The organism is Phenylobacterium sp. (assembly GCF_013911965.1).
Taxonomy (GTDB): Bacteria; Pseudomonadota; Alphaproteobacteria; order Caulobacterales; family Caulobacteraceae; genus Phenylobacterium.
On record NZ_JACESE010000014.1, the window covers coordinates 56,513 to 107,295 of the forward strand.

A 50,783-nucleotide genomic window follows, 5' to 3' on the forward strand; every position below is an offset into this window, starting at 1 on the left:
GCCTTCCTGCGCACCGAGATGGGCGAGGAATGCCGGCTGCTCTCTCCGCAGGCGGCGCGGGCGCGGGCGCCGGAGGCGACCGGGCCGGAGACGGCCGCCGTTCTGTGGAGCCCCCACGAGCGGCGCGTGGATTCCCGCACGGCGATTCCCCGCCTGGCGGCCTGGCTGACGGCGCGATTCGGCGTCGACGTCCTGCGCCAGACGGCGGTCCATGAGGTGGCGCCGCCGCGCATCGCCACCGCCCGAGGCGCGATCGAGGCCGAGGCGGCCGTGGTCTGCCCGGGCGATGATCTCGTCAGCCTCTATCCCGGCCTGCTGGCCGATGCGGGCCTGGTCCGCTGCAAGCTGCAGATGATGCGCCTGGCGCCGCCAGGCTTCGCCTTGCCGTCGCCGGTGATGTCGGACCTCGGCCTCGTCCGCTATGGCGGCTACGCGGCCCTGCCCGAGGCGGCGGCCCTGCGCGAACGGCTGCAGGCGGAGCAGGGCGAGGCGCTGGCCCATGGCGTCCATCTCATCGCCGTCCAGGACGGCGACGGCGCCTTGGTGGTGGGCGACAGCCACCACGACGCCCCCACGCCCGATCCGTTCGCCAGCGAGGCGGTCGACCGGCTGATCCTGGACGAATGGCGTGCGGCGACGGGCCGGGACGCGCCGCCCGTCCTGCAGCGCTGGACCGGAACCTATGCCCGCGGACCGCAGGACAGCCTGATCGCTGCGCCGCACGAGCGCGTGCGGCTGGCCCTCGTCACCGCCGGCAACGGCGCCTCCACCGCCTTCGCCTTCGGGGAGGAGGTGATCGCCGATCTCTTCGAGGAGACCCCATGAGCGGGATTCGCAAGCACTTCGACATGGTCGTGTTCGACTGGGCGGGCACCATGGTCGACTTCGGCAGCCGCGCCCCCGTCCTGGCGCTGATGGAGGCCTTCGCCGGCCTCGGCGCGCCGGTGGACGAGGCCGAGGCGCGACGCGACATGGGCCGGGCCAAGGCCGACCACGTCCGGGCCATGTTCGAGCAGCCCCGCATCGCCGAGGCCTGGCGGGCGGCGCACGGCGCGGCGCCCGATCAGGCGGCGGTCGACCGGGTCATGGCCGACCTGCAGGCGCCGATGATCCGTCTGGCGGGCGAGACGGCGGACCTGATCCCCGGCGCGGCCGAGACAGTGGCCCGACTGCGGGCGCAGGGGCTGAAGATCGCCTCCTGCACGGGCTACACGCGCCAGATGATGCAGGCGATCCTCGACCGGGCCGCCGCCCAGGGCTACGCGCCCGACCTGACGGTCTGCGCCCATGAGACGCCCGAGGGCCGCCCCTCGCCGCTGATGGTCTACAAGGCCTGCGTCGATCTCGGCGTCTGGCCCCTGGCGCGCGTGGTCAAGGTGGACGACGCCGAGGCGGGCGTCGCCGAGGGGCGCAACGCCGGCTGCTTCACCGTCGGCGTCGCGGCTTCGGGCAACGCGGTGGGGCTGGCCGCCGAGGCGCTGTCGGCCCTCGACGCCAAGGCTCGCGCCGACCTGCTGAAGGCCGCCGGCGAGCGCCTCCTGGCGGCGGGCGCCGACATCGTCGTCGATACGGTCGCCGACCTGATCCCGGCCCTGGAGGCCGAGGCCGCCCGGCGCAGCTGATCAGCCGCGGCGGGCGAGTTCGATCAGCATCGGCCGATAGTCGGAAAACGGCGCGACGCTCACCCCTTCGGCCTTGCCGCGCTCGTCGTAGCGGCGCAGCCGGATGGCGGCGTCGAAGGCCGGCAGCCGTTCGAACGCCTCGGCTTCGGCGGCGTCCATCGGACCGCCCTGCAGGCCCAGGCTCTGGCGCGAGGCGGGGCTCAGCGCTTCGAGATAGCCCGGCTCGCGCAGCGCCAGATAGCGTTTGGCGTCCACGTGCAGACGCACCGGTTCGGTGACCTCCGTCCCGAAGCCCTGCGCCAGCCAGGCGGCGCCGATCCGCTCGTGCAGGGCGTCGACCCCGCGGTCGGCGGCGTCCTCGCCGTGCTTCTGCAGCAGGTGGCCGATGTCGTGCAGCAGGGCGGCGGCGACGAGGGCGTCGGCCTGGCCCTCGCTCCGGGCGTGATGGGCGGTCTGCAGGGCGTGGTCCAGCTGCGTCACGGCCTCGCCATAGTGGTCGCCGCCCCGGCGGGCGAAGAGGGCGAGGATCGTATCGACAAAGGTCTCGGGCGAGGGGCCGGCGGTCATGACGCGATCCGGTGTTGATGTTGCTGGACTATACCAGAGGCCTGACCGCTCCGCCCAGGCCCCGCCGGCCCCCTTCAGCGGGGGCTCAGCAGGTTCGGGTCGATGAACTGGCGCGGGATGCCGGGACCTTCGAAATAGGCGCCGAGCCAGGCGCCGCCGCCATTGTTGAACCATTCCACCCGGAGGGCCCGCCGTCCCCGTTGCAGATAGGTCGAGCCCCGGGCGGTGATCACGCCGTGGTCGCCGTCATTGTCGACCACCGTCTTGCCGTCGATGTAGAGCTTGCTGCCGTCGTCCGAGGCGAGGGAGAAGCTGTAGAAGCCGTCCTTCGGGACATCGATCCGCCCCTCGAAGACCACGGCGACGCTGTCGCCGCGGGGAAGGGTGAGCCCGGTCAGGCTCGGCTCGTAGGTCCGGCCGGTCGCCACCGGCTGAAGCGGGCCGAAGTCCGGAAGTCGGACCGGTCCTTCCGGCAGCAGATAGACCGAATAGGTCAGGCCGCGCGCCTCCGCCGTCGCCGCGTCGAGGACGCGGAAATAGGCGATGGCCGGCACGCTGGCCGGCTGGCCGTCGACGAACAGGGTGGCGCGCACGATGGTGTTGCGCGCGATCTCCACGGGCCCGGCATAGAGCGCCGACTGGGCGGTGGGGATCGTGTTGTCCAGGGTGTAGCGGATCTCCCCCACCTTGTTCGGATTGCGCAGCGTCATCTGCGCCGGGCCGCCGACGAACAGGCCGCCGGCCGGATCGTTGCCTTCGCCGGCCGGCTCGATCACCGGCGAGGCGTAGAAGCTGCTTGCCCGATAGGCCTGGTCCGGCGCCGTCTCGCCGGCGATGGCGGGGGCCACGGGCCGGCCGAGCCAGGCATAGGGGATCTTCACGCCGAGCAGCCGCGCCGCCGTCGCCGGCGTGTCGAAGGTGTTGATCGGCAGGTCCAGCGCCTGGCCGCGCTGGATCGACTTGCCGTAGGCGATCCAGGGAATCTCCAGCTCCGCCAGGCTCTCGCCCCCGTGGCCCTTGCCCACGCCGCCATGGTCGGAGGTGACCAGGATCGCCGTATCGTCGGCGATGCCGGCCTCGGCCACGGCCTGGCGGATCCGGGCGATCAGCCGGTCGGCCTTGGCGACCGACGCGTAGTATTTCGGCGTCCCGTGGCCGTAGGCATGGCCGGCGTGATCCACCAGGTCGAGATGGACGAAGAGGAAGGCGGGCCGTTTGGCCTTGATGTAGTCCACCGCCAGGTCGGTGGTCGCATCCTCGCCCTCGCCATGGGCGTCGTAGTCCACGAAACGGTGGTCGTAGAGATTGCCGAAGCCGTCCCAGTCGTAGATCGAGCCCACCTCCCATTCGGGATGCTGGTCGGTGATGACCTGGAAGATGGAGGGGAAGAAGCCGCCCGAGCCGGTGACGGAGGTCGGGAAGTTGAATTCGCTCACCTGCCAGTCGTTGCTGGTCACGCCGTGCTGCTCGGGCCCCGCGCCGGTCAGGATCGAGGCCCAGTTGGCGCCGCTGGTGGTCGGCAGCACGCCGCGGGCGTGCAGGCTCCAGCTGCCGCCGGCCATCATCTCGTCGAGGGTGGGCGTATCGGCCTTCAGCACGCCGTCGGGACTCATGCCGTCCACCCCGATGATGATGACGTGGCCGGCCTTGGGCGCGGCGCCGGAACTCTGCGCGGCGGCCGGAGCGGCGGCGGACAGGAGAAGGACGGCCAGCGCGGCCAGCGCGGGCAAGCTGCGGGAGGGGGCGGGCATGACGAGCTCCATCGGGGCGGGCGCCCGCCGGACGCCCGGCGGATCGTGACCTGTTCAAGCCTGATCTGGTATGTACCAAACGGAGCGGGGCGGGAGCGCGAAGCTTTCGTGAAATGCCGCGCCCGGACGCATGGCGCTTGACGGCGCACCGGCCTTGGCCGGATCACAGGGCCTGACAATGCTGGGAACCCAATGGCCGACTCCGTGCCCGCTGCGAGGTCCGAGGGCCTGCACTATCTGAGCCTGCGCGACGAGATCGCCGCCCGGATCGCCCAGGGCGCGCTGCGGCCCGGCGACAAGCTGCCGTCGGAGCGGGGCCTGCAAGGCGAACTCGGCGTGGCGCGCGGCACCATCCGCGAAGCCCTTTTCCAGCTGGAGGCCGAGGGCCTGGTCTATCGGCGCGACCGCAGCGGCTGGTACGTCTCGCCGCCGCCGGTCGTCTACGACCCCACGCGCTGGGAGGGCTTCCTCTCCTATGTGGAGGCGCAAGGCCGCCGTCCGCGCACCGAGACCATTTCCGCCGAAACCATCGCGGCCGATCCTCTGCTGGCCGAGGTGTTCGGACGGCCGCTCGGCGCTCCCCTCTACCTGATCCGCCGGCGGCGCTATGTGGACGAGCGTGCGGTGCTGGTGGAGCGTATCGTCGTGGACGCGGCGCTCGCCCCGGATCTCCTCCGCCACAGCCTCGACCAGTCGCTGACCGACATACTGAAGGGCGGCTACGGCCTGTCGGTGGCGCGCAACCAGGTCAGCATGCAGCCCTGCGCCCTGACCGGCGAGCACGCCGCGGCGCTGCGGGTGAAGTCCGGCCTTCCGGGCCTGGCCGTCCAGCGCACCAGCTATGACGCACAGGGGCGCGTGGTGGAGTTCGACCACGAATACTGGCGCCACGACGCGGTGCGCATCAGCGTCGACATCCGCGTGCGGTGAGGCCGGCCCTGCCTGCGGGTCTTCAGGCCGCCGTGGCGAGCCGAAGGGGCCCCGGGCCGCCGCCGGCCGGATCGGAATAGGACGGCGCGCCGTCCTCGACGTGGCCGGCGATCCTCCAGGTCTGTCCCGCCGCCGAGAAGCTCCGGTCATACCAGCCATGGCTTTCGGCCAGGTCCAGCCGATGGGCGCGCACCTCCCCCGGGGCCAGGGCGATCACCTCCGGGGGCGCGCCATAGGACATATCCGACATGGCGAGGGTCAGGTTGTCTGGCGACAGGTTGGTCAGGCGCAGGACCGGACGGTCGCCGGAAGTCTCGTCGAGGGCGGCGGAGAAGAGGTCGCCCCGGCCGACCAGCCGCCGGTGAAAACCGTTGGGCGCCAGCACAAAGAGGTCGAGCGGCTCCCCGGCCGGCAGCGGGTGGGCGAGCGACTGGCCGGCGCCGACGGTGTAGCGCGCCGGGGTCTGGTCTGGCCGGGCGACGTCATAGACGTGGAACACCGCCGCCCGTTCGGCCGAGCGGTTGACGAAGCGCAGCGCGCCGCGGCCGTCCTCGACCTGCAGCACGGCGTCGAGCCGGTAGGGCGTGGGGCGCCGGCGGCGCAGACCGGTCTCCTGCTCGGGCGCCTGCAGACGGTCGGGGAGGGGCGGCTTCACCTCGTCCAGGCGGCCGGCGCGCTCCGACAGGGCCGCCGTGGCCGGCAGCGCCGGCATGAAGTCCACGTCGTCGGGCGCGGCGAAGTCGAAACAGGAGGTCAGGTCGCCGCACACGGCGCGCCGCCAGGCGCTGATGTTCGGCTCGCGCACGCCGAACCGCGCTTCGAGGAAGCGCAGGATGCTGGTGTGGTCGAAGACCTCGGAGGCGACGTGCCCGCCCCGGCTCCAGGGGGAGACGACGTACATCGGCACCCGCATGCCCAGCCCGTAGGGGCGACCCTGATAAGGCGCGTCGGCGTCGCCCTGCACATGGGCATGATACTCGTCCTCGGCCGGGATGGTGGTCGCGCCCAGCGTGCGGCCTCCCTCGCGCGCCGGCGGGGCGGGCGGCGGCGCGTGATCGAACAGGCCGTCGTTCTCGTCGAAATTGATGAACAGCGCCGTGCGCGCCCAGACGGCCGGATTGGCGGTGAGCGCCTCCAGCACCTGCGCCGCATAGTCGGCGCCCTGCAGCGGCGTGGAGACGCTCGGATGCTCGGACAGGGCGGCCGGGGCGATGATCCAGGAAACCTCCGGCAGGCGACCGGCCAGCACGTCCTGCTTGAGGTCGTCCAGGGTGCGCGTTGTCGTGGTCCGGCGCGCCAGCAGGGCCGCCGCCGCCCCGGCGGCGCCTTGCGCCCGGCGGTAGGACTGGAAGCCGACCAGGGGGTTGTCGGTGAAGTTGTCGGCCATGTCCTGATAGATCTGGAAGCCGACGCCGGCGGCCAGCAGGCGCTCCGGATAGGTCGCCCAGAGATAGCCGCCGTGCTTCAGCGGATCGCCCTCGAGCGTGTCGTAGCCGTTGTCGATGGCCGGCCCGTTCGCCTGGCCCAGGGGATCGTGCGTCCCGCTCCAGATGAACAGGCGGTTCGGGTTGGTGCTGGTGTGCAGGGCGCAGTGATAGGCGTCGCAGAGGGTGAAGGCCTCGGCCAGGGCGAACTGGAAGGGCAGGTCCTCGCGCGCGAAGTGGGCCATCGCATGGTTCTGCTTGAAGCGCGGCCACTCGCCCATGCGGCCATTGTCCCAGGCGGCCTGGCTGTCGCCGAAACCGTGCGGCGTGCCGAGCGGCCGGTAGAGGCGGAAGTCGGCGGCCGTATCCAGCCGGAACGGCGCCAGCAGGGCGGGCTCGGCCCCGGCCTGCGCATTGGGCTGGACGAAGACCGTCCGATCCGGCGCGCCCGGCAGGGGCGGGGCGGGAATCGCAAAGCGGTCGCCGAAGCCGCGAACGCCCCGCATGGTGCCGAAGTAGTGGTCGAAGGAGCGGTTCTCCTGGGTGAGTATGACCACGTGGCCGACATCGGCGATCGTGCCGGTCCGGCGATCGGGCCCGATCTCCAGGGCGCGGGCGATGGCGGGGGTGAAGGCGCCGGCGGCGCCGGCCGTCGCCATCATGGCGCGGATGAAGCTGCGGCGATCCTGCATCGTCATTCCCTCAAACGCTCCGGCGCGGGCCTGCGCCTATCCCCCGGCGCGGGCCAGGCTGACGCCGGTCTGCGGCAGGTCGTTGCTTTCGCCCTCGGCGATGTGGATGCGCGTGCCCGCCTCGGCGCAGGCCTGCCGCAAGGCGGCGGGCGGCTCCTTGTCGGTGACCAGATCCTGCACGTCGCGGAAGGCGGCCACCTGGATGAAGCCCGACTTGGTGAACTTGGAATGGTCGGCCAGCACCACGATGCGCCGCGCCTGGCCGAGCAGGCTCTGCTTGAACGCGGCCTCGTCGGCGTCGAAGTCCAGCAGACCGCGCTCGGCGTCCACCGCGCCCATCGACAGGATGGTCAGATCCGGGGCGAAGCGCTGGCAGAAGGCCTGCGCCTCCGGGCCGAACGCGGCGTTGTGAATGGGGTTGATCTGGCCGCCGGCCAGCAGAAGCCGCTGGCCCGGATTGCCGAGCACCTCGTGGGCGATCTCGACGCTGTTGGTGACGATGGTCAGGTTGCGCGTCGAGGCCAGGTTGCGGGCGAGCCAGTGACAGCTCGTGCCCGAGTCGATCAGGAGCGTCATCCCGTCGCTCACCAGCTCGGCCGCCTTGCGGGCGATGTGCTGCTTGGCGGCCGCGTTCTCGCGCAGGCGGATCCGGTAGGGCGCCTCGATCTTGTTGCTGGTCGCCGAAAGTCCGCCATGGACCTTCTGGACGACGCCGCTCTGCTCGAGCTGACGGGCGTCGCGGCGGATGGTCTCCTCGGACACCTCGAACCGTTGGGCCAGTTCCGAAACGGTCCAGAACGCCCGCTCGTCCAGCAGCCGAAGGATCTCGGCCAGCCGCGGGCCCTGGTTCAACTGCTTCATATCCTTGGGATTCGCGCTACGCATCACGGACCCTCGCTATCAGGGCCAATTCCCACAAACAACCACATATTTCAACGTCGCCCGGCGGAGGATTTCGCGGCCCAGCGGGCCGATGTTGGGCAAACCCACAAGAACCCACACATTTCAACATAAACCCCTCAAACCGTCACACGACTGAGACGGTCCGCGCCTAATCGGTCTGCGGCTCGCAAAGGGACCGGCCTCAGACGCCGCGTCCCGCGAGCCAGCGATTTGGGTCACACCAGTCTCTCGGGGGATAATTCATGTTGAAGCGACATGCCGGCCGCGCCGCGCGCCCGGACTTCAAGACGCTCTTGCTCGCCACCGCCTCGGTCGTCGCGGCCGGGGCCTGCTCGACCGATGCGCTTGCGCAGGACGCCGCCGGCAACGAGGTGGACGAGCTGGTGGTCACCGGCTACCGCAAGTCGCTCGGCGAGGCTCGTGACATCAAGCAGGAGTCGGTCATCCAGGTGGACGCCATCGTCGCCGAGGACATGGCCAAGTTCCCGGACCTGAACCTGGCGGAATCCCTGCAGCGGCTGCCCGGCGTGCAGATCACGCGCGAAGCCGGCGAGGGCCGGCGCATCTCGCTGCGCGGTCTCGGCCCCGACTTCGCCCGCGTGCAGCTCAACGGCATGGAAGTGCTGGGCAATGTCGACTCCGCCCAGGACAGCCGCGGCCAGCGGTCCCGTGACCGCGCCTTCGACTTCAACATCTTCGCTTCGGAGCTGTTCTCGCGCGTGGAGGTCGAGAAGACCTATCAGGCGGCTCAGAAGGAAGGCGGCATGGCCGGCACGGTCGGCCTCTTCACCGGCAAGCCCTTCGACTATGGCGTGGGCAGCAAGGGCGCGGTGACCTTCAAGCTCGGCACCAACGAATACACCGAGGACGCCCAGCCGCGCATCGCCGCCCTCTTCAGCCACAACTGGGACGACACCTTCGGCGTCGCCTTCTCGGTCGCCTACAGCAAGCGCGAGACCACCGAGCAGGGCCACAACACCTACAACTACACCAAGCCCAGCGCCTCGACGATGCAGTCGCTGGTCACCCGCGGCCTCGACATCTCGGGCCTGAGCGCCGACGAGCGGGCCAAGTTCCTGTCGGGCGACCTCTACTTCGCCGACGGCAACCGCATCTCGTCCTGGAACGCCGAGCAGGAGCGCCTGGGCCTGACGGCGGCGGTCCAGTGGCGGCCGGCCGACAATGTGGAACTGACGCTCGACGTGCTGCGCGGCGAGTTCACCACCCAGCGCGAAGAGCTGCACCTGGCCACGCGGCCGCTGGCCTCGTCCGGCTCGGTTTCCTTCGACACCCCGGCCGGCGGCGTCTGGCCATCCATGTTCCAGACCGCCTCGGTCATCAACGACATCGCCTGGGACGCCGACAACTACGTCACCATGACCGACGTGACCGGCACGACCTTCGGCAGCGAACACCGCCGCTCGCTGAACGAGAACCGTTTCAACCAGGTCGTCCTGACCGGGGAGTGGGGGCTCACCGACCGCCTGACCCTGGACGGCCACGTGGGCTGGGAGAAGTCCACCTACGACACGCCCTATGACGACAAGCTCTACATGCGGGCCAAGGGCAACCAGATCGCCAACTACGGCGCCGACGGCCGCTCCGCCGCGTTCTCCACGCCCGGCTGGGACCCCACGGACGCGTCCACCTACGCGATGGACTCCTTCTACTACCGCGGCTTCAACAATGAATCGGAGCTGCACGAGGCCGAGCTGAACGCCCGCTACGAGCTGAACGACGTCTGGACCCTCCGGGCGGGCGTCGCCTACCACAAGTTCCGTCAGCAGGGCATCGACATGTTCTACGACGACAACGTCAACGGAACGCGCGACAAGACCCGCGGCACCTCGGTGGGCGACATCACCTACGTCTTCTCCAACGAGTTCGGCTCGTGGCTGGTCGGCGACTACGGCAAGGCCTTCGAGAAGTACAACGAGTACCACCGCTTCGGGCCGAACGCCGACGGCACGGGCGGGGCGCTGCAGGACATCGAGAACGTCTACGAGACGACCGAGGAGACCTATTCCGGCTTCGTGCAGGCCGATTGGGACAGCGATCTGTTCGGCAAGCGCTTCCGCGGCAATGTCGGCCTGCGCGGCTACAGCACCGACACCCGCAGCGTCGGCTGGATCCAGGGCGACAGCTACGCCTATCTGGGCACGGCGGACGTCGAGGGCGGCTACGAAGGCGTCCTGCCGGCGATGAACACCGTGCTGGAGCTGACGCCCGAAGTGCTGGTCCGCTTCTCCGCCACCCAGAACCTCAACCGTCCGGGCCTGAGCTCCATGGCGGCCGAGGGCAGCGCCTTCCAGGATCCGGACACCGGCGAGATCACCGCCTCGCGCGGCAACCCCGACCTGAAGCCCTACAAGGACCTCACGCTGGACCTCGCCGTCGAGTACTACTTCGCCCAGACGGGTCTGCTGTCGGCCAGCGTCTTCCACAAGAAGATCGAGAACTTCATCGGGACCGAGCGGCTGGAGAACGTGCCCTTCAGCGAAACCGGCGTTCCCTACACCACCATTCCCGGCGCGACCGCCAATTCGATCGTCTCCGAGTTCTCGATGCCGACCAATATCGAGGGCACGAAGCGGCTGACCGGGGTGGAGCTGGCCGCCCAGAGCCAGCTCACCTTCCTGCCGGCGCCGTTCAACGGCCTGGGCGTGGTGGCCAACTATACCTATGTCGACGCCGACGAGGCGCTGACGGGCATCTCGAAGACCAGCTACAACGCCACCGTCTTCTACGAGACCGCCCGGTGGGGCGCGCGCGCCTCGCTCAACCACCGCGACAAGTGGTACACGGGCCGCAATGACAGCGTGATGAGCGCCAGCACCCGCGGCTTCGAAGGCGGCGCCTATGTGGACGCCGCGGCCTTCTACAACGTCACCGACGACCTCCAGATCACCTTCGACGCGGTCAACCTGACCAACGAGAAGGACACCCAGTTCTGGGGCCAGAACCGCTACCTCTATAACCAGAACCAGAGCGGCACGACCTACATGGTCGGGGCCAGCTACAGGTTCTGACACGAACCCACGCTAGGCTCGGCGCCCGTCTCGATCCGGAGGCGGGCGCCCCCTTCGTGTCCCGAAGCCCATGATCATCTCCCACCGGCGCCGCTTCGTCTTCGCCGCCGTGCCCAAGACCGGCACCCACGCGGTGCGCCAGGCCCTGCGCGAACAGCTGGGGGAGGAGGATCTCGAACAGGTGGGCCTGTTCGTCGACAAGCGCTTCCCCTGGGCGGACCTGGCCGCCATCCGCCACGGTCACCTCGCCCTGCGCCAGGTGCGGCCCTATCTCGGCGAGGCGGCCTTCGGCGGCTATCTGAAGTTCGCCTTCGTGCGCAATCCGTTCGACCGCTTCGTCTCCTACTGCGCCTTCATGCTGCGCGGCGGCGACCTCTTCCAGCAGCGGCCGAAAGAGATGATGCGCCACTTCCTGTTCCGCGACCCGCCCGAGCACCACGTCCTCTTCCAGCCCCAGGCCTCGCTGCTCGTGGACGAGGACGGCGAGACCCTGCTGACCGACATGATCGGCCGGGTGGAGGAGATGCAGGCCTCATACGAGGCGATCTGCGCCCGGATCGGCATACCCGCGCGGCGGCTGGACCGCGTCAACGCCAGCCAGCACGGTGACTACCGCCGCTACTACGATCCCGCCCTGGTCGATGCGGTGGCCGCCCGCTACCGGCGGGACCTGGACCTGTTCGGCTACGATTTCGAGGGGCCGAGATGAGCCCCCCGCCGCTGCAGCTTTCGGCCAATCCGCGCAAGACGGCCGGGGTCCGCAACCTGGGGCCCGTCGACATCGAGGCCCTGCGGGCCGCGGTCCTGGCGATCCCAGAGGCGGTGTGGCGCACTGAGGATCAGGCCAAGCCCAACCGGTTCGGAGTGTTGGACGACACCCGCCACATCGTTTTCCGCTTCGTCGACAATCCCCTCGACTGGCGCGGCTCGCACGACCGCCCGGCCTGGCCGCAGTGGCGTCCCCTGCTGGCGCCGGTGCTGGACGCGGCGGTGCGCCCCTATGGCTATGGGCGGGGGGTCTTTCCCCGGGTCATGCTGGCCCGCATGCGGCCTGGCGGCGTGATCCACCCCCATGTCGACGCCAATCCCGCGGCCAGATGGCCTCACAAGATCCACGTGCCGCTGCTGACCAATGCCGGCGTGCTCTGCTTCTTCGGCGGCGAGGCGCGCCATTTCCCGCCGGGCGAGGCGGTGGAGGTCGACAATCTCGGTCCCCATTGGGTGAAGAACACCGGCGGGACCGACCGCATCCACCTGATCTTCGAGTACTACGACGCCGACCAGCCCGACCCCGACTGGCTGGCGCCCTTGCTGCGTCAGGCGGTGTCGCGGTGAACGCCCCGGTCTCGCCGCGTCCCGGCGCGCCGGACCGCGAGGCGCTTCTCCAGGAGGCCCGGGCGCTGCGCGCCCGCCAGCGCCTGGCCGAGGCGCTCGAAGTCCTCGGACGGCTGCAGGACCTCCACCCCCGGTTCAGCCGCGGTTATCAGGAGCTTGGCCATTGCCACGTCCTGCGCGGGGATCTGCCGGCTGCGCTCGCCGCCCTGCAGACGGCGGTGCGCCTGAACCCGACCCTGCCAGCCGCCTGGGACATGCTGGCGCAGCTGCACCGCCTGCGCGGCGACCCGGCCGCGGCGGCCGAGGCCGCTCAACGGCGGGCCCTGCTCGAGCAGCTTCCGCCGGAGGTGGTGGCGGCCAACAGCCTCTATGCCGACGGCGACCTGGCGCCGGCCGAGACGGTGATCCGGGCCTATCTGCGGAATGATCCGGCCAATGCCGGCGCCTGGCGCCTTCTGGCGCGTCTCCGGATCGAGCAGGACGGACTGGACGAGGCGGAAGCCCTGCTGCGCGCCCTGCTCCAACGGGCGCCCGACTATCATGAGGCGCGGCTGGACTACGCCATCGCGCTCCTGCAGGGGGGCAAGCCGCTGGAGGCGCGCCGGCAGGCCGAGCGCCTGCTCGCCCACGACCCGGACGACCGCGATCACGTCAAGCAGTACGCCGCGGCCTGCGTCGCCCTGGGCGACCACGAGCCGGTGATCGACCTCTATGCCCGTCTGCTGGCGGCGGGATGCAAGACCCCGGCGGAGGCCGCCGACCTCCATCTGTGGCGGGCCAACGCGCTCAAGGTCGCCGGTCGTCAGGCCGAAGCGGTCGCCGACTACCGCGCATCCCTGGCGGCGCGGCCGGATAACGGCGTCGCCTGGTTCAGCCTCGCCAACCTGAAGACCTACCGCTTCACCGATGCGGAGATCGCCCGGATGCAGGCGGCGCAGGCAAGGCCGGACCTGCCGGACATGGACCACGTCTATCTCGCCTTCGCGCTCGGCAAGGCGCTGGAGGATCGCGGCGACTACGAAGCCTCCTGGCGCAACTACGAACGCGGCGCCGCCATCCGGCGCGCGGCCGGCCGCTATCGCGCCGAGACCGCCGAGGCCTGCGTCGACCGGCTGAAGCAGGTCTTCACCGCCCAGGTGTTCGCCGAGCGGAGCGGGTGGGGTGCGCCGGATCCGGCCCCGATCTTCGTCGTCGGCCTGCCGCGTTCGGGATCGACCCTCGTGGAGCAGATCCTGGCCTCACATTCGGCCGTGGAAGGCACGCAGGAGCTGACCGAGATCGACCGCTACGCCGGCGAACTGTGCGGATACGACCCCGATTGCCGCCTGTCCCTCGATCCCGCCGCGATCCTGCGGCTGGACAGGGCGCAGGTGCGCGCCCTGGGGGAACGCTTCCTCGCCGACACGGCCGTGTATCGCCGGCTCGGCCGGCCCCGGTTCATCGACAAGGCGCCGAACAACTTCTGGCACATCGGCCTGATCCAGCTGATCCTCCCAGGGGCCACCATCATCGATGTGCGACGCGAGCCGATGGCCTGCGGATTCAGTAACTTCAAGCAGCTTTTTGGGACGACGCATCAGGAGTTCAGCTACGGGCTCGAGGACATCGCGCGCCACTACCGAGCCTATCTCGACCTGATGGCGCACTGGGACCGGGTCCTGCCCGGGCGGGTCCTGCGGTTGAGCTACGAGAACCTCGTCGAGGATCTTGGGGCGAACGTCCGGCGCATGCTCGCCCACTGCGGCTTGGCCTTCGAACCCGCCTGCCTGGCCTTCCACGAAACCCGTCGCAGCGTCCGCACGCCCAGTTCCGAACAGGTGCGCCAGCCGATCGGCCGGGAGGGCCTGACGCAGTGGAAGAACTATGCGGCGTGGCTGTCGCCCCTCAGGGACGCCCTCGGCGACGCCGTCACGAGATACAGGGACTGAGGCATGCGTCTGTCGCGCCCCTTCTTCCAGCTTCCCGTCCTGTTCGACGTCGACCGCCTGCAGGCGGAGGTCGCGGCCCTGCCGCCGGAGGCCTGGGTTCCCCATCCCGACGGGTTGGCCGGCAACAGCGCGGCGCGCCTGATCAGCGCCGGCGGCGGAGAGACGGACTCGGTGCACGGCCAGATGCTGCCGACGCCCTGGCTCGCCGGCTCGCCCTATCTGCGCCAGGTCCTCGCCGGCTTCGGCGTGGTGTGGAGCCGTTCGCGGCTGATGCGCCTGGCGCCCGGCGTGGGCGTGCCGGAGCACGCCGACATCAACTACCACTGGCACACGCGGGTCAGGCTGCACATCCCGGTGTTCACGCGGCCGGAGGTGCGCTTCCACTGTGACGGACAGTCGGTCCACATGGCCGCGGGCGAGGCCTGGATCTTCGACAACTGGCGCCGGCACCATGTGGAGAACGGCGCCCAGGCTGACCGCATCCATCTGGTGGCCGACACCACAGGCACCGCCGCCTTCTGGCGCTTCGCCTGCAGCGAGCCGCCGCCGCGCGACCAGTGGCGCACCGTGGCCTGGAATCCGGCGGCGCGGCCTCGACTGCTGACCGAGCGCAACGCGCGCTCGGCGGTGATGCCGGCCGCCGAGGTGGAGCTTCTGGTGGGCGACCTGCGCACGGAGATCGCCCTCGCCGCGGACACGCCCGAGCACCGGGCCCGCGCCGCCAGGTTCGAACGGCTTCTGGAGAGCTTCGTGCAGGACTGGCGTCAGCTGTGCGCCCTGCATGGCGTGGCCGGGGAGGGGCGTGAGGCCTTCCGGGAGCTGGCCGGCGCCGTGCGCGAGGCGGCGAGGCCCCTGGCCGAGGGGCTGGTCATGCGGACCAATAATGCTGGCGCGTTTCTGGTCCTCGAAAAGCGCGTTCTCCAGCACCTTGTGGCCGAGGAGGCGGTCTAGGCGCGCGCGCGGACAGCCGGCCTCGTTTCGACGGACGACGACGGCGGCCTCAGATCGCCCGGGCGCGGCCTTCCCAGTAGGGCGCGCGGACCCTGTTGCGCTGGATCTTGCCGGCTTCGCTGCGCGGCAGGCGCTCGACGAAGTCGACGCCGCGCGGAACCTTGTACTTGGCCACCGCCGTGCGCGCATAGGCCAGGATCTCGTCCTTCAGCGCTTCGGACGGAGCGTAACCCGGCGCGAGTTCGATGACGGCGCGCACCTCCTCGCCGTACTCCTCGTGCGGCACGCCGACGGTGCAGGAGTCGGCGACCGCCGGGTGCTTGATCAGCTCGTTGTCGATCTCCTGGGGGTAGATGTTCACGCCGCCGACGATGATCGTCTCGGCGCTGCGGCCGGTGAGGAAGAGATAGCCGTCCTCGTCGAAATAGCCGACGTCGCCCATGGTGAAGTAGCCGTCGCGGCGGCCGGCGTCGGTCTTGGCGCTGTCCTTGAAGTATTCGAAGCCGCCCTGGTCGGCGAGCCGCATGTAGATGGCGCCGGGGACGCCCGGCGGCAGTTCGTTCCCCGCCTCGTCGAGGATCTTGGCCGCCTCCGGATCGGGCCGCCTGCCGACCGTGCCCGGCTTCTTCAGCCAGTCCTGGGAGGTCACCCAGAAGCCGACGCCGCCCTCCGATCCGGCGTAGTATTCGAACAGCACCGGGCCCAGCCATTCGATCATGGCCTGCTTCACCTCCGGCGGGCAGGGCGCCGCCCCGTGGGAGATGCGTCGCAGGGAGCTGAGATCGTAGCGGGTCCGGACCTCCTCCGGCAGGCCGAGCAGGCGCTGGAACATGATCGGCACGAAATGGCTGCGGGTCACCCGGTGACGCGCGATGGCGGCCAGCACCTTCTCGTTGTCCCACCTGTCGAGCAGGACGGTGGGCACGCCATTGACCAGGGCCTTGCGCACGTCTCCGGCCATGGGCGAGGCGTGATAGGCCGGGCCGGTGCAGAAGTGGACGTCGTCGTCCTGATAGGCCGGGTCGTAGGTCGGGACCGGGGCGTTGGGCTTGTAGACGCCCTTGGGCCGTCCGGTCGTGCCCGACGAATAGAGCATGGTGTGGCCGCGCACCGGGTCGGCGATGTCCTCGCCGGACTGGGACGCCAGGGCGGCCTCATAGTCGAGGAAGTCCTCCAGGGGGCCGCCGATGGCCACCTTCACCTTCAGGTCCGGGCACTGGGCGGCCGCCTTGTCGAGGCCGGGGACGGCGGCGTCGGCGAACAGAGCCCTGGCCTCGCAGTTGTCGATCACATAGGCGATCTCGTCGGGCGTCATGTGCCAATTGACCGGCGTCATGCGCAGGCCGGCGCGCTGGCAGCCGAACAGCACGTCAGCGAACTCCGCGCGGTTCGGGCAGACGAGCGCCACCGCGTCGCCCGGCGCCAGGCCGTGCTCGCGCATCAGCCGGGCGATGCGATTGGCGTTGGCGTTCAGGCCGCCGAACGTGCGGGTCGGCCCGGACATCTCGTAAACGGCCGTCTTGTCCGGCTGCCGCCGGGCCCAGAAGGCCGGCGCCATCCCCTCCATGGCCAGGGCGTGCAGTTCCGCCGCGGCCGTCTCGTCGAGCCGTCCCGCCATCGCGTCTCTCCCTGATCCGGGCGGGGCGCTCTTCAGCGGCGCCTTCCAGGGCCCGGACCCGATAAATGCTTCAAAGAAAGGCGGACGGGCGTCGGCATGGCCTGCGCCCGTCCGAATGGGTCACGTGCCGGGCCACTATGCCACTAGTGGTGCCAATGTCACTAGCTTCGACGCCCAGGAGCGGCGGCTTGCGCCGGCCGCGCGCGGGGCGCACAAATCCGCAGATGAACTCCGCAAGGGCGCAGACGACGGGGCGGGCGCGGCTTCCGCCGGAAGTTCGGCGCGCCCAGATCCTCGACGCCGCCGAAGCGCTCTTGCAGGTCCATGGCGGGCTGCCGCTGCCGCTGGACGAACTCGGCCGCGCCGCGGGGATCAGCAAGGCGCTGATCTACGCCTATTTTCCCGACCAGCACGCCTTGGCCAATGCGGTGCTGTCACGGCGGATGGAGGCGATGATGGCCGCAGGGCTGGCGCAGGCGGCGGCCGAGCCCGACCTTACGGCCGCGGCCCTGGCCTGCGCCGACCTCTATTTCCGCGACGTCGCAGCGGCCGGTCCGGTCGTCCACATCGTCCTTCGCGACCCCTTCATGGCCGGGCGCGTCGATGCGGAGACCGAGCGCCAGCGCGATCGGATTTCGCGACGCCTGGCCCGCGCGGCCCGCCGGGACCTGCGCCTCTCCGCGAAGGAGGCGGTGGCCGCGCTCAGTCTCATGACCACGATCCCGGAGGAGGCCGGCCGAATGGCGAAGGCCGGCGATCTCAGCCTGGAGCGCGGCCGCGAGCTGACCGCCCGGCTGATCGGCTCTTCCCTGCGCGCCCTCAGTCCCGAGGACGGCTGAGCCCGGGCTCCCGCACGATTTCGCGGTTTCCGGCGGTGACGATGGCCAGGCTCAGCCGCTCGGCCATGGCCAGAGGGATCTTGCGCTCGGCCAGCAGGCGTCCGGCGCGCAGGCAGACCGCCGTCAGCACCACCGTGGCGCCGCGCGCCAGGTCGGCCTCGACGCCGTACTGCGTGGTCAGTCGATCGGTCATGCGCCGGCGGGAATAGCCTCTCTGCTGTTCCCGCTCGGCGCGCAGGCCGGCGCGCACCTCGGCGCTGTTCAGCAGGCGCTGGATGAGGGCGCCGCGCTGCTCGACCTGCCGCAGATAGGCCAGGGTCGACAGCGTCACCCGGGTGAGGTTGTCGTGCCCGCGCTCGATCTCGGCCTGCCGCTCGTCGTTCATCGCTGCGAGCTCGCGGCGCGCCAGGGCGACCAGCAGGTCGGTGCGGCGGGGAAAGTGATTGTGCGCCTGCGCCTCCGACAGACCGGCTTCGCGGGCGATGCGTTTCATCGTGGCCGCGTGCAGGCCCTCGCGGGCGATGACCGCGGCGGCCGTCTCCATCAGCTGCTCGCGGCGCGCCTCGGGCGACAGGCGCGTGCGCGCCCGCCTCGCGCGCCCGGCCGGCGCGGCGAGGTCGAGCCCCGCCTCGCCGCCCGCAGGCGCCGGCGGCAGGGGCGGCCGCTCGGCGCGGCGGGTGTTCCAGTAGCCCCGGCCGGGATAGGGCACCAGCAGCCGGTCGCAGATCTTGGCGAGCCCGTTGCGGCTCAGTCCCCACCGCTCGGCGAGGGTGGAGAGCGGCGTCGTCCAGACAAGCTCGTAGAGCGCCTCGCGCGTCAGCGCGGGCGGCGGGTCGTCGGCGGGGACGTCGGGGGGCGTGACGTCGGGGATCGGCGCGGCCATGGCGTCAGGCTAGGCCAGGGGCGCGCGCCGATCCAGCCGGTCAGGCGGCGGCCCAGAGCGGCGAGGAGGCCTTCATGAAGCGGATCATGAAGGTGACGGTCGCCACGTCCTCGCCCGTCGCGGCGTCGGCGATGTCGACGTCGTACCAGGCGTTCTCCGTTTTGGGGCTTTCGGTGAGCTTCAGCATGGTGGTCCGGCCGACATAGTCGTGGCCCGCCTTCAGCGGTCCCTTCGCGATCCGGATTTCCAGCGCGCCAAAGAGGCCCACGGACTGGTTCACCTTGGCCAGAACCGTGGGGCGGCTGATATGGGCCAGCCGCACGAGGTGAGAGGGGGGGAGGACCCCCTCGTCGTAAAGGGGCAGGCGCTCGGTGATGCGGCCGAGCGCCTTCTCCAGCGCCTCCCGCTCGATGCGCATGGGGATGTCGGCGGTCGTGTCGCCCACGGCGTAGCCGGCCAGGATCCGCAGGGCGCCCGGGGCGGCCTGGCCCTGGGCGGCCATCCGGCGGGAGAGCTCGGAGATCGGATCGCGCGTCGCCGCGCCGGCGGTGCCGACGCAGATCTGCGCACCCTCGCGGTTGAACATGGTCAGGCGGGAGCGGGGTTCGGCGACCTCCATCACCGCACGCACCTCCTCCCGATCGACCGTGGCCTGGGTGAAGTGCAGCGACATGTTCCCGCCGGCGAACCAGTCGGCGCCATAGGTCTCGACCAGCATGGGCGCGAACTGATCCATATGGACCGAGCCTGGCACCGTGCCGCCCTTGAAGCCGAGCTTGGAGGCCACCTCGTCGTTGTGGATGGAGCCTGGAGCCTGCTGAAAGCCGTTGTGAGGCGTCCGGTAGTCGCCCTCGATCACGCGGCCCTGGATGACGTCGCCCATGGCGATCCTCCCCTGCTGCGGACGCTTCAGAAGGCGCCCATCATTTCTTCGAAGTTGCGGCTGTAGAAGCGCTCGCGCGCATCCTCGCCGATGTCGGCGAAGGTGCGCTCGAACCGTCCGATGGGGTCGTTCGTCCCCTCCGGATGGGGATAGTCGCTGGAGAAGAGGAACAGCTCTGCGCCCGCGTCCTTGATCAGATAGCCCGCGTCCTCGCCGGGGAACGGCGTGAACTTGACGTGCTTGCGCATGTATTCCGACGGCTTCAGCGCCAGGGCCTTCAGCTGCGGATCGGTCTTGGAGAAGCTGCGATAGCCGAGGTCGAGCTGGCGCAGGAAGCCCGGCACCCAGGCCGCGCCGAATTCGATCACCCCGCCCCGCAGGTCGGGCACGCGGTCGAAGAGGCCGTCATAGACGAGCGCCGCCAGGAACATCTGGGCCGAGAAGGGCAGGACGACGAAGTCCTGGAAGCGCAGGTTCTCGCCGCCGCCGTGCAGATCCGGCGACCGCGGCTTGCCGTTGTTGTTGTACTGCTTCGGCAGCACGCGGGAGCCTTGGCCGATGTGCAGCATGAAGGGCACGCGCCGCTCGGCCAGAAGGGTCCAGAACGGGTCGAGGTCCGGGTGGCTGGGCGAGCGGTCGCCGGCGGGCGTCGAGGGCACCCAGAGCGCGCCGCAGCCGAGATCGATGGCTTCGCGGGCCAGTTCGACCGCCTGATCCGGATCGTCCAGCGGCACGAAGCCGACGCCGATCAGGCGCTCGTCGGCGCAGAAGGCCGCCATGGCGCGATTGTGCGCCCGGGCGCCGGCGAGCTTCACCTCGGGCGCCTTGGCGTCGCGGAAGTGGGCGAGGGAGGAGGTGGCGAAGACCAGCTGGCGGGAGAAGCCGAGTTCGTCCAGGGCGCGCCTGCGCTCGGCCGCATCGAAGGCGCCGTAGGCGATCCACCCCTTGGGGCCGGCGATCAGGTTCTCGGCGGCCTGGCGGCCCGCCTCCGGGTCTTCGGCCCGTTTGCGTGCGGCGGCCACCTGGCTCTCGATCCGCTCGGCGGACCTGCGCTGCTTCAGGTGTTCCAGGAGGGGGCCGTCCGCATAGTTCACCAGCCAGTCGGCCGGCTCCATCACATGGCTGTCGGCGTCGTGGAACACGCGGCCGCTCGCATAGGGCGCCATCTGAAACTCCTCCCGCCTGCTATTGACGATGACACCAATACATATGGACGCCCGGCTGGCAACATCGGTTGCGCCGCCGGCTCCTTACCGCATCGCACCATCCACAACCTTGCGCCCGCCGGGTGTGATTGTTGACGGTCGCACCACTACCATCTAACCGAAGGTGATCCGATGCGCCGTAAGACTGTGGGAGGGCCGCCATGACGACCGAACTCGACGACCTCCGCGCAGAGGCTCGCGCCTGGGTCGAGGCGAACTTCCCCAAGCAGCTGGCGGGTCGGGCGCCCGTCATCGGCCAGCGTGATCCGGACGACACCGAGGCCTTCGAGATCTGGAAGCAGCGGCTCTGCGCCAAGGGGTGGGGCGTGCCGACCTGGCCGGCCGAATATGGCGGCGGCGGCCTCTCACCGGCGCAGGCGCGCGTGGTGCGCGAGGAGATCCGGTGGGCGGGCGGCTGGAACCCCATCGGCTGGAGCATGGGCGTGCGCATGTTCGGCCCCACCCTGCTCGAATATGGGACCGAGGCGCAGAAGCAGCGCCATATCCCGCCCATCGCGCGAGGCGAACTGCGCTGGTGCCAGGGCTATTCGGAACCGGGCGCGGGCTCCGACCTCGCCTCGCTCCAGACCCGCGCCGAGGACAGGGGCGACCACTTCCTGGTGAACGGCCAGAAGATCTGGACCTCCGGGGCGCAGTACGCCGACTGGTGCTTCTGCCTGGTGCGGACCGACACGACGAAGAAGCACGAAGGCATCAGCTTCCTGATGATCGACATGCGCTCGCCCGGGATCGAGGTGCGGCCCATCCGGCTGATTTCCGGCTCCTCGCCCTTCTGCGAAACCTTCTTCACCGACGTGAAGGTCCCCAAGGAGAACCTGCTTGGCCCCCTGAACGGCGGCTGGACGGTGGGCAAGCGGCTCCTGCAGTACGAGCGCCAGCGCAGCGAGGACGCTCCGGCGCGGCCGGGGGAGGGGCGGCCCCTGAACCAGGTGGCGGCCGAGGCGGTCGGTCTCGACGCTTCCGGTCGTCTGGCCGATCCGGACCTGCGCCGCCGGCTGACGGAGCACCTGATGGACAAGAAGCTGCTGCGCCTGACCATGGACCGGGCCGCAGCCGAGTCGAAGGGCGCCGGGCCGAGCGCCGCGACCTCCATCCTGAAGAACGTGTCCTCGGTGGTGAACCAGACCCGCGCCGAGCTGCTGCTGGAGATCTACGGCTCGGGCGGCCTGGGCTGGGAGGGCGAGAGCTTCAGCGCCGAGGCGCTGGCCAACACGCGCGAATGGCTCTCGGGCAAGGCCTCGACCATCTATGCCGGCTCCTACGAGATCCAGAACAACATCATCGCCAAGCGCATCCTGGGCCTGCCCGACCCCGTGGGCGCAGCGGGCTGAGCCGGACAAGAGCGAGCGGAGGAAACGGCATGGACTTCATCGGCGAAAAGACCGAGGGCGGGGTGACGCGGCGGGAGTTCCGGCTGCAGGTCAACGGCGACACCGTGCCCGGCTGCGTCTGGGCCCCGGAGGGAGCGAAGGGCTCCCGGCCCCTGATCCTGCTGGGCCACGGCGGCTCACAGCACAAGAAGGCGCCCAATCTCTCGGCCGCGGCGGTCGCCCACGCCCGTGAACTCGGCTACGCCACGCTGGCCATCGACGCGCCCGGCCACGGCGACCGCATCAGCCGCGAGGCGGCTCAGAAGGCCCGCGAGGCGGCGCTCGCCGCCGGCCGCGCCGCCCAGGAGGGCCGCGCCCTGCCGCAGGGCGAGCGGCCGAAGATCTCTCGCGACCCGGCGACGGTGGACAAGGTGGTGGCCGAATGGAAGGCCGCCCTGGACGCCGCCCAGGCTCTGGACTCCGTGGGGTCGGACCACAAGGTCGGCTACTGGGGCGTCTCCATGGGGACCCGCTTCGGCGTGCCGTTCGTCGCCGCCGAGCCCCGGATCGCCTGCGCCATCTTCGGCCTGTTCGGCGTCTTCCCAGGGCTGGAGGATCACAAGGCGGCCGCCGAGCAGATCCGCATCCCCCTGATGTTCGTCTACCAGTGGGAGGACGAGCTGATGAAGCGCGAGCAGGGGATCGCCCTCTTCGACGCCTTCGGCTCGACCGAGAAGACGATGCACGTCAATCCCGGCCGTCACGTGGAGATCCCGGCCCACGAGCGCGACTCCTGGCTGGCCTTCTGGAAGCGCCACCTGGAGCCGGCCGCAGGCTGAGGTCGGGTCAGGCGGCGCGCGCCGCCGCCCGCTTGGCCCAGTACTCCCGGAAGAAGCCGCGCGGATCCTTCTCCGCACGGGTCGGGTGGCCGAAGACGAGGGTCGTGCGATCGACCAGGTCATAGGCCGGCCAGTCCGGCGTCTTGGGATTGTTCGGATCGCCGGAGCCGGCCAGCGCCACCCAGCCGCTCGCGATCTCGTCGGCCAGCCGCAGGTTGTCCCGCGTCGGGCCGGCCAGGGGAAAGCGGATGTCGTGCATGGAATAGGCGACGTCGATCCCGTGCACCGCGCCATAGCGGCCGTCGAAGGCCGGACTGGGCGCCTCCCACAGATAGGCCCAGGTCGGCGCGCCGCCGGCGGCGACCCGGCGCTCCAGCATGGTGTTGGCGGCCAGGCGGAAATAGGTGTCGCTGGCGATGCGGGCGTTGATGATGAAGGGCGTCGCCGATGGCGTCTCGTCGCGATAGGCGTCCAGCAGCATCTGGGCGTCCTCGCCGACGCGCTTCTGCAGGGTGGCCAGAACCTCTTCCCAGCTCATGTCGAACCGGGTCTCACGATAGGTCCGCTCGTCCAGGGCGGTGGAGACCACGAGCGGGATGTCCCGCGACTCCTCCGGCGCGCCCGGCGTGAACGGGTGGTGCGGGATGAGGTCGCCGAGCACGGGCGCGAAGGAGCGCGGCGCCTCGCCCCGGCGGCGCTCGTCGGCCTCCACATCGGCCTGGGCGGCCAGCAGGGTCGTGAAGGGCACGGCCTGCAGCGCCTTCACCTGGTCGCGGCGCAGGCCCAGGCGCTGCAGCAGCTGGGCCGAGGCCTTGTCCGCCTGCTCGCGGGTCATGGAGGTCAGGGCCGAGCCGCTCATGACGCCGGCGCTGGAGAACAGGCCCTTGGCCGCGGGCATGGCCATCAGGTGGCTCACCTTCGCCCCGCCGCCGGACTGGCCGACGATCATCACCCGCGCCGGGTCGCCGCCGAAGGCCTCCACATTGCGCGCCACCCACTGCAGCGAGGCGACCAGGTCGGCCATGCCCGCGGCGCCGGAGTCGGCGAAGGGGCCGTCGTCGCCCAGATAGAGATAGCCGAGCGCGCTCAGCCGGTGATTGACCGTCACCACCACGCAGTCGCCGAAGCGGGCCAGCATCTCGCCGTCGCCGCCGGGATTGTTGGACGAACCGCCATAGAAGCCGCCGCCGTGGAAGCGCACGATGACCGGCCGCTTGCGGTTGGCGTTGGGCTCCGGCGTCCACAGGTTCAGGACCAGGCAGTCCTCGCCCATGCCGCCGGGCTGGAGGTCGTTCAGGATCAGGTCGGCATAGACGTGCCGCCGGTTGCCGGGGATCTGCGGGGCGATGTTGCCGTAGTCGAAGGCGTCGCGGACGCCGCTCCAGGGCTGGACCGGCTGCGGCGGCAGGAAGCGGTTGGCGCCGGAGGAGTCCGCGCCGTAGCGCAGGCCCTTGAAGACGGCGATCCCGCCGGAGCTGACACCGCGGACCTTGCCCTCGGCGGTTTCCACGATGGGGAAGAGCCTGTCCTCGGCGGCCCGGACGGGACCCGCGGCGGCGAGCCCCAGGGCGGCGCCGCCGGCGGCGATGAAGGATCGGCGATCGGTGGTCATGGAAGGTCTCCTCCGGCTCAGCGGTGCAGGGTGCGACCCATCTGCTGGGTCTCGTAGCGGCTCATGAATTCCCGTTCGGCGGCGCAGGGGTCGCTCGCCAGGCGCGGCGGGACCTCGAACAGCAGGGTCGGGCGATCGGTCAGGTCGTACGGCCGCCACTCGGGAATCGCGGCGTTGTTGGGGTCGCCGGTGCGGGCGAAGCTGATCCAGGTGTCGGCCATGGCGCGGGCCATGGCGCGCGTCTCCTCGCTCTCCGGCCCGGTCAGGTGGGTGGCGGCGGCGACATTGTCGAACATGAAGGGCAGGTCGAGCGTGTGCTGGCTGATGTGCTTGCCGCCGTCGGCCGGCGATCGCCAGGTGAGCTGGTAGAGATAGGTGGGCGCGGCGCCGGCGCGCACCCGCTGCTCGGCCATGATCGTCGCGTCCAGCACATAGCCGCGCGCCGAAGCGATGGTGAAATAGAGCTCCGAGGGCGACGCGCCGGGATTGGAGCCCCGGAAGGTGGCGATGGCGTCCTCGACGTCCTCAGAGGGGACGAAGCGGGCCAGCCGGCGACGGAGCTCGGCCATGTCCAGGTCGAAGGCGCCGTCCTCGTAGCCGAGCTGGTTGGAGAGCTCCGTGCGGGTCGTGCCGACCATCATCGGCAGAGCGCTGGAGCGCGCGGGCGCCTGGGGCAGGAAGGGATGCTCGGTGAAGGCCAGGCCGTCGAGCACCGGCGAGAATCGCGAGCGGGTCTCGCGCATCACCCGCAGCTGCGCCCGGGTGAGCGTCTCCACCGGGACCTCGAGCAGCTTGCCGATGTCGGCCGGGGCGATCTCGAGCTGAGCCAGGAGCGCGTCGGTCAGCCGCGTCGCCTGCTCGGGCGTCTGGATGCGCAGGTGGGAGCCGCTCTGCACGATGCCGCGGGCGAACAGGCCTTGGGCGTCGGCGCCGGCGTAGCAGAGGCTGACCTTCCGCCCGCCGCCGGACTGGCCGAAAATCGTCACCTTGTCCGGGTCGCCACCGAACGCGGCGATGTTCTCGCGCACCCAGCGCATGGCGGCGATCAGGTCGAGATAGCCGGCGTTGCCCGACCCGGCATAGGCCTCGCCCATCCTGTCGCCGAGATAGCAGTGGCCGTAGACGTTGAGGCGGTGGTTGATCGTGACCACCACCACATCGCCGCGTAACGTCAGCCGCGTGCCGTCATAGACCTTCTGCGAGGCCGAGCCCGCCTCGAAGCCGCCGCCGTGGAACCACAGCATGACCGGCCGCCCGGCGGCGTCGGCGCCTGGAGTCCAGACGTTGACCCGCAGGCAGTCCTCGCTCATCGGCCCCTTGTCGGCCAGCATGCCGCGCATCTGCGGACACTGGTCGCCGAAGGCCAGGGCGTCCTGCACGCCGCTCCAGGGCGCGACCGGCTGCGGCGGACGAAAGCGATTGGGACCGCCCGTATCGGCGCCGTAGCGCATCCCCTTGAAGATGCTGACGCCGTCGCGGCGGCGGCCGCGGACCTTTCCCTGGGCGGTCTCGACGACCACGAGGTCCTCGGTGAGGTCGGGCGGGGTGAGGGGGCTCATCTCTCGACTCCTTTGGCGGTGCGGCTAGCGGGCGATCAGCTCGATCAGGTCGCGCGCCTCGGCCAGCTCCTCGATGGTCTCGACCGCCGCGATGACCTGCCGGGCGCGGCCCTCGCCCAGACCCGGCGCCATCAGCTCCAGGGCCTTGGCCTCCACGTCGGCGGCGGCCATGGGATGGGAGGGAAAGCCCAGGACGTGGGGCGTGTAGGCGCTCTCCCGCCGGCCGCCTTCCAGGCGCACGGTGACCCTGGCGGACTCGGTGCGCGGCTCTCCGGGCGCGGCCTCCTGCGCCGGATCGTGCGCGATCTCCACCCGCTCCATCAGGGCGCGTACCGCGCCGTCGCCGGCCATCCGCGCCAGGCTCTGGGCCGAAACGAAGTCCAGATGGCCGTCGATCAGGATGATGGCCGTCAGATAGCGCAGGTTCAGGGCCGGCATGGCCGCGTCCCGGAACGCTTCCCAGCGGCCCGGCATCTCGATCCGCACCGCCTCGACCGGCGCGCCGCCGATCCGCGGCAGCAGCGACAGAAGCGCCTCGACCGCCGGCTGGGTGGGGCCGCCGACCGGATAGCGCTTGTAGGCCGTCAGCGGCAGTTCGGACCGTTCTCCCAAGGCGTCCGTCAGATAGGCCAGATCGCTGTCGCCGCCGGCGAAGGCGCCGCTTCGCAACCAGCCGGCCGGATGGTCCAGCGCCTGGCGCACGCCTCTGAAGCCGCCTTCGACCATGAGGGCGGCGTGCAGGCCGTCCCGCGCGCCCATGCCGGCGAAGACGAAGGCTTTTTCGATGTGCTCCACATCCAGCAGCCACTGCCAGGAGCCGCCCGCCTGCTGGGCGCAGAAGGTCCAGACGTCGTCGATCTGCTCGGGGCTCAGACGCAGGAGGGCGGCCGCCGCGGCCGCCGAACCGAACAGCGGTCCGATCCCGTGGTTGGCGATCCCGGCCCGGCGGAGGTTGCCCAGCCCGAGCGCCTTGGGCACGCGGCCGGCCAGCTCGTAGCCCGCCATGACCGCGCGCAGCAGGGCCGCCCCGCTCGCCCCGCGCGTCTCGGCGACGGCGAGCGCGACCGACACGACCGCCGGTCCGGGCTGGACGAAGGCCGAGGGGATGAAGTCATTGATCTCGGCCGCGTGTCCCGTCATGGCGCTGGCGAAGGCGGCGTCGACCAGGCCGGCGCGCTGGCGCGTCGCCAGCAGGGTGGCCGCGCCGCAGCCGCCGCTGAGGGAGATGGCGTAGGTCCGCGCCAGGACGGCCGGCTCCAGATCGCGGCAGGCCACCATGGCGGCCAGGGTGTCGAGGAGGTGCAGGCGGGCCATCTCGCGATGGGCGGGCGGCGGTTGGCTCGTCAAGGCGCCGGCGACATAGGCGCTCAAGGTGGCGGTGATGTCCTTGGGGGCGGGGCTGTTCATGGTCGGGCCAGCGCCTCGCTCATCCGCGCCCCGGCCTCCAGAAGCGCCTCGATCACGCGATCGCGGGATTCGCCGGCCAGGCGTTCGCCGGGGGCGGAGACCGAGAGTCCCGCCTCGGCGGCTGCGCCCCCGGCTCCAACCGCGACGCCGATGCTCGAGACGCCGGGGCTGTAGCCGGAGAGCGCATATCCCCGCCGCCGGGCTTCATCCAACTCGGCCTCGACGGCGGCGATATCCAATCCCTGTTGTTCCGCCGATCGCCGGACCAGGTCGGGGCCATCGGGCCGCTGGCTCAGGATCGCCTTGCCGCTGGCGGTCAGCACGGCGGGGACGCGGCTGCCGACGCGGGTGCGAAACCGAACGGGCCGGGGGGCGATGATCTTGTCCAGGTAGAGCACGTCGGTTCCCGACAGCAGGGTCAGGCTGACCGTCTCGCCGATGGTCCGGTGCAGGCCGTGGAGGAAACCGGCCGCAATCCGCTTGATCGGGAGCTGAGCGGCCGAACGCGCCCCGAATTCCCAGGCCCGCAGCGTCGCGGCGTAGCGGCCCGAGGCCTCCTGCCGCGCATAGCCGAGCTCGACCAGGGTCGCCAGGATCCGGTGCGCCGTACTCTTCTGAAGGCCGGAAAGCTCGGCGATCTCGGTCAGGCGCAGCGGCTCGCTCGCGCTGGCGAGGACTTCGAGCAAACAAAACGCGCGGGAAACCGCTCGATCCACAGAGTCGCTCCGACTGGCCGTCGCGGCCTCTATGCCATACCTCGCGCAAGAAGAACCAGTTTCGGAAAAGAATTCCGCCTGACGGAACAAGTGAAGCCGGGGCGCCCGTCCGGGGCGTTCCGGCCGGTTTCGACGGCTCGGAAGCGAGACGGCCTCGCGCGAGCAGGGCGGATTGATGCGGCTCAAGGCGGCCGGGTCGCGCGCCGGCGAACCTCGTCAACCGCAGACGAGGGAGCGCGGCCATGCCGATCGAAGACGCCCGAACCTTCGACGGCTCAAGGTGAGGCCGATGACGCGTTCTCCATCCCCGTCGAGCGGGAGCTTCCGTCTCTTCGGCGTTCCGGTGCGCATCCACGTCAGCTGGATCCTTCTCGCCCTCTTCCTCGCCTGGTCGCTCGCCGCCGGCATGTTGCCGGCCGTGCACGAGGGACTGCCGCGCGGCGCCTACTGGGGCGCGGCGGTGCTCATCGTGCTGGGGCTGGGGGCGTCCATCGTCCTGCACGAACTGGCCCACACCCTCGTCGGGCGCGCCATGGGCGTGCGGGTCGACCGCATCACCCTCTTCCTGTTCGGCGGCGTGGCGGAACTCAGCGAGGAGCCGACCCGCCCGCGCGCCGAACTCGCCATGGCCGTGGCCGGGCCGGCCTTCAGCATGGTCTTCGGCCTGTCTCTCGCCGCTCTGGCGGGGCTGCTGGAGCAGCGGCCGGAATTCGCCGGAGCTCAGATGGCGCTCGACTATCTGGCCACGCTGAACCTTGTCCTGGCCGGCTTTAACATGGCGCCGGCCTATCCGCTCGACGGCGGGCGGGTCCTGCGGGCGCTGATCTGGATGGCGACCGGCGACCTGGACAGGGCCACCCGCATCGCCGCGCGCGCCGGCGAGGGGCTGGCCCTGCTGCTCATGGGGGTGGGCGGCCTCGTCCTCTTCACCCAGGGCGCGGCGGGCGGGCTCTGGTGGATCCTCATCGGCCTCTTCCTGCACAGCGCCGCCCGCGGCGCCATCGCCGACCTCGACACCCGGCGGATGCTGGCCGGCCGTCCCATCGCCGAACTGATGGTCCGCGACGTGGAGACCGTGCCAGACCGCTTCACGCTCGACCGCTTCATCGACGAGCGTCTGCTGGGCAGCCGTCATGCCCTCTATCCCGTGGAACGCGAAGGGCGATGGATCGGCGTGGTCGCGCCGGAAGACGTCCTGGCGCAGCCGCGGGACCGCTGGGCCCAGATGACCGTGGGCGAGATCTGCCGCCCGGCCGCCGAGACTCCGGCCGCGACGCTGCTGGAAGACGCCGGGGCGGTCATGACGCGGATGCGCAGCCAGAACACCCCGCGCATGCCGGTCGTCCACGCCGGCGCGGTGGTCGGCATCGTCACGCTGCAGGACCTGCTGCGCAGCCTGGACCTGTCGCGGCGGTTCGGCCGAACGCCGGGCTGACGGTCGCGCTCCGGTCGCAAAGGCCGGGAGCGACGGCTTCAGGGGCGAACGCGCGTCCCGGCTCGCCCGGCGATGACCGCCTCGGCCTCGGCCAGGGCGCCGATGAAGGCCGCTCGTCCGGTCGCCTCGGCGAAGCGGCACGCCGCGGCCACCTTCGGGCCCATCGAGCCGGGCGCGAAGGTCAGGCTCCGCAACTCCTGCACGGAGGCGTTATCGAGCCGGCGAGCGTCGGGCGCGCCCCAGTCGAGATAGACCCCGTCCACATCGGTGAGAATGACGAGCCGCTCGGCCTCCAGCCGGAGGGCGAGAAGCGCTGCGGTCAGGTCCTTGTCGATCACCGCCTCAACCCCGACCAGGTCGCCCTGCGGCGTGCGGCGGACGGGGACCCCGCCGCCCCCGGCGCAGATCACCGTCACCCCCGCCGCAAGCATCTGGGCGATGATCGGCAGCTCGACCACATCCAGCGGCGCGGGGGAGGGGACCGTGCGCCGCACGCCCGCGCCGTCGGCTGCGAGGCTCCAGCCTCGCGCACGCAGCTGCGGGGCTTCCGAAGCGGCGTAGACGGGGCCGATCGGCTTGGTCGGGCTTTCAAAGGCGGGGTCGTCGGCGGACACCACGGTCTGGGTCAGCAGGGCCGCCGTCGCCTGTTGCGGGGCCGCGTTCCGCAGTTCCCGCGCGATGAGGTAGCCGATCATGCCCTGCGACTCGGCGCCCAGCACGTCGAGCGGCGTCGGCGGCGCGGCCTCATAGGCCGCCGTTTCGAGCGCCAGCAGTCCCACCTGCGGTCCGTTGCCGTGGACGATCGCCGTCTGACGCCCCTCGCACGCGCGCGCCAGCGGCGCGGCCGCGGCGCGCATGTTCCGCTGCTGGGCCTCGGCGGAGAGCGGCTCGCCGCGCCTCAGGAGAGCGTTGCCGCCCAGGGCCAGGACGATCGGCATGGCTCTCAGGCCGAGGCGACGGGGCGACCCAGCGGCTGCTGCTGGGTGATGCAATGGATGCCGCCGCCGCCCAGCAGGATCTCCCGCCCGGGCGTCGTCAGGATGCGTCGGGTGGGAAAGAGTTCGGCCAGCTTGGCCTGAGCCCTGGCGTCGTGCGGATCGTCGAACCGGGGGGCGACCACCACGCCGTTGGCGATGTAGAAGTTGACGTAGGAGGCCGCCATGCGGTCGCCGGCCTGCCGCGGGAGCGTCCCGTGGACACGATCGACCCCGGCCGCCTCCTCGGCGGTGATCACGACGGGCCGGGCCGGCTGGTGCAGCCTGTGCACCTTCAGCGGCCGCCCGCGGGCGTCGCGAAAGCCCTCCAGCCGGCGCAGGGCGTCGGCCGAGATCTCGTACTGCGGGTCGGAACGATCGTCGGTCCAGGTCAGCACCACCTCGCCGGGGGCCACGAACCGGCAGAGATTGTCCACATGGCCGTCGGTTTCGTCGAGATGGACCCCTCGGCCCAGCCAGAGGACCGCCTCGACGCCCAGATAGTCGCGCAGCATCGTCTCGATCTCGGCGCGGTCCAGCTGGGGATTGCGATCGACGTTCAGCAGGCATTCCTCGGTGACCAGGACGCTGCCCTCGCCATCGACGTCGATCGAGCCTCCCTCCAGGACGAAATCGGGCGCGTAGCGGTCGTCTCGCTCCAGTTCGAGCACCTTCTCGCCCACCAGGTCGTCCTGATCCCAGGGGAAGTAGAGACCGTCCGCCAGACCGCCCCAGGCGTTGAACTTCCAGTCCACCCCGCGCACCAGTCCGCGATCGTTCACGACGAAGGTCGGCCCGCAGTCGCGAATCCAGCTGTCGTTGCTGGTCATCTCGACGACCCTCACGGCGGGGTCGAGCATTTCGCGGGCGACCGCGTACTCGCCCGGGGAGGCGCAGACGGTGACCGGTTCGCCCTCGGAAATCGCCGCCGCCACCGCGGCGAAGGCGTGCTGCGCCGGCTTGGCGCCGTTGCGCCAGTTGTCGGAGCGTTCCGGCCAGAGCATCCAGCAGCCGGCGTGGGGCTCCCACTCGGCGGGCATGCGGAACCCGTCCTGCCGCGGCGTCGAGGTCAACACCCTAGGCATCGGGGCGGCCCCTGCGGGCGAGGGCGGTCCGCACCAGGACTTCGCCGACGATCAGGGTGACGATCACCCCGCCCCCGACGGCGACCGCATAGGCCGGGTCGAAAGCGCCGGGCGTGTAGATGAAGAAGACGATGGCCTGCAGGACGAAGGCCATGCAGAGCAGGCTCAGGGTCCACGCCACGCCTTCGCCCCCCGGCACGCGATAGGGGCGGACAAGGTCGGCGTCGATCCGCCGGAGCCTCAGGAAGGCGAGGAAGAGGAGGATGTAAGGCAGCAGGAAGACGACCGAGGAGAAGGCGAAGGTGGTCCAGAAGAGATCCTCGGCGTTGGCGGCCAGGAGGCCGTAGAGGAGCAGTACGCCGGTCGCGATCAGCCCGCCGAGCACGGCGGCGTTGGCCGGCGTCTGGTGCTTCGGATGCAGGCGGCCGAAGATGGCGGGCAGGTCGCCCCGGCGGGCGGCCTCCGCCGCGGAGCGGTTCGCGCCCAGGGTCCAGGTCACCATGTTGGCCACGAAGGTGTAGAGGGCCATCGCGCCGAGCACGCCGACCACGACCTCGCCCGCGGGGCCCGCGCCGAACAGGCGACGGAAGGTGTCCGTCAGCCCTTCGATCAGCCCCACCTCGTCGGCGGGCAGGGCCAGCAGGATGCCGACCGTGGCGAAGACATAGAAGAAGGCGATGATCACGCCCGCCCGCGTGATCGCCCACGGGACGTCGCGGGCCGGATCCTTCATCTCCTCGCCGGCCCCGGACATCAGCTCGAAGCCGAGGAAGTTGTAGAGAATGACCGGCAGGAAGGCGAGGCTGGCGCCCCATTGCGGCCGCAGGCTTTCAAGGCTGAACGAGTTGGCCACGCCATGGCGCATGGCGTAGGCGACGCCGCCCGCGCCGATGGCCAGCATGATGATCGCCTTGAAGGCCGCCCCGAGGTTCGGGATCCATTTGCTGACGTCCAGGGCGACGATGTTCACCGCCACGGTGAGCCAGGTCAGGCCGAGGGTGAGCGCGATCTGCGTCCAGAGGCCCATGTCCGGGGCGACGAGCTCGGCCAGGACGCCGGCGAAGAGGATGTAGACGGACGGCATCCAGAGGGCGACGTTCACCCACCAGAGCCAGGCCGTGCGACCGGCCCAGAGCGGTCCGAAGGCGCGCCGCACCCAGGCGTAGATGCCCCCTTCCTGCGGATAGGTGCTGCCCAGTTCGGCGGTGATCAGGCCGTAGGGGATGAAGAAGAGGACGAGCGTCAGCAGCCACCAGAAGATCGACTGCACGCCGATGGAGGCCGAGGCGGCCAGCTGGTCGATGACCAGAATGGCGCAGACCGTGAACAGCGTCATGTCCAGGCCATGCAGCACCCTTCGGAACCGTGGCGCCCCCGACGCGGGAGAAGATGCGACTGTGACCATCGGTGGGCTCCTGCGCTCGGCGGCTAGAGGACGTTCTCGATCAGCCCGCGGTGATGGGCGGCGAGCTCCGGCGACGGCCGCTTCAGCCGTGGGTGGATGAGGTGGACCAGGAGCGCCTTCTCGGTGTGCAGGCGGTTCTCGGACTGGTCGTAGACGATCGATCGGGGGCCATCGATGACCGCATCGGTGACCTCCACGCCGCGGGAAGCGGGTAGGCAGTGCATGAACTTGGCGTGCGCCGGCGCCCGCGCCAGCAAGGCTTCCGTCACCTGATAGGCGGGCATGAAGGCGTCCCGGCGCGCTGGAATCTCGGCCTCCTGGCCGATCCACCACCAGAGGTCGGTATAGACGAAGTCGGCGTCGCGCACCGCCGTCGCCACGTCGTCGGTGATCGTCAGAGACCCGCCGGACGCCTCGGCGTTGGCCCGCGCGATGCGTCTCCAGGCCTCGGGCGCCTGGTAGCGTTCCGGCGCGGCGTGCGTGAACCGCATCCCCATCTGGGTGCAGATCATCATCAGCGAGGAGCAGACGTTCGTCGCGTCGCCGATGAAGGTGACCCGCAGCTCCTCCATCGGCTTTCCGGCCTCTCGATGCTCCAGCATCGTGAAGACGTCGCAGACCACCTGGGTCGGATGGTTGTAATCGGTCAGGCCGTTGATCACCGGAACGGTGGCGTTGGCCGCCAGCTCCAGGACGGTGGCGTGCTTCAGCGTCCGCGCCTCGATGGCGTCGACCATGCGGCTGATGACCTGGGCGGTGTCGCGAATGTTCTCCCGCTCGCCGAGATGGATCTCGCCCGGCTTCAGGTAGAGGGCGTGGCCGCCGAGCTTGGTCATGGCGACCTCGAAGGAGATCCGCGTACGCGTCGACGGCTCTTCGAAGATCATGCCCAGGGACGCCCCCGCCAGCAGCTTGGGGCAGGCGCCGTCCTTGTCGGCCGCCTTGAGCAGTCTGGTCAGCTCCAGGATCTGCAGCAGTTCCTCGCGCGAGACGTCCTGCGTGTCGATGAAGTGCCTGGGCGCAGGGATCATGAGGCGGTTCCGACTTGGCTCAACCGGCTCGCACCCTGTCAGTCCGGCCAGGGTCCGCCTTGACCGAGGTCAACCTTGAGCGGCGCCGGGCGCACCGATCGCCCCTGGGCCGATCAGCCGACCGTCTCGCCCGGCAGGGCGGCCGGGCGTGGCGAGGGACGGCCCGCCCTGGCCGCTCACCTCGACCAGCGCAGGGACAGGCCCATGGTCCGGGGCGGGCCGGCGGCGCTGGCGGAATAGCCCAGGGCCTCGCCGATGAAGCCGCCCTCCTGGATGTAGCGCTCGTCGAGGGCGTTCTTGACGAAGGCGCCCAGCGTCCACCCGCCGCCGGCCGGACGGTACTCCAGCCGCACGTCGAGTCGCCCGTAGGCGTCCTGCCATTCGTCCTGGACCAGGTCCGGCGCGAGGGCGCGGGAGAGTTCGGGCCGGTCGTTGTCGTCGGAGAAGAAGAACTTCGAACGCCAGCTGTAGGACGGACGCAGCCTCAGCTCCCCGCCGGGGGCGGGCCAGGCCAGGTCGAGGTAGAGCGAGGCCTGGTGGTCCGGGGCCAGCCGGAAGCGGTTGCCGGCCATGGCGCCCGACTGCAGCCGCGCGTGGCCATAGGCGTAGGTCGCGCCTGCCGTGGCGCCCGGTGCGACCACGACCGTGGCTTCGAGCTCGAGCCCATAGGCGCTCGCCTCGCCGGCGTTCACCGTGCGCAGCTGGCCCCCTTCGATCTGGGTGGTCTGGAAGTCGCGGTACTCATAGGCATAGGCGGCGGCGTCGAGAGCCAGCCGCCGGCCCGGCGGCCGGGCCTTCAGGCCCAGCTCCCAGGAATCCACCGTTTCGGCCGGCGCGACGCCGAACCTGGCCGGCCCCAGCGGCGTCGTCGGCGCCCCGGCCACCAGGACGGTGGGCCGCCGCCCGCGGGCGTAGGCGCCGTAGAGGCTATAGCCGGCCCGGGGCTCATAGCGCGCCGTCAGCCGCCAGCTCCAACCGGAGTCCTCGAGATCGCTGGAGATCTTATCGCCATTCCCCGCCGTCGGCTGGAAGAGCAGGCCATAGGGCGGCCATTCCTCGACCCAGCGCCCCGCCTCGGGACCGGCCAGATGCTGCAGGAAGGCGCCGCGCCGGGTCTCGTCCATGGTCCCGGCGGCGATCACCCCGGCCAGGACCGAGGGCCCCAGCGGGACGGCCGGCGAGACGGCGCTCGTCTTGGCGTCGGTCCCGAAGCGAAGCCCGGCGGAGACTTCCCACCGCGCCCCGAGCCGCCAGGCGACATCGGCGAAGAGGTCGAAGGCCTCGACGTCGCTGTAGTTCTGGGTGCGCTCCAGATGGGTCGGCTTGAGATTGCCCGCTATGGCCAGGGCCGTCGTCCGGCTCAGCGCGTAGCCTCGACGGCTCGCCACCGCCTGCAGCTGGTCGGCCAGGACCGCCTGGCCGAGCAGGCTCTCGCTCGAGGCCGGCCAGGGCGCGGTGAGCCGGCCCGTCATGCGGGCCAGCTGCAGGCGCTCGTCGATCACCATCGGCACGCGCTGGGTGCCCGACTCGCGGAAGAGATTGATCCCCAAGAAGCCGCGCCAGGCGCCCCCCGCGTCGTAGGCCAGGCGGATCTCCTGATTGAGCTGGGCCCCCCGCGTCTCCTCCAGCAGGCTGACGATCGGCAGGGCCATTCCGTCGGCGTCCTGCTGGTCGTCGGCGGCGAAGCGCCGAAAGGAGCTGAGGCTCGACAGGACGAGGCCTTCGCCGATTGGTCTTTCCAGCCCGACACTGGCCGAGAAGAGTTCGCGGTCGAGCCCGAGGGGGCGGGGCCGCCCCTGGGCGTCCTGGGCGGACAGGGCGGGCGGCGAAAAGCGGTCGAGATCGCCCAGCGGCCGGCCGGTCTCGGGATCGGCGGGGGCGAAGGTCAAGGATTTGAGCGCTGGGCCGCTCGGTTCGTCGTGCTGGTAATTGACGATCAGGTCGGCCGAGCCCCAGGCGGGGCGCAGGCTCAGCACGATGCGGCCGGCGTCGGTCGAGACCGATTGCAGGTCCGCGCCCCCCAGCAGGTTCGGGGTGTCGCCGTCGCGCCGGCGGCTGACCACGGCCAGACGCAGGGCGGCGACCTCGCTCAGCGGCTGGTTGGCCGTCGCCTCAAGGCTGCGCCAGTCATAGTCGCCGACCTCCAGGCGCAGGCTGATCGCCGGGCGATCCGGATCGGCCTTGTTCTGGATGACGTTGATGGCCCCGGTCATGGCGCTGCGGCCATAGAGGGTCGATTGCGGCCCCTTCACCACCTCCAGGCGTTCCAGGTCGTAGAGCTCGAAATAGGCGCCGCGCTCCTTCGAGGCCGGCACGCCGTCCTGGAAGACCGAGACCCGCGGCTCGCGGGTGGCGTCGCCCGACGCCTGGGTTATGCCGCGCATGGAGAAGCCGGCGCTGGCCGGCGAGGCGGCGGCGATGGTCAGGCCGGGGGTGAGGGCGGCGACGGCCTCCATGTCTCTCAGGCCGAGCCGCTCGAGCCCCTCGCCGGAGAAGGTGGAGAGCGCCATGGGCGTCTCGGAGGCCAGTCCCGCCCGCCGCTCGGCCGTGACGACGACCTCCGGCAGGTCGGTGATCGTCGGCGCGGGGGCGGGCGCCGGAGGCGCCGCCGGCGCGGCCGCCGGGGCGGGGCCGATCATCAGGACGCCGCTCGGCGTCGGCGTGGGCGCAAGGCCGGTGCCGGCGAGAAGCTGAGCCAGCGCAGCCTTCGGCGTGCGGGCGTCCTTGACCCGTCCGGAGCGGCGGCCGCGGGTGAGCCGCGGGTCGACGATCAGGGGCTGGCCGGTCGTCAGGCTGTACCAGACCAGGGCGCCGGCCAGGTCCCGCGGCGGGAGGTCGTAACTGGCCGACGGCGCGGCCTGGGCGAGGGCGGGGCGGGGGGCGGCGAGGCCCAGCGTCACGGCCAGGGCCGCCACGGCCCAGGCGGTCGTTCGTCGAAGGCGCGCCGCCATCTTCCTACGAACCTCCGCCCTAAGCTGCGCCTGGCCTCACGGCGCGGCCGCGCCTCTGAGCCCGAGTTCGACCGAGCCGTCGGGCAGCCGCCTGGCGGCGACCGGCAGATAGAGGCTCACCGCCTCGATGAAGGCGTCCGGATCGCCGGCCGGGAAGACGCCGCTGACCCGCAGGTCGCGCGCATCCGGCGACACCCGGATCGGGCGCGACGGGGCGTAGCGGCTGACCCTGCGGGCGGCGGTTTCCAGCCGCTCGTCCTGGAAGACGATCTGCCCCTCCGTCCAGGCCTGGGCCTGGGTCACGTCGGCCCGGGAGATCAGGCGTCCGTCGCCGCCGGCCAGCAGATAGCCCTGGCCCGGCCGAAGGCGCGCGGCCACCTGGCCCGTCCGGCGGGCGCGAATCTCGACCTGGCCCTCCAGGAGGGTGACCATCGACTGGGCGGCGTCCCGTTCGATGTTGAAGGCCGTCCCCGTGGCCACGACCAGATGCTCGTCGACCGCCACGGCGAAGGGCCGCGCGGGGTCCTTGGCGACGTCGAAACGGGCCTGGCCGCGGCTTAAGACCAGGTCGCGGCGTCGACCGGTGAAGCGGACGCGGACCTCGGCGTCGCTGTCGAGGGTCAGGCGCGACCCGTCGGCGAGTTCGAAGCGGCGGCGCTCGCCGGGTTCGGTCCTGTAGGCGCGCCAGGACGCCTGCGGCCCGAGGGCGAAGACGCCCGCCGCCGCCACGCCGGCGGCGATCCCGCCGCCGACCAGGAGCCGCCGCGTCAAGGCCGGGCGCGGCTTCTGCGCCGGTTCCGCAGCCCGCAGCGCCTCGCGCCTCAATGCATCCAGTTCGAGCGCCTCGACCCTGTCGAACAGGCCCATCACCTCGCCCACGTCGGCCCAGGCCTCGGCGTTCTCGGGACTCGTCGCGATCCAGGCCTGCAGGGCGGCCTCGTCGGCCGGCGTCCAGCGGTCGTCACTGCGGGCGAGCCACAGGGCCGCCGCGGCTTCGGCGGCGTCCTCGGCCGTTGCGATGTCGTGGAAGACCGAATGCAAGGGGCTCACCTGATACGCCGCGCCAGGTGCGCCGCAGCTCGAACGACGTGCTTCTCCACCGCGCTGACGGAGATGCCCAACCGGTCCGCTATCTCCGCCTGGCGCATCTTCTCGACCCGAAAGAGAATGAAAACGTGCCGCGTCCGCTCCGGCAGTTCCTCGAGGGCGGCCAGCGCCAGGCGCAGACGCTCCCGATCTATAAGGACGCTCTCGGCCGAGGAATCCTCAGCGGGCAGATCCAGGTGCGGGCCGCGCGGCGCCAGAGGGTCGAGGCTCACATGGCGGTTGGCGCTCCGCGCCGCCCGCCGGCGGGCCCGGTCGCGCATCAGGTTGGCGGCGATCGTGAAGACGTAGGCGTCGGCCGAGCGGACGTCGGTCTCGCCCTCTCGGCGCAGGGCGCGGATGAAGACCTCCTGGGTCAGGTCCTCGGCCTCGGCGGCGTCGGCCGTGCGGCGCCGGAAATAGGCCATCAACGGCTGCCGCAGCCGCGCGCTGAGCTCCGCCAGCCCGTCATCCGCCGCCGCCGGGGGCGCGGACAGATCGCTCTTCAACGTCACAGAAGCCACGCCCCAGCGTCTCGCCGCCGTCGGCCCGCCAATGGCCGCGGGGCGCCGGCGCCGCCCGCTCATTCCACTTCTGTGTGACAGTTTTCACCGCAGCCTGGCGAAAAATAGCCGGTGAGGATTTGGCGCGCCGCCGCGTCCTGCCCTGTGACGCCCCGAGATCCAGACGGGGCTCCAACGGGGGATATGACGATGAAAGTCTGCCACGCGTCGCTGCTCTGCGCCGCTTCAACCCTGGCGGTCAGCTGGGCCGCCGCCGCCCACGCCCAGGAGGCCCCGGCCGCCACGCCGCCGGAGGAGATCGCGCAGATCGAGGAGGTGATCGTCACCGGCTCGCGCATCGTCCGGAAGGACTATGTGGCCGAGAGCCCGATCGTGACCCTTCAGCGTGGCGCCCTGGAGGCCGCCGGACCGGTCTCGCTCGACATGACGTTGAACCAGCTGCCCCAGTTCGCCGCCAACGCCGGCGCCAATTCCACCAGCCAGGCCCGCGGGGGCCGCGCCAACGCCAACCTGCGCGGCCTCGGCGCCGTGCGCACCCTGGTGCTGCAGGACGGCCGGCGGATGCAGCCCTCCGATCCCCTGGGCGCCATCGACCTCAACACCATCTCGGGCGCCCTGCTGGAGAATGTGGAGGTGATCACCGGCGGCGCTTCGGCGGTCTACGGCTCCGACGCCATCGCCGGCGTCGTCAACTTCCGCCTGAACGAGGGTTTCTCGGGCCTGACGCTGGACGCCCAATATGGCGAGACGGAGCGCAAGGACGGCGGGACTCTCGACCTCAGCGTCGCCGCGGGCGGCGCCTTCGCCGAAGGCCGCGGCCACGCCATGTTCTCGGCCGGCTACATGGATCGCCAGAGGGTCAACCGGAACAGCCGCGACTTCTTCATCGACGGCGGCATCACCTCGGTGCTCCCCAGCGGCCTGATCTATCCCAACGCCGCCAACCTGCCGTCGCAGGCGGCGGTGAACGCGGTCTTCGCCTCCTACGGCGTGACCGGGCCGGTGCTGCGCAGCGCCGCCTTCAGCCGGAACACCGACGGCACCCTGTTCACCATCACCAACCCCATCCAGAACTTCCGCTTTCCGGAAGACGGCCTCTACACCATCACCAGCAACAATCAGGTCGCCCTGCCGATCGGCGAGTTCGCGCCGCTTCTGCAGCCCCTCGAGCGGGAGACCCTGTTCGGCCGCGTGAGCTATGAGCTGAACGAGGCGGTCGAGGCTTATGGCCAGCTCAACTACGCCCACTACGCCGCCGACCAGACCTGGTACGGCCGCAATCAGGCGATCACCCGCGACGTCTACGTGCCGGTGACCAATCCCTTCCTGCCCGCGGGGCTGAAGGCCATCGCCGCCTCGCGGCCCAACCCGACCGCGCCGCTGCTGCTCTATTTCAACACCGGCCGCTACTCTCCCGACATCGTCGAGAACACCTACAACGTCACCCAGGTCCTGGGCGGCCTGCGCGGCGACCTCGACATCATCGACGGCGGCTGGGATGTCTATGCCAGCTTCGGCCGCACCGAGCAGAACACCAAGATGGGCGGCTATATCGACCGTGCCGCCTTCCTCTCCCTGGTGGAGGCGCCGGACGGGGGCGTGAGCCTCTGCGAGGGCGGGCTCGACCCGCTGGCCTTCGACCGCCCGTCCCAGGACTGCCTCGACCTTCTGCTGCGCGAGATGCACGAGTCCACCGAACTCGAGCAGTCGATCGTCGAGGGCACGCTGCAGGGCCGCCTGTTCGACCTGCCGGCGGGAGAGGTGCGCTTCGCCAGCGGCCTGAGCCACCGGAAGAACACCTACGCCTTCTCGCCCGACGCACAGCGGCAGACCGGCTCGGTCCTGGCCACCAGCCTCTCCAGCCCGACCGACGGCGAGACCTCGTCGAAGGAGTTCTTCCTCGAGATCCTGGCGCCGATCGCGCGCGACCTGCCGCTCGTCCGCCGCCTCGACCTCGACCTGGCCTACCGCTATTCCGACTACGACTCCGTGGGCGGGGTGCACACCTACAAGGCCGGCGCCAACTGGGAGCTGGCCGAGGGCCTGAGCGTCCGCGGGGGCTACCAGCGCGCCATCCGCGCCCCCTCGGTGGGCGAACTCTTCCAGCCGACGGAGCAGAGCGGGACGACGGTCGGGCGGATCTCGGCGGGCCTGGGCGATCCCTGCGACGCCTCGAGCGCCTATCGCACGGGTCCCCAGGCGGCCCAGGTCAAGGCGCTGTGCCTGGCCACCGGCGTGCCCCAGACGGTGATCGACACCCACCGGTTCGCGGGCACCTCGGTCCAGTCGGAGGTCTCGGGCAACCGCAACCTCATCGAGGAGACGGCCGATTCCTACACCGCCGGCGTCGTCTGGCGCTCGGGCTTCGACCACCCGCTGCTCAGCCGTCTGTCGGCCTCGCTGGACTATTATGAGATCAAGATCACCGACGCGATCGGCCTGATCACCGGCGACGTCATCGCCCAGCGCTGCTTCAACGGCGACGGCGCCTCCAACCCGACCTACGATCCGCAGAACTACTACTGCCAGCTGATCCATCGCGGCCCGTCCGGCGGCTTCTCGACCATCACCACGCCGCTTCTGAACCTGGCCGGCTACGAGACCTCCGGCGTCGACCTGCAGGTCGACTGGGGCGCCGACCTGGAAGCCTTCGGCTGGGCCAACGCCCCCGGCGCCCTGGGGCTCAACCTGATCGTCTCCTACACCGACCGGTACGCGATCCAGACCCTGGCCGGCGGTCCCTTCGTCGACTACGCCGGCACCATCGGCAACGCCCAGATCAGCGCCGACGCCATCTCCCATCCGGAGTGGAAGGTGAACACCAGCCTCGACTACCGGGTCGGGCCGGCGCGGCTGAACCTGCGCTGGCGCTGGATCGACGCCATGGACAACTCGGCCAATGTCGGCGCCGCCGTCGCCACCGCGCCGGGCGTCAAGGCCATGGACTATTTCGACCTGAGCGGCGTCTACCGCCTGAACGAACAGGTCGAGCTGCGGGGCGGGGTGCTCAACATCGCCGACCGCCAGCCGCCCGCCTGGACCGGCGAGGGGGCCACCGACCCGGCTCTCTACGACGTGCTCGGCCGCCGCTTTTATGCGGGCGTCAAGCTCAGCTTCTAGCCTTCGAACAACGCCCGAGGAGACAGATCATGACCCAACTGAAGCTGGGCGCCGCCATGGCCGGCGTCGCCCTTCTCGCCCTGGCGGGCGGCGGCCAGGCCGCCCCCGCCAAGGCGCCCACCGCCGCCGCGATCCTGAAGGCCGCCGACGGGCGGATCCCGGACCTTCTGGCCTGCCTGCGCGAGCAGAAGGTCGCCCTGGTCGGCGCCCATCGCGGCGGCCCGTTCGCCGAGCATCCGGAGAATGCGCTGGTCACCTTCGACTACACGACCTCGCTCGCGCCCGTGTTCATCGAGACCGACGTCCAGCAGACTTTCGACGGGGTGCTCTTCATGAACCACGACGCCGTCCTCGACCGGAACACCACCGGGCACGGGGTCATCGCCGAACAGCGGTGGGCGCAGGTCTCGCCGCTCAAGCAGCGCGATCCGACGGGCCAGCCGACGGCCTCTTCGCCGCCCACCCTGGCCGACGCCCTGAAGTGGGCCGACGGCCGCGTCCTGCTGCTGCTCGACGTCAAGCCGCAGACCGACGCCGATCTGCTGATGGCCGAGGTTGAGAAGGCCGGCGCCAAGGGCCGCGTCATGTTCCTGGCCTATACGGTGCGACAGGCCCAGGCCATGCGGGCGGCCAATCCGGAGGCCGTGCTGGCCATCCCGGTCTTCGACCGCAAGATGCTGGAGGAGGCCCGGGCCGCCGGGCTGATCGGACCGCGCACCGTGGCCATGGTGCGTCCGGCCGCCGTGGGCGCCGGCTTCATTCCCGAGCTCGAGGCCCTGGGCGCGACGGTGATGTCGGGAACCTATGGCGGACCGCAGACGCCGGACGCCGTCTACCGCACGCCAGCCGACGCCGGCGCCTATCAGGCCCTGGCCGCCGCGGGGCCGCGCCTCATCGTCTCCAACCGGCCGCTGGCGGCGGCCGAGGCGATGCTGGCCGACCCCACCTATGCCCGGAGACTCGCCGCCTGCGGGGTGACGCCTTAGGCCCGGGGCGCCTCAGGCCGGAGGGGCGCCGCCGCCTCCGGCCGGGTAGGGGCCGAAGACCGCCAGGACGCGATCGGCCTCGTCGGCGTTGTCGGTGATCACAACCTCGAACCGCCCGCCGCCAGGGGCGACCCGAACGACCACATGGCCGCCCTGGCTGGCCAGGCGTCCGCTCAGCCAGGGACTGGCCGCCGCCGTCGCCGGATCGACGCCGGTGGCGAAGACCGCCCGCGGGCCGGGATAGAGCCGGCCGTTGAACAGCCGGTCGAGGACCGACGGGCTGGGGTGCAGGGCGTGCCAGGCGCTGATGATCCACACCTGCGGCCTTAGAGCCGCCACGGCTCGCGCTCCCGTGGCGTCGAACATGCCGTGGTGCGGGCTGACGGCGACCTCGACGGGGCCCGCGGCGAGGGCCGCGGCGCTCTCCACGTCGCGCCAGGGCAGGGCGCCTTCGAACGTGCTGCTCGTCAGGTCGCCGGCCGCGAAATAGTCGAAGGCGCCGTAGGAGAGGGCGATCGCGGCCGACCAGGCGTTCTCCTCCGGAACGTCGGTCGCGGGCAGCTCGGCCATCGGCGGGAAGAGGCGGCGCGCGCCTTCGCCCTGGCCGGTCCAGACCTCGCCATTGACCGCCAGGTTGCGGATGCGGAAGTCGTCGCGGGCCTGCGGGTCGCGCCGCAGCTGGTTCAGCGCCCCGGGCCTGAAGCGCTCGACGCTGCGGCCGGCGGCGCGCCGGGCCGCCACATAGGCCTCATAGTTCTGCTGGAAGGGCGCCTGGGACGGGGCCGGCTCGGCGTAGTCCGGGAAGCCGCGATCGACCAGGCGGCCGATGGGGGCCAGGGCGTCGACGTCGCTGACGCCGGTCAGCCGGTAGCCGCCGCCCGGCGCCGGCGGGCTTTCCGGACCGACGTCGCCGATGTGGTCCGGGTGCTGATGGGTGGCCAGGAAGACGTCGAGGCCGGCCTGGCCCGTGTCGCGCAGCCGCCGCCGGGCGTAGCGGCCGATCCACTCGCCCGGCCGCCGTCCGCCGTCGGGCCGCAGGGGCAGGGCCGGCGGGGCCGGCGTGCCCGCGGCGCCCGCGTCGATCATCAGGCTCGACCCGTCCGGACCGATAATGAGGGTGGAGTCGCCGCGCCCGGTGGCGATGTGATGGATGTCCAGGCCCCCCGGGCGCCAGGGCCGAAGCGGCCGGCCCGGCGCGTCCTGGTCGTCCGCGCGCGCGCCGCCCCCGGCGGCCAGGACGGCCGCCGCCAGCAGGGAGCGGCGCGTCAGCTGTCCCATCAGTAGCGCGCCGAGAGGGTGACGCCCCAGGTGCGCGGCTCGCCCAGATACTCGGCCAGCACGCCCTGGGTGGAAGGAGTCAGCACGTAGTCGACGTCGCCGGCGTTCTTGACCCAGGCGGTCGCCCGCCAGCGCCGGCCCCGCGGTTCGAAGCCGACCATCAGATTGGTCAGGGCGTAGTCGTCGATCTGCAGGTTGGGGTCGGCCGCCGCGCCGGTGTTGTAGGTGTCGGTGTAGGACCAGCTGGCCGTCCCGATCAGATAGCCCGCATCCGCCAGCGGCAGGTCCAGGTCGGCGGCGAGGGACGCCTTGTTTCTGGGGGAGGAGCCCAGGCTGTTGCCGGTGTAGGTCGCCCCGCCCGGAATGACGAACGCATCATAGACCGTGTCGAGATAGCCGTAGGTGGCCGAGAGCCCCAGCCACGGGGCCGGCCGGTAGGCCAGTTCGAACTCCGCGCCCTCCGCCGTCGCCTGGCTGGCGTTGGTGATGGTCAGGATGCGGGTCAGGCTGTTGAAGAACAGCTCCTGCTTGTCCTCATAGTCCATGCGGAAGACGGCGGCGTTGAGGCGCAGGCGGTCGTCGAGCCACTGCGTCTTCACGCCCAGCTCGTAGCTGGTGACGATTTCGGGATCGAAGGGCGTGGTCAGCGCGCTCAGCGTGGCCGCATCGGTGTTGAACCCGCCGGCGGTGTAGCCCTTCGTCACGCTGCCATAGGCCCGAAAGCCCGGGGTCGGCGACCAGGTCAGCACCGCCCGCGGGGTGATCTCGCTCCAGTCGGCCGAGAGGTCGCTCGCGGTGAAGCTGCCCGCGCTGTTGATCGCGTCGATCCGGCGGAGCGAGGCGCTCTTCTCGTCGAAGGTGTAGCGGGCGCCCAGCGTCAGGTCGAAATGGGCCGGCAGGTGGACGACGCCGTCGGCGAAGATGGCGTAGCTCCGCGTGTCCACGGCCTGGTCGGTCAGCACGTCGGACGTCACGCCGCCGGTTCCGGCGGCCAGGTTGCGGACGCGCAGCTGGCGGCTGGCGTCCTCGCTGGACAGATAGACGCCGGCCACGAAGTCGCCCCAGCCCCATTTCGGGCTCGCAAAGCGGATCTCCTGCGACAGCAGGCCGACCTCGTCGACATCCCGGTTCACCGTCTGGACCCCGGCCGGAAGGAAGAGGTAGCTCGTCCCGGTTCCCGAATAGTCTTCGCCCGACTGCGACCAGCGGTAGCCGGTGATCGACGTCACCTGGCCGGCCGGCGAGTCCCAGTAGAGGCGGGCCGAAGCGCCCCATTGGTTGCGGTCGAAGGCCTGGGCGAGGCCGAGCTCGGAGGTGCGGCGGTCGCCGTCCGACCCCGCGGCCTTGGAGGAGAGCGTCCGTCCGCCGTTGTGATCGGCGCTGTAGTCGGCGCCGATCAGGGCCTCCAGGTCTTCCGACGGGCGCAGGCGCAGCTGGGCGCGGAGGTTCGTGCTGTCCGCATCGTCCTGCGCGCGGCCGGTCAGCCGGTCCTGGCCATAGCCGTCGCGCGTCTTGACCGAGGCGGCCAGGCGCAGCGCCGCATTCTCGCCCAGCGGTGCGTCGCCCGAGACGTCGAACTGGCGCAGGTCGTGCGAGCCGACGCCGGCGCGCACCGCGCCGGCCCAGTCGCCGAAGGCCGGCTTGCCGGTGTCGAGAACGATGACGCCGCCGGTGACATTACGGCCGAACAGCGTCCCTTGCGGCCCCTTCAGCACCTGGATCGAGTTCAGGCCGTACAGCTCGAAGGTGGCGGCGCTGTTGCGCGGGATGAAGAGGTCGTCGATGACCACGGCCACCGGCTTGTTGGCGCCGATCTGGGTGAAGGTGTTGGTCGCCCCGCGGACGGCGATGGTCGGGCTCGACTGGTTGAAGGCCGAGACCAGCAGGCCGGGCGTCAGGCGCGAGACGTCGCGCAGACTCTCCAGGCGAAAGCTCTCCACCGTCGAGGCGGAGAAGGCGGTGAGCGCGATGGGCACGTCCTGGGCGGCCTCGTCGCGCTTCTGGGCCGTCACGATGACGTCCTGCAGCGTGGTCGCCCGCGCCGGGTCCGCCGGGGCGGGGGCTCGGCGCAGGACGATCAGGTCGCCGCTGTCGGAGGCGATTTCCAGCCCCGTGCCGGCGATCAGCCGGCGCAGGGCGGCGCGGGCGTCCATGCGCCCCTGCACCGGCTGGCTGCGCACCTCGTCCTCGACCCCCGGCGCCACGATCTGCAGCCCGGACTGGCGTCCGAAGGCCGAGATCGCCTGGTCCACCGCCTGGGCCGGGATGTCGAACGTCCGCTCCTGCGCCGCGGCCGGCGCGGCGAGGCTGGCCACGGCCGCAGCGACGCCGCAGCCCAGCAGGTATTTCCGGTTCATATTGGTCGCCCCCGTTCCGCCGACACCGCGCCGACGGCTTCACCGAGCTAGAGGCGGGTTGGGCCGGCTTCCCCCATTCCGGCGGCGTGAAACTTCTATGACGCCGCCGAGGCGCTGATGAGGACGCCCCCTGCGCCCGGCTCGGCGAACAGGCCCAGGCTCAGGGCGGCGGCGCGGGCGAAGCCCTCCGGATCGCTGATCGAATAGACCCCGGAGACCTCCAGCCGCCCCAGCGCCGGATCCTCGAAGCGGATCTCGTAGTCGGAATAGCGGGCGAACTCCGCCGCGGCCGCCGCCAGGGTCTTGCCGGTCAGGTCCAGACGGCCCTCACGCCAGGCCATGGCCTTGTCCACCGCCTCGGGCGACAGGGCCTTGGCGAGAATGGGCTGGTCGGAGTCCACGCGCGAGGCGGTGGCCGCAGGCAGCCGCACGCCCGAGGCGGCGCCCACGCGGCGGACGTCCACCAGGCCCTGGCGGACGATCACCTCCACCGCGCCGTCCTCGTGGCGACGGACGGTGAAGCTGGTGCCGATCGCCTCGACGCTCACGCCGTCGGCGACGACGCGGAAGGGGCGCGACGGATCGTGCGCCACGTCGAACAGCGCCTCGCCGCGCAGCAGTTCCACGCGCCGCTCGGAAGCGCTGAAGTCGGGCCGGATGGCGGTGTCGGTGTTGAGCGTCACCGCCGATCCCTCGGGCAGGGAGATCCGGCGCACGTCGCCCTTGGGCGTGGCGATGCGGCCGCGAGTCCACAGCAGGTTCGCGCCCACGACGCCGAAGAGGGAGGCGGCGACGGCGCCGCCCGCCGCCGCGAAGGTCCGGCGCCGCGTCCAGGCGGGCGCCGCGTCGGCGCGGAGGTTCGGGCCCAGCGCGGCGGCCTGGTCGAAATATGCGTTGGCCGCCATGGCGCGCGCATAGGCGCCGGCCCGCCGCGGGTCGGCGGCGGCCCAGGCGTCGAGCGCCGACTGCTCTTCGGGCGCCAGGGGGCCGCGATCGACGCGCGCCGCCCAGACCGCAGCCGCCGCCTCAATTTCGGCGGCGCTCTCCCGAGGGAGGCGCGATGGACTCTGTGTCAGTGGGCTCACGATCGGTAGATGACTCCAGCCGCCGGGTTCCGCCACGTCCGATTTTCGCCGTCAAGATGGCGAGCGCCTTGCCCACGTGCTTCTCGACGGTGCTTTCGGCCAGGTTCAGGCGTCCGGCGATCTCCTTCTGCGACAGGCCGTGCACCTTTCGAAGGATGAAGACCTGGCGGCACTTGGGCGGCAGGGCCGAAATCAGCGCCGCCACCCGGCCCAGCTCCTGGCGATCGGCGGCGACGGTTTCCGGGGAAGGCTCGTTCGAGGGGGCCTGCAGCCCGTCGGCCTCGGCCAGGGCCTCGAAGGCGACCACGGGGGAGCGGCGCAGCCCCTGGCGCACGACCGACTTGGCCACTTCGAACATGTAGTTCCGCGGGGAGCGGATGTGGTCCACCTCGGCGAGGCCGGCCAGGATGGCGTAGGTCTCCTGGACGATGTCGTCGACCTCCAGTCCGGCCGCGCGGCGCGAGAGCCAGGCGCGCAGGGCCGGCTCATGCGGAAGAATCCGCTGAGCAAGCCAGACCGCGCGTTCCTTGGACACCAGCCCCATCGGCGTCCCCTAGCAGCGCCATGTGACGGATGATCGACGCGCCGGCCGAGGCCGAAAAGGTTGGCGGCCCCGGCCAGGGGGCCGAGGCCGCGCGGGCCGGCGACTGCGCCATGCCATGGCCGCCGGCGGAGGCGGAGCCTTACCGCTTCAGCGGGCCGCGACCTCGGGAGGCGCGGCCGACAGGCCGAAGTCCTCGATCAGTTCGCGGTTGGTGATCCCCGACGGGAGGCGCGGGGCGGCCGGCCGGGCCTCCGGGGGCTTCGCCGACCCCGACGGCTGGGGATAGAGGTTGACCGTCCACCGGGCGCGCGCGTCGGCGTCGTGGCGCGCGGTGAGCACAAGCTCGGTTCCGTCGGGGCTCATGCCGATCACCTGGCCGTCGAGGGTCGACATGAAGGTGACGTTCTCGCGCGGGAAGGCCTCGGCCGGCGGCGGGCCGGTCTCCAGCGGCGCCGAGGCCTGCCAGGTCTGATCCGCGCCCGGCGTCTCGGCGGCCGTGTCCATGATCAGGACCCCGCCGCGGTTGGTCAGGGCGAAGCCGGTGTTGACCGCGATCAGCCGGTAGTTGTTGAGGCCGAGATCCTCCACGGTCCAGAGATCGTCCGGGGCGGTGGGGTCATAGCGCTTCAGCGTCACCTTTCCGGGCGGCCTGGCGGTGAAGTCGTGCCACCAGCCGCGGGTTCCGTCCGGGGTGGCGAAGCCGTATTGCGCGAAGGTCTGCGCGCCGCGCTGGAAGGCCAGGAGGCTGGCCGTCGGCGAGGGCCTCCAGGCGTTGGTGACGCGGATCTGGCGCGCGCCGTCCGGGATCGCGACGGGCAGGTAGGCCTTGAGGAAGCGCCCGCTGGTGTCGCCTGGCGCGTCGAAGTCGATGGCGGGCTGCGCGAAGGCTCCGGCCGGCATCGCCTTGGCCATCACCGCGCCGCGTTCGCCGTCGGTGAGGACCTGGCCGAACATGCTGAGCCGCTGGAAGCCCGGCAGGGTCGGCGCGCCGAGGGCGGCGCCGTCCTGGCTCGCCCCCAGTACGAGGTTGGTGGCCGGCAGATAGGGCTTGGCCGCCATGCCGGCGGGATAGGTCTTCACCGGCCAGCCGGCGTCCAGCAGGCCGGCGCTCAGGCGGACAGGAGTGTCCGCCAGCGCCGGGGGCGGGGCCTGGTAGGCGCTGAGCAGCAGCTTGCCGTCGGCCTGCAGGTCGATGAACAGGGCCACCCAGCCCAGATCGTTGATGATCGGGGCAGGGTCCCAGAGGGGCTGCCAGTAGCCCTTGTCCGGTCCGTTCTGGCCGACGAGGAACTGGTTGTTCCGGAAGCCGATGGCGAAGGTCGTGGATTGCGACGTCCCCACATCGGCCAGGCTGACCAGGGCGTAGGTCTGGTCGGCGGCGAGGTAGCTCGGGTCGTAGTAGAAGAACACCGCGATCGTGGAGGACTCCGGCGGCGTCGGGATAGGGGACCCGTGGTTGGCCGGGATCACCACGGCCGGCAGGGTCTGCCCCACGCGCCGGGGCATGAGCACCGATCCATGGAGGGGGCGGCCGTCCATGCGGTACTCCGACGGCAGGGGAACCGTGATGTCCCGTTCCCCTTCGGCCGTCAGGCAGACGCCGCCGCCGCACGGGGGGCCCGAGGCGGCTTCGATGCTCAGCGTGTGGTGAGACATGGCGCTCTGGTAACAGGCCTCGAGCGTGTCGCAGGCGCTCTGCGCCCCGGCGGTCCCGGCGAGCGCCAGCACGGCGGCGCCGGCGGCGGCGGACAGGTTGTGGCGTTTCATGGCGGGGCTCCTCAGCGGATCTGGTCGAGGTCGCGCAGGCCGCGCGCTGCGAGGTAGTCGTTCAGGAAGGGCGCCGTGTCGGCGGTCAGCCAGTTCGCTCCGACCTGGAGGTGGAAGAGAAAGCTGCCGGAGTAGTCGAGCGGGCGCCTGTCGGTGACCTGGGTCGGCTCGGTGGTCCGGTAGACGCAGCAGAGCCCGTCGGAGGAGGCGACGCCTTCGGGATACTCGTTCCAGCTGGGGAAACCCGGAACGGTCCGGTCGGCCGCCTTGAGGTCGGCGATCCACTGGGTGGCGTTCGGCTGGCCGACATACTCCAGGACGGCCTCGAAACCGACCATGTAGGGCTTGTCGAAGTAGGCCTGCAGGACCTTCTGGCCCGGTCCGGCGTTGCGCGGGTCCGGATGCAGGACGGCCATCAAGAGGAGGTCGTCGAAGCAGCCTGCAGCCTTCAGATCGGCTTCCAGGACCTCGGGCGAGGTGGGAATTTCACGGGCCTTGAGCTTGAAGATCACGCCGTCGCCCAAGGGCTTGCCCGTGCTGGCGATCTTGTCGGCCAGGACGCGGCAGGAGGCCTTCAGCGCTGCATAGGCCGAGGTGTTCGCGCCGTTGGGGTCGCTCGAGGCGGGGCTCTTCAGGTCGACCACGAGCATGAATCCGCCCACGCGGCCGTCCTCGACCGTCATCTCCGAGGCGTAGTAGTCGAGGGCCTCGGCGAAGGTGTTCAGTCCCAGCTCGGTGACCGTCCCATCCCGCTGACGCAGCCGGACCAGCTCGGACAGGGCCTCATCCTGCCAGGATGACAGATAGCCCGTGGCCGTCGTCAGCCGGTCGAGCACGAAGTCGTGCATCAGCCAGGGCGTGCCCGAGCCGTTCAGACGGACATCGATCTCCACCGACTCGAACCCGGCCCGAACGGCGGCGTCCATGGCGGTGATCGTGTTCTCCGGGGCGTCGCGCCACAGGCCGCGGTGGGCCGACAGGAGGACGAGATCGGGCTTGGGCGAGCGGGCGGCCGCGACCACCTTCTCGACGTCGAACTCGGCGGCCGCGGCGGTCGAACTCCACAGGCCGGCGCCGGCCGCGAGGCCTGCCAGCAGGGCGAGGCGCCTCCGCAGGCGGGGGGCGGGGCGGCGG

General features: G+C 71.1%; 39 protein-coding genes (1 of these 39 cut by a window edge). 14 read left to right on the forward strand and 25 right to left on the reverse strand.

Going from position 1 to position 50,783, the window contains the following annotated elements:
* Positions 1-825, forward strand: the 3' portion of a protein-coding gene (locus H2041_RS14420) for a TIGR03364 family FAD-dependent oxidoreductase (protein ID WP_293413766.1). The gene continues 303 nt to the left of window position 1, outside the view; 825 of the gene's 1,128 nt are visible here — the last part of the coding sequence; the start codon falls outside the window, past its left edge; its stop codon occupies positions 823-825.
* The gene (gene phnX / locus H2041_RS14425; protein WP_293413768.1) at positions 822-1,622 is read left to right on the forward strand and encodes a phosphonoacetaldehyde hydrolase; all 801 of its coding nucleotides are present in this window, start codon (positions 822-824) and stop codon (positions 1,620-1,622) included. Before H2041_RS14420 ends, phnX begins: the two co-directional genes overlap by 4 nt.
* Here phnX and H2041_RS14430 read toward each other — a convergent pair whose 3' ends face one another.
* Both H2041_RS14430 and H2041_RS14435 read right to left on the reverse strand, forming a co-directional pair.
* Positions 1,623-2,189 (reverse strand): phosphonate degradation HD-domain oxygenase, encoded by a 567-nt coding sequence (locus H2041_RS14430; RefSeq protein ID WP_293413770.1) that lies wholly within the window; start codon positions 2,187-2,189, stop codon positions 1,623-1,625.
* A 74-nt stretch (positions 2,190-2,263) separates the two neighbouring features.
* Positions 2,264-3,940: an alkaline phosphatase family protein gene (locus tag H2041_RS14435; protein ID WP_293413772.1), complete on the reverse strand. Its 1,677-nt coding sequence runs from the start codon at positions 3,938-3,940 to the stop codon at positions 2,264-2,266.
* A gap of 192 nt (positions 3,941-4,132) precedes the next feature.
* Between H2041_RS14435 and H2041_RS14440 the strand changes: the two genes are divergently transcribed.
* Positions 4,133-4,870 carry a UTRA domain-containing protein gene (locus H2041_RS14440; protein WP_293413774.1) on the forward strand — a complete coding sequence of 246 codons (738 nt, stop codon included), beginning with the start codon at positions 4,133-4,135 and terminating at the stop codon, positions 4,868-4,870.
* Positions 4,871-4,892: 22 nt separating this feature from the next.
* Here the strand turns inward: H2041_RS14440 and H2041_RS14445 are convergent, their stop codons facing one another.
* Together H2041_RS14445 and H2041_RS14450 are read right to left on the reverse strand one after the other, a co-directional pair.
* Positions 4,893-6,992 carry a phosphocholine-specific phospholipase C gene (locus H2041_RS14445; protein WP_293413776.1) on the reverse strand — a complete coding sequence of 700 codons (2,100 nt, stop codon included), beginning with the start codon at positions 6,990-6,992 and terminating at the stop codon, positions 4,893-4,895.
* Positions 6,993-7,022: 30 nt separating this feature from the next.
* Positions 7,023-7,847: a DeoR/GlpR family DNA-binding transcription regulator gene (locus H2041_RS14450; RefSeq protein ID WP_293413778.1), complete on the reverse strand. Its 825-nt coding sequence runs from the start codon at positions 7,845-7,847 to the stop codon at positions 7,023-7,025.
* A gap of 284 nt (positions 7,848-8,131) precedes the next feature.
* Between H2041_RS14450 and H2041_RS14455 the strand changes: the two genes are divergently transcribed.
* From H2041_RS14455 to H2041_RS14475, 5 genes are all read left to right on the forward strand, one after another.
* Positions 8,132-10,918, forward strand: a complete 2,787-nt coding sequence (locus H2041_RS14455; RefSeq protein WP_293413780.1) for a TonB-dependent receptor — start codon at positions 8,132-8,134, stop codon at positions 10,916-10,918.
* A gap of 70 nt (positions 10,919-10,988) precedes the next feature.
* On the forward strand, positions 10,989-11,627 hold the full coding sequence (locus H2041_RS14460) for a sulfotransferase family 2 domain-containing protein (RefSeq protein ID WP_293413782.1): 639 nt from the start codon (positions 10,989-10,991) through the stop codon (positions 11,625-11,627).
* The gene (locus H2041_RS14465; protein ID WP_293413784.1) at positions 11,624-12,253 is read left to right on the forward strand and encodes an aspartyl/asparaginyl beta-hydroxylase domain-containing protein; all 630 of its coding nucleotides are present in this window, start codon (positions 11,624-11,626) and stop codon (positions 12,251-12,253) included. The genes H2041_RS14460 and H2041_RS14465 overlap by 4 nt, the downstream gene beginning before the upstream one ends.
* The gene (locus H2041_RS14470) at positions 12,250-14,181 is read left to right on the forward strand and encodes a tetratricopeptide repeat-containing sulfotransferase family protein (RefSeq protein WP_293413786.1); all 1,932 of its coding nucleotides are present in this window, start codon (positions 12,250-12,252) and stop codon (positions 14,179-14,181) included. Before H2041_RS14465 ends, H2041_RS14470 begins: the two co-directional genes overlap by 4 nt.
* 3 nt (positions 14,182-14,184) lie before the next feature.
* Positions 14,185-15,132: an aspartyl/asparaginyl beta-hydroxylase domain-containing protein gene (locus H2041_RS14475; RefSeq protein ID WP_293413788.1), complete on the forward strand. Its 948-nt coding sequence runs from the start codon at positions 14,185-14,187 to the stop codon at positions 15,130-15,132.
* Positions 15,133-15,181: 49 nt separating this feature from the next.
* On the opposite strand, the gene H2041_RS14480 is transcribed toward H2041_RS14475, so the two are convergent.
* Complete coding sequence (locus tag H2041_RS14480; RefSeq protein ID WP_293413790.1) at positions 15,182-16,750, reverse strand: AMP-binding protein; 1,569 nt, start codon at positions 16,748-16,750, stop codon at positions 15,182-15,184.
* Between the two features lie 224 nt (positions 16,751-16,974).
* On the opposite strand from H2041_RS14480, the gene H2041_RS14485 reads away from it, so the two are divergent.
* Positions 16,975-17,589 carry a TetR/AcrR family transcriptional regulator gene (locus tag H2041_RS14485; RefSeq protein ID WP_293413792.1) on the forward strand — a complete coding sequence of 205 codons (615 nt, stop codon included), beginning with the start codon at positions 16,975-16,977 and terminating at the stop codon, positions 17,587-17,589.
* Here H2041_RS14485 and H2041_RS14490 read toward each other — a convergent pair.
* From H2041_RS14490 to H2041_RS14500, 3 genes are read right to left on the reverse strand one after another with little or no spacing between them, the layout of a single operon-like run.
* Positions 17,570-18,472 (reverse strand): TetR/AcrR family transcriptional regulator, encoded by a 903-nt coding sequence (locus H2041_RS14490; RefSeq protein WP_293413794.1) that lies wholly within the window; start codon positions 18,470-18,472, stop codon positions 17,570-17,572. The genes H2041_RS14485 and H2041_RS14490 overlap by 20 nt on opposite strands.
* Positions 18,473-18,512: 40 nt before the next feature.
* Positions 18,513-19,355, reverse strand: coding sequence for a hypothetical protein (locus tag H2041_RS14495; protein WP_293413796.1), 843 nt, complete (start codon positions 19,353-19,355; stop codon positions 18,513-18,515).
* Between the two features lie 26 nt (positions 19,356-19,381).
* On the reverse strand, positions 19,382-20,521 hold the full coding sequence (locus H2041_RS14500) for an amidohydrolase family protein (RefSeq protein ID WP_293413798.1): 1,140 nt from the start codon (positions 20,519-20,521) through the stop codon (positions 19,382-19,384).
* 200 nt (positions 20,522-20,721) lie between these two features.
* Between H2041_RS14500 and H2041_RS14505 the strand changes: the two genes are divergently transcribed.
* Positions 20,722-21,912 carry an acyl-CoA dehydrogenase family protein gene (locus H2041_RS14505; protein WP_293413800.1) on the forward strand — a complete coding sequence of 397 codons (1,191 nt, stop codon included), beginning with the start codon at positions 20,722-20,724 and terminating at the stop codon, positions 21,910-21,912.
* Positions 21,913-21,941: 29 nt separating this feature from the next.
* Positions 21,942-22,730 (forward strand): dienelactone hydrolase family protein, encoded by a 789-nt coding sequence (locus H2041_RS14510; RefSeq protein WP_293413802.1) that lies wholly within the window; start codon positions 21,942-21,944, stop codon positions 22,728-22,730.
* A gap of 7 nt (positions 22,731-22,737) precedes the next feature.
* Here H2041_RS14510 and H2041_RS14515 read toward each other — a convergent pair whose 3' ends face one another.
* From H2041_RS14515 to H2041_RS14530, 4 genes are read right to left on the reverse strand one after another with little or no spacing between them, the layout of a single operon-like run.
* Positions 22,738-24,342 (reverse strand): carboxylesterase family protein, encoded by a 1,605-nt coding sequence (locus H2041_RS14515; protein ID WP_293413804.1) that lies wholly within the window; start codon positions 24,340-24,342, stop codon positions 22,738-22,740.
* Between the two features lie 17 nt (positions 24,343-24,359).
* The gene (locus H2041_RS14520) at positions 24,360-25,901 is read right to left on the reverse strand and encodes a carboxylesterase family protein (protein WP_293413806.1); all 1,542 of its coding nucleotides are present in this window, start codon (positions 25,899-25,901) and stop codon (positions 24,360-24,362) included.
* Between the two features lie 24 nt (positions 25,902-25,925).
* Positions 25,926-27,308, reverse strand: coding sequence for an MmgE/PrpD family protein (locus tag H2041_RS14525; RefSeq protein WP_293413808.1), 1,383 nt, complete (start codon positions 27,306-27,308; stop codon positions 25,926-25,928).
* Positions 27,305-28,024 carry an IclR family transcriptional regulator gene (locus tag H2041_RS14530; RefSeq protein ID WP_293413844.1) on the reverse strand — a complete coding sequence of 240 codons (720 nt, stop codon included), beginning with the start codon at positions 28,022-28,024 and terminating at the stop codon, positions 27,305-27,307. The genes H2041_RS14525 and H2041_RS14530 overlap by 4 nt, the downstream gene beginning before the upstream one ends.
* Positions 28,025-28,313: 289 nt before the next feature.
* Between H2041_RS14530 and H2041_RS14535 the strand changes: the two genes are divergently transcribed.
* Positions 28,314-29,459 (forward strand): site-2 protease family protein, encoded by a 1,146-nt coding sequence (locus H2041_RS14535; protein ID WP_293413809.1) that lies wholly within the window; start codon positions 28,314-28,316, stop codon positions 29,457-29,459.
* A 38-nt stretch (positions 29,460-29,497) separates the two neighbouring features.
* Here H2041_RS14535 and H2041_RS14540 read toward each other — a convergent pair whose 3' ends face one another.
* The 7 genes from H2041_RS14540 to H2041_RS14570 all read right to left on the reverse strand — a co-directional run bounded on the left by H2041_RS14540 (position 29,498) and on the right by H2041_RS14570 (position 38,503).
* Positions 29,498-30,397: a carbamate kinase gene (locus H2041_RS14540; RefSeq protein ID WP_293413811.1), complete on the reverse strand. Its 900-nt coding sequence runs from the start codon at positions 30,395-30,397 to the stop codon at positions 29,498-29,500.
* Positions 30,398-30,402: 5 nt separating this feature from the next.
* Positions 30,403-31,518, reverse strand: a complete 1,116-nt coding sequence (gene aguA, locus H2041_RS14545) for an agmatine deiminase (RefSeq protein ID WP_293413813.1) — start codon at positions 31,516-31,518, stop codon at positions 30,403-30,405.
* Positions 31,511-32,854, reverse strand: a complete 1,344-nt coding sequence (locus H2041_RS14550) for an APC family permease (protein WP_293413814.1) — start codon at positions 32,852-32,854, stop codon at positions 31,511-31,513. The genes aguA and H2041_RS14550 overlap by 8 nt, the downstream gene beginning before the upstream one ends.
* Positions 32,855-32,946: 92 nt before the next feature.
* On the reverse strand, positions 32,947-33,954 hold the full coding sequence (gene ptcA, locus H2041_RS14555) for a putrescine carbamoyltransferase (RefSeq protein ID WP_293413816.1): 1,008 nt from the start codon (positions 33,952-33,954) through the stop codon (positions 32,947-32,949).
* A gap of 176 nt (positions 33,955-34,130) precedes the next feature.
* The gene (locus H2041_RS14560; protein WP_293413818.1) at positions 34,131-36,905 is read right to left on the reverse strand and encodes a TonB-dependent receptor; all 2,775 of its coding nucleotides are present in this window, start codon (positions 36,903-36,905) and stop codon (positions 34,131-34,133) included.
* Positions 36,906-36,941: 36 nt separating this feature from the next.
* The gene (locus H2041_RS14565) at positions 36,942-37,955 is read right to left on the reverse strand and encodes a FecR domain-containing protein (RefSeq protein WP_293413820.1); all 1,014 of its coding nucleotides are present in this window, start codon (positions 37,953-37,955) and stop codon (positions 36,942-36,944) included.
* Positions 37,952-38,503, reverse strand: a complete 552-nt coding sequence (locus H2041_RS14570; RefSeq protein WP_293413822.1) for a sigma-70 family RNA polymerase sigma factor — start codon at positions 38,501-38,503, stop codon at positions 37,952-37,954. The genes H2041_RS14565 and H2041_RS14570 overlap by 4 nt, the downstream gene beginning before the upstream one ends.
* Before the next feature lie 198 nt (positions 38,504-38,701).
* On the opposite strand from H2041_RS14570, the gene H2041_RS14575 reads away from it, so the two are divergent.
* Complete coding sequence (locus H2041_RS14575) at positions 38,702-41,632, forward strand: TonB-dependent receptor (RefSeq protein ID WP_293413824.1); 2,931 nt, start codon at positions 38,702-38,704, stop codon at positions 41,630-41,632.
* A 29-nt stretch (positions 41,633-41,661) separates the two neighbouring features.
* Positions 41,662-42,618 (forward strand): glycerophosphodiester phosphodiesterase family protein, encoded by a 957-nt coding sequence (locus H2041_RS14580; RefSeq protein ID WP_293413826.1) that lies wholly within the window; start codon positions 41,662-41,664, stop codon positions 42,616-42,618.
* A 12-nt stretch (positions 42,619-42,630) separates the two neighbouring features.
* On the opposite strand, the gene H2041_RS14585 is transcribed toward H2041_RS14580, so the two are convergent.
* The 6 genes from H2041_RS14585 to H2041_RS14610 all read right to left on the reverse strand — a co-directional run.
* Complete coding sequence (locus H2041_RS14585) at positions 42,631-43,896, reverse strand: MBL fold metallo-hydrolase (RefSeq protein WP_293413828.1); 1,266 nt, start codon at positions 43,894-43,896, stop codon at positions 42,631-42,633.
* A complete protein-coding gene (locus H2041_RS14590) occupies positions 43,896-46,253 on the reverse strand; it encodes a TonB-dependent receptor (RefSeq protein ID WP_293413830.1) in 2,358 nt (785 codons plus the stop codon). The genes H2041_RS14585 and H2041_RS14590 overlap by 1 nt, the downstream gene beginning before the upstream one ends.
* A 95-nt stretch (positions 46,254-46,348) precedes the next feature.
* Positions 46,349-47,338, reverse strand: coding sequence for a FecR family protein (locus tag H2041_RS14595; protein ID WP_293413832.1), 990 nt, complete (start codon positions 47,336-47,338; stop codon positions 46,349-46,351).
* The gene (locus H2041_RS14600) at positions 47,280-47,882 is read right to left on the reverse strand and encodes an RNA polymerase sigma factor (RefSeq protein ID WP_293413834.1); all 603 of its coding nucleotides are present in this window, start codon (positions 47,880-47,882) and stop codon (positions 47,280-47,282) included. The genes H2041_RS14595 and H2041_RS14600 overlap by 59 nt, the downstream gene beginning before the upstream one ends.
* Positions 47,883-48,029: 147 nt before the next feature.
* The gene (locus H2041_RS14605) at positions 48,030-49,649 is read right to left on the reverse strand and encodes a hypothetical protein (protein WP_293413836.1); all 1,620 of its coding nucleotides are present in this window, start codon (positions 49,647-49,649) and stop codon (positions 48,030-48,032) included.
* A gap of 11 nt (positions 49,650-49,660) precedes the next feature.
* A partial coding sequence (locus H2041_RS14610; protein WP_293413838.1) for a glycerophosphodiester phosphodiesterase family protein occupies positions 49,661-50,783 on the reverse strand: 1,123 nt, incomplete at its 5' end.

Coding starts and splice junctions, on each gene's coding strand:
- phnX (WP_293413768.1), top strand. CDS start 822: ATGAGCGGGATTCGCAAGCACTTCGACATGGTCGTGTTCGACTGGGCG.
- H2041_RS14430 (WP_293413770.1), bottom strand. CDS start 2,189: ATGACCGCCGGCCCCTCGCCCGAGACCTTTGTCGATACGATCCTCGCC.
- H2041_RS14435 (WP_293413772.1), bottom strand. CDS start 3,940: ATGCCCGCCCCCTCCCGCAGCTTGCCCGCGCTGGCCGCGCTGGCCGTC.
- H2041_RS14440 (WP_293413774.1), top strand. CDS start 4,133: ATGGCCGACTCCGTGCCCGCTGCGAGGTCCGAGGGCCTGCACTATCTG.
- H2041_RS14445 (WP_293413776.1), bottom strand. CDS start 6,992: ATGACGATGCAGGATCGCCGCAGCTTCATCCGCGCCATGATGGCGACG.
- H2041_RS14450 (WP_293413778.1), bottom strand. CDS start 7,847: ATGAAGCAGTTGAACCAGGGCCCGCGGCTGGCCGAGATCCTTCGGCTG.
- H2041_RS14455 (WP_293413780.1), top strand. CDS start 8,132: ATGTTGAAGCGACATGCCGGCCGCGCCGCGCGCCCGGACTTCAAGACG.
- H2041_RS14460 (WP_293413782.1), top strand. CDS start 10,989: ATGATCATCTCCCACCGGCGCCGCTTCGTCTTCGCCGCCGTGCCCAAG.
- H2041_RS14465 (WP_293413784.1), top strand. CDS start 11,624: ATGAGCCCCCCGCCGCTGCAGCTTTCGGCCAATCCGCGCAAGACGGCC.
- H2041_RS14475 (WP_293413788.1), top strand. CDS start 14,185: ATGCGTCTGTCGCGCCCCTTCTTCCAGCTTCCCGTCCTGTTCGACGTC.
- H2041_RS14480 (WP_293413790.1), bottom strand. CDS start 16,750: ATGGCGGGACGGCTCGACGAGACGGCCGCGGCGGAACTGCACGCCCTG.
- H2041_RS14485 (WP_293413792.1), top strand. CDS start 16,975: ATGAACTCCGCAAGGGCGCAGACGACGGGGCGGGCGCGGCTTCCGCCG.
- H2041_RS14490 (WP_293413794.1), bottom strand. CDS start 18,472: ATGGCCGCGCCGATCCCCGACGTCACGCCCCCCGACGTCCCCGCCGAC.
- H2041_RS14495 (WP_293413796.1), bottom strand. CDS start 19,355: ATGGGCGACGTCATCCAGGGCCGCGTGATCGAGGGCGACTACCGGACG.
- H2041_RS14500 (WP_293413798.1), bottom strand. CDS start 20,521: ATGGCGCCCTATGCGAGCGGCCGCGTGTTCCACGACGCCGACAGCCAT.
- H2041_RS14505 (WP_293413800.1), top strand. CDS start 20,722: ATGACGACCGAACTCGACGACCTCCGCGCAGAGGCTCGCGCCTGGGTC.
- H2041_RS14510 (WP_293413802.1), top strand. CDS start 21,942: ATGGACTTCATCGGCGAAAAGACCGAGGGCGGGGTGACGCGGCGGGAG.
- H2041_RS14515 (WP_293413804.1), bottom strand. CDS start 24,342: ATGACCACCGATCGCCGATCCTTCATCGCCGCCGGCGGCGCCGCCCTG.
- H2041_RS14520 (WP_293413806.1), bottom strand. CDS start 25,901: ATGAGCCCCCTCACCCCGCCCGACCTCACCGAGGACCTCGTGGTCGTC.
- H2041_RS14525 (WP_293413808.1), bottom strand. CDS start 27,308: ATGAACAGCCCCGCCCCCAAGGACATCACCGCCACCTTGAGCGCCTAT.
- H2041_RS14535 (WP_293413809.1), top strand. CDS start 28,314: ATGACGCGTTCTCCATCCCCGTCGAGCGGGAGCTTCCGTCTCTTCGGC.
- H2041_RS14540 (WP_293413811.1), bottom strand. CDS start 30,397: ATGCCGATCGTCCTGGCCCTGGGCGGCAACGCTCTCCTGAGGCGCGGC.
- aguA (WP_293413813.1), bottom strand. CDS start 31,518: ATGCCTAGGGTGTTGACCTCGACGCCGCGGCAGGACGGGTTCCGCATG.
- H2041_RS14550 (WP_293413814.1), bottom strand. CDS start 32,854: ATGACGCTGTTCACGGTCTGCGCCATTCTGGTCATCGACCAGCTGGCC.
- ptcA (WP_293413816.1), bottom strand. CDS start 33,954: ATGATCCCTGCGCCCAGGCACTTCATCGACACGCAGGACGTCTCGCGC.
- H2041_RS14560 (WP_293413818.1), bottom strand. CDS start 36,905: ATGGCGGCGCGCCTTCGACGAACGACCGCCTGGGCCGTGGCGGCCCTG.
- H2041_RS14575 (WP_293413824.1), top strand. CDS start 38,702: ATGAAAGTCTGCCACGCGTCGCTGCTCTGCGCCGCTTCAACCCTGGCG.
- H2041_RS14580 (WP_293413826.1), top strand. CDS start 41,662: ATGACCCAACTGAAGCTGGGCGCCGCCATGGCCGGCGTCGCCCTTCTC.
- H2041_RS14585 (WP_293413828.1), bottom strand. CDS start 43,896: ATGGGACAGCTGACGCGCCGCTCCCTGCTGGCGGCGGCCGTCCTGGCC.
- H2041_RS14590 (WP_293413830.1), bottom strand. CDS start 46,253: ATGAACCGGAAATACCTGCTGGGCTGCGGCGTCGCTGCGGCCGTGGCC.
- H2041_RS14600 (WP_293413834.1), bottom strand. CDS start 47,882: ATGGGGCTGGTGTCCAAGGAACGCGCGGTCTGGCTTGCTCAGCGGATT.
- H2041_RS14605 (WP_293413836.1), bottom strand. CDS start 49,649: ATGAAACGCCACAACCTGTCCGCCGCCGCCGGCGCCGCCGTGCTGGCG.